Origin of the sequence: Mycobacterium sp. E3247 (assembly GCF_001667785.1) — a bacterium.
In the GTDB taxonomy this organism is placed as follows: Bacteria; Actinomycetota; Actinomycetes; order Mycobacteriales; family Mycobacteriaceae; genus Mycobacterium.
In genome coordinates this window covers 1-57671 of sequence record NZ_LZJG01000489.1, presented here as the reverse complement: position 1 = coordinate 57671, position 57671 = coordinate 1, and the positions used below count along the sequence as shown (strand labels likewise).

Below are 57671 nucleotides of genomic sequence, written 5' to 3'. Positions count from 1 at the left end.
GTGCTGCGTTTGTCCGGGCGACAACCGGGGCAGGGATGGCGGCGTACCAGCAACGGCGCCACAGACACATCGATGGGGCGCCGCCGCCGGCATACCTCTGTTGTGGTGCGCCTATTCAGCCGGCCCGCTGTACTTCTCGATCAGGGGCTGCTTGTAGAGCTTGCCCGCATCGCTGCGCGGCAGGCGGGTCTCGAAGCGGATCTGTCGCGGGCACTTGAAGTGCGCAAGCCGGCTTCGCAGCCATTCCAGCAACTCGTCGGCGAAGTCGTCGGTCGTGTGCAGGGGGTCTACTGTTTCGACCACGGCGGCGACCCGCTGGCCCATCTCGGGGTCGGGAATCCCGAAGACGGCGGCGTCCGCGACCCGCGGGTGGCTGACGAGCAGATTCTCGGCCTCCTGCGGGTAGATGTTGATGCCGCCGGAGATGATGGTGTGGTGGCGCCGATCACTGAGATAAAGGTAACCGTCCTCGTCGAGGTGTCCGACGTCGCCGACCGTCGCCCATCCGTTCGGATTGTGCGACGCGGCGGTTTTGACGGGATCATGCAGATAGTCGAACGCGAAACCGCCCTCGAAGTAGATGTCTCCGGTCTGGCCGGCGGCCAACTCGCTACCGTCCTCGCCGAGGATGTGAACCGTGCCCAGAAGCGAGCGGCCCACCGAGCCGGGATGCTGTAACCACTCATCGGCGGTGATGAAGGTAATTCCCGCGCCCTCCGAAGACGAGTAGAACTCGTCGATGATCGGACCCCACCACGCGATCATCTGCCGCTTGATCTCAGGCGGGCACGGCGCCGCGGCGTGCACAACGCGCTCAAGACTGGACAGGTCGTAGGCGTCGCGGACCTCGGCCGGCAGCTTCAACATCCGGACGAACATGGCGGGGACGAACTGCGCGTGAGTGATGCGGTAGCGCTCGATGCAGGCCAGCGCCTGCTCGGCGTCGAACCTCTCCAGCACCACCGTGGTCGCGCCGAGAGCCTGCACGCACATCGACCAGACCGACGGTGCGGTGTGGTACAGCGGGGCTGGGCTCAGGTAGACGGAATTGCCGGTGATGCCCAACGCGTTGAGCAGCGGTGTGAGTACGTTCGGTGCAACCGCGGGGGTCACATGTGGCAACTCCCGCCGAATACCTTTCGGCCGGCCGGTGGTCCCCGACGAGTACTGCAGGAGGTCACCTTCGGACTCGTCGGCAATAGGCGTGTCGGGTTCACCGGCAACGCATTCAGGATAGGAGACCCAATTGGGTGGCGTGGCCCCGGTCATCAGTCTGAGCGGGGCCGGAATGTCGGTCAGGTACTCCTCGAGCTGTTCGCACTGTGCGCTCATCGCGGCCGAGGCCACTATCGCCATGGCTTCGCTGTCGGTCAGGATGTAGCCCATTTCGGAGGGCGTCAGGTGTGTGTTCACCGGTACGTAGTAGAGGCCGGCGCGCCGGGCGGACCACATGACGACGTGCATGTGCTCGTTGTTCTCCATGACAAGCGCGACGGTGTCGCCCTCGCGCACTCCGTGCCGGCGCCAATGGTGCGCTAGCCGGTTCGCTCGCGCCTCGAGTTCTGCGAAGGTCAGCCGAAGCCCCGACGGGTCGAGCACGATCGCCGGTTTGGTCGACGACGTGTGCTCGCGAATCTGCATCGTGCTACCGATCCGCCGGGTCCTCGACGAGCGTCAGCAGCGCCGCACGTTCATCCTCGGTCCACGGACGAGATCCCCGTCGGTCCGAGTGGAGTACGACCTGGACTGTTCGGACCGTCGCGCATTTGCGTCCTTCGTGGGTCGCGATCACGTTGACCGTCGTCAACGAGGAGGTACCAATGGATTCGACTATCGAGGTCACGCACACGACATCGGAGATCTCGACTGGGCTGTGGTAGTCGATGCCGTTGTGCACGACAACGATCTGCCCCCACGCATCGGGTAGCGTGGCCATTAGATAGCGTGCCCGCGCCTCTTCGGCGTAGACCAGGAACACGTTGTTGTTGACATGTCCGACCGGGTCGAGGTCCGTCCAACGTGGCTCGATCCGCAACGGTGGCGGCAGGGCTGTCATAGCCAAATAATCTACCTGTATATGCTTGGGATATCGGCGGCGCCACCAATCCGGAACCGGGGTGGAGGCGACCACCATCACAATGATATAACTATATAGTGCATTGATGTGGCGCTCGCCCACTGGAAAGGGATCGCTCATGACTCAGGTGGCCGCGATCGGCACCTACCGGCCGCCATGGATAACTGGCGGTCGTCGGGTACGTGGTCCCGACGAGGACGCGGTCACCATGGCCGTGGCCGCCGGCCGGGCCGCTCTCGCAGGGACACCGGCCCGGCGAGTGGTGCTGGTCTCCCGGAACTTCCCCCTGATCGAAGGCGGTAACGGTGCGGTGCTGCTGGCCGGCCTGGGACTGCCCGCGGACACCTGCGCCGTCGAGGTCCTCGGCGGGGCACCGGCGGTGCTGGATCAAATCGTCGCGGCCACTCCGGGCACGCTGGTGATCGCCGCCGACGACGACGCTCGGTACGCCGGCGCGGCGGCGCTGTTGACCGGGAACGACGGTGCGACGCTCGATCCCGTCGGCCGAGTCACGCGAAGCCTGCCGATGATCGCCCGCGGCGACGACGGATCGCGGCACGACTACGCCGACCCGCGGTTGGAGCGTGAGTCGGGCGTGCGAGCGACCTTCGCCCGTCTCGGCATGGCACCGGGCGCCCGCGTCGCGGCCGTCGCGGGGGCGAAGCCCGCGGTGCTCGGTGCCGACCTCAACGCCGCGTCGGCGTCTGTCGACTCGACGGCGGCGGGTAGCGTGCTGATTGGATTGATTGCCGACGCGCTCGACGCCGGCACGACGGGTCTGGTGATCGCCGTGGAGCAGGCGACTATCAGCGTCGCCGAACTCGCGGGTGCCGGCGCCGTACGTGTCGCGCGTGACGAGATGGAGCCGCGGGAGCTGCCGCCGACGAAGACAGCCGACGGCGTAGGCATTCCGATATCGATGCCGGCTTATGCGCGAGCATTCGAGGCCAAGATCCGCTGGGAGGCAGCCGTGTTCGACGAACGCCCTGGCATCGACGGCAACCCCCAGTTTCCGCCGCGCCGCCGCGTGGATGAGTCGGGAACACTAGCCGCGCAGTACCGGCTGGAGCCGCTACCGCGCACCGGCGCCGTCTATACCCACACGACCGTACGGATTCCGGTGCCCGATCTGCCCGGTCCTTACTCGCTGGCGGTGGTGGCTCTGGATAACAGCCCGGTACGGGTCCTGTTGAAGGTCACCGGAAACCCGGCTGGCGAGGTGACGATCGGTCAGTCCGGATCAGTGGTGTTGCGCAGGATCGCGACCCGCGCGGGCGTGCCTGACTATGGATACATGTTCTGGCCGGGTCGCCCGGCCGAGGAGGTGTCGGCATGAGGAACGTGGCGATCGTCGGTGCCGGGATGACGCCGTTTGGCGAGCACTTCGACCTGGGTATCAAAGACCTGATTCCGATGGCTTATGCCGAAGCGGCGTGCAGGGTAGACAAGGGCATCAGTAAGCCGGAGATTGAGGCGGCGTGGTTCGGAGAACTGGCCACCACTGACGGGTTCCCGTCCGGGATCCTGGCCGACACGCTGGACCTCACTGGCATACCGGTCACTCGGGTCGAGAACGCCTGTGCTACAGGCAATGACGCGATCCGCAACGGTGTGATGGCCATCGCCGCGGGATGGTACGACGTGGTGCTGGTCGTCGGCGCCGACAAGGTCCGCGAGACGGCGTCGAACACGACGTTCTGGGACTGGGCGGCGATGACGCGCGACAACGCCTGGGACTACCCGTTGGGTCTCGTCGCGCCCGCCAACTTCGCCCTCCATGTGACTCGGTACCTGTACGAGTCTCCGGCCACCAGGGAGCACATGGCGATGGTGTCGGTGAAGAACCACTACCACGCGCTGACGAATCCGAAGGCTCAGTTGCGCTATGAGATCACCGTCGAGCAGGCGCTCACCGCACCGATCGTGGTGGAGCCATTCGGCCTGTACGACTGCACGCCGCAGAGCGATGGTGCCGCCGCGGTGATCCTCGCCGCCGAGGACGTCGCCGACAGATACACCGATCAGCCAGTGTGGGTGCGCGGGGTCGGACTGGGCATGGACAGGGTAATGCATCAGCACAAGCTCGACATGACCACGTTCCCGCCTACCGTGCGGGCCGCGAAGGCTGCCATGACGATGGCCGGCGTCACCCCGCGCGATATCGACGTTGCTGAAGTGCACGACTGTTTCAGCGGTGTCGAGTTGATCAGCTACGAGGATCTCGGCTTCGCGGAGAGGTTCGAGGCCTACAAGCTGATCGAGGGCAAAGACACCTATGTCGGCGGTCCGATCCCGGTCAATCCCAGTGGGGGACTGAAGGCCAAAGGGCATCCGCCGGGAGCCACCGGTGTCGCGCAGTGTTATGAATTGTTCAATCAGCTTCGCGGACAAGCCGAGAACCAAGTCGACGGCGCACGAATTGCACTGGCGCACAACATCGGCGGCCCGACCGCCGTATCGGCAGTGACTATCCTCTCCACTGACAAAAACTGACAGGAGCGCCATGACGACGACCGAAAGTGCCACGTTGACCGGGTACGAGGAGTTCGCTCCCGAGCTTCTTGTCGAGAAGATCGGCGCCGTACACGTCGTGCGGATCAATCGCCCCGAGGCGTTCAACGCCGTCGACGAAGCCGTACATCACGCGTTTGCGACAATCTGGCGCAAACTCGCCGCGGATGACGACGTGCGTGCCGTCGTCACCACCGGTGTGGGCAAGGCGTTCTCGGCCGGCGGCGACATGGTGATGTTCGGCCGTCTGATCGAGGACCCCGCCGCCCGGCAGTTTCAGATTCAGGAAGCGCGCACGGTGTTCCTCGAAGTGATCGGCTTCCCCAAGCCGTTGGTGTCGGCGGTGAACGGACCGGCCGTCGGCCTGGGGTGTTCGATCGCGCTCCTGAGCGACTTCTTGGTGATGGGGGACAGCAGCTACCTAGCCGACCCACACGTTGCGGTTGGCCTCGTCGCGGGGGACGGCGGCGCGGCGATGCTGCCATTGCTCATCGGACTGATGAAGGCCAAGGAGTATGTCCTTCTCGGGGACCGCATCACCGCAGCCGACGCAGACAAACTCAACCTGGTCACCAAGATTGCCGCCGACGACGCCGTGCTCGATGAGGCGCTCGCGCTCGGCGAGAAACTCGCTTCATTACCGCCGCAGGCGTTGCGCGCCACCAAGGTTGCGATGAATATGCATCTTTCCCGCGCCGCTTTAGGTGTGCTGGAGTACGCGTTGGCCGAGGAGTACACGTCGTTTTCCACCCCGGAGTTCCAGGAGCGGGTGGCTGCCTTCCGCAGCCGGTCGCAACGGAAGTAGCAGCGGGGCGGCCTATTCGAGAAGGTCGACGACGGTCGACAATTCCGCGCCGCTGAGGACAAACTCCTCGGTCTTGCGAAGGTGGCGCTGCCACAGCTCGCCGGCCTTGTCGGCCTGGCCCGCCTTGATGAGTTCCAATAGCATGCGATGCGTCTTAGCCGACCGGCGAACCGCCTGTTGCGCCCTGCTGTTGTCGGTCGGTTGAAGCGAGCGGTTCGCGGTCTCGACGATGTGGTGCAGCATGGAACTGACGATCTGTAACGTCTTGTTGCCCGACAACCTGGCGATGGCCGCGTGGAAGTCGGTCAGCGTATCGATCGCCGCCGTGCCTGGCGTCAGCGCGGCCTCTCGCTCAACGATCGCCTCCAGCTCGGCGATGACGTCGGACTTGCGGTCCTTGGCCAGCTGAACGACCATCGGCGCCTCGAGCTCGACGCGCGCGTCGTAGACGTCCTTGAGCGTGACCCCCTCGTACTCGAGGATGAGGCCGGCGTACCGCGCCAGCGTCTCCCGCCGCGGCCGAGTGACCCGAGCACCCCCGCGGACACCGCGCTGGATGGTGATCAACGACTCCGACTCGAGGACGCGGAATGCCTCCCGTAGCGTGGGTCGGGATACGCCGAAGCGCGCCATGAGCTCCGATTCGGGCGGCAGCATCGTGCCCTCGGCGAGTTCGCCTCGGATGAACATCTTGCGAAGGATGGCGGCGACCCGTTCGGCCATCTTCGGCTCGCGAAGATTGGTGACCTCCACGGCGCACCCCTTCGTTGTCGTAGCAGTCAGTAACCCATCGCCCGGCCGACCAGATCTTTCATGATCTCAGTCGTGCCTGCGTACAGCCGCTGGACGCGGGAATCCCGCCACAGCCGGGCGATCTCGTACTCGTTGATGTAGCCATAGCCGCCGTGCAATTGCAGGCAGCGGTCGATGATTTCCCACTGCACTTCCGAGGTCCACCACTTCAGGCCGGCGGCGTCCTCGTCACTGAGCGTGCCGTCGTTTACCGACAGCACGCACTGGTCCAGATAGCACTGCGCCGCATCCAATTTCGTCTGCATCTCGGCGAGGAAATGACGGTTCACCTGGAACGTGCCGATCGGTTGTCCGAACGCCGTGCGCTCCGACGCGTACGCCTTGGTCAGATCGAGCGCTCTGCGGGCCGCGGGCAACGCATAGCATGCGACGCCGACCCGCTCGCTGGGAAGGTTCGATACGAGGTGATAGAAGCCGCGGTTCAGCTCGCCCACCAGATTCTGCTTGGGCACGCGCACGTCCTCGAAGAACAGTTCCGCGGTGTCGGCGGAATACTGGCCGATCTTGTCGAGCTTGCGGCCCCGGGTGAAACCCTCCATCCCGTCCTCGATCATCAGCAGGCTGATGCCCTTATGCCGCGCGGACGGGTCCGTCTTGACGGCGGTCAAGACCAGCTTTGACTGCAGCCCGTTGCTGATGAAGGTCTTCTGCCCGTTGACGATCCAGTGGTCACCGTCGTCGCGCGCCGTCGTCTTGATGCCGGCCAGATCCGATCCGGCACCGGGCTCGGACATCGCGATCGAGCCGATGTACTCGCCTGCGATGAACTTCGGCAGCCAGCGTTCCTTCTGTTCCTCCGTGGTGAGTCGATCCAGATACGGCACCAGGATGTCGTTCTGCACCCCGAGACCGATACCGACCGAGCCGGTCATGAACATCTCCTCGGAGATGATCTGGTTGAAGCGGAAGTCTTTGACGCCCAGCCCGCCGTACTTCGGGTCGAACTCCCAACCGATCAGGCCGTGTTCGCCGGCAGCCAACCAGGCTTCGCGACTTACCTTGCCGTCGCGCTCCCAGTCGTCGACGTATGGCACGCACTCGCGTTCGAAGAACCGACGTGCGGTCGCCCGGAAATCGTCGTGAACTTCCTCGAAGATGTTGCGGCGCATCGACTTCCTTCGATCCAGGCTAGGTCCAGGAGATGAGGTTGGGCAGGGCCCGGTCGCCCGCGTCCACGTCGAACAGGTACCCGGCCAGCTCGGTTTCCAGCCGGTCGTGATCACCGCACAGGGCGTCGAGCTGGAATCCCCGCGATACGTAGCGGTGCAGCCGGTGCTCGGCCGTCAGGCCGATCGCACCGCAGACCTGTAGCGCAACGTCGACGACGGTGCGATGCGCCCGTCCGGCGGCCGTCTTGGCGGCGAGTGCGGACAGGCGCCCGCCGAAGCGCCACGACTGGTCGAGAAGGGCTCGAGCCCCGGCGATCTGTGCGGCAGCCTCAGCGAGCGCGTGCCGGGGAGACTGCAGCGATCCGATCGAGACACCGAATTGCCGACGGGCACCCACCTGCTCCGTCGCGATATCGAGTGCGCGCGTGGCAAGGGACAGCAGCTCGGTGCTGAGCGCTCTCTGGGCGGCTGCGACGGCACGGCGCCACTCGTCCGTCGCCTTGGTGAGGGTGATGTCCAGCGGACCCTCGACCCTGGTCCAGTGTACTGACGGGTCGAAGGTGTCGATGCGCTCTGCGTGCAGCAGGTCGGCATCGACCACGCCGATCGACACCGTGCCGAGTTCACCGGAGACGGGCACGATCAGCCGCCCGGCGGGCGGCCCGAGCACCATTCCGGTGATGCGGTTTCCGCCGGACGCCGGGGCGGACCCATTCGCCGGCTCGGGCAGCACCAGTCCGTCTACGGCGCCGTCGAAGAGCGCGGCGAGCTCGGCGATCATCACGCGGGTAAGGCAATTCGTCGTGGCCAGCGACCTGCCCTGCGCATCGAAGAGCAGGGCGGTTGCGGCGATCGGGTACTCGGCTTCGATCTCATCCCAGCCGAGTGGCTGCAACTCTGGCTCGATCGGGACATGAGCATGCCGCCCGGCGATGTCCTCGAAGAGTCGTGACACGGCTTCGGAGACCATGGTCCACGACTCGTCGAGCGCTTCGTCGTCCGCATGAATGGGGGCGGTCATCGCTTCTCCTTCGGCAGCCCGAGCAGATGATCGGCGATGATGCCCCGCTGAACCTCGGCGGCGCCGCCCATGATGGTGGCCGCGCGGGAGTACCACCACTCGGCCCGCGCGGTGTCGAGTTCATTCGACTTCGGTCCCGACGGCCCCGCTATCATCCAACTGCGTCGGACGTCGAGAATCAGGTCGTTGGCGGTTTTCTCCGCCTGTCCGAACAACAGCTTGTCCACGCTGCTGTCCGGCCCGATGAGCTCGCCCCGCGCGATCCGGCGCACGGTCGCGGCGGTGCGGGCTTGGGCGGCCGCCACATCGACATACACCCGCGCGAAGCGCTTGCGCATCTCGCCGGACGCTCCGTCGGCGACCATGTGGGTGCGCAGCCGGCCGAGCTCCGTCAGCACCTTGTTGAGCACCGCGTAGCCGTACATGCCGCGTTCAAATTGCATGAGGAACATCGTCAGCGCCCAACCGCTTCCGACGTCGCCGAGCAGGCGTTCCCGCGGGACGCGAACGTCATCGAAGAAAACCTCGGCGACCTCCCGTCGCCCGCTCGCGAGCGCGATGGGCCGCACCGTCACCCCCGGAGTGTCGGTGTCGACGAACAGCATCGTCAGGCCGCGGTGACGCGACTCCGGGTCGCCGGTGCGCACCAGCAGGAAAAGGCGTTTGGCCGTGCCTCCCTGACTGGTCCAGATCTTCTGGCCGTTGACGACGAATCCGCCGGTGCCGTCGTCGACCGCCCTGGTACGCAACGATGCCAGGTCGCTGCCCGACTCGGGTTCGGAGAAACCCTGTCCCCACCATTCGTTGCCGGCCAGGTAGTCGGGTAGATGGCGCTCCGCCAGTTGTGGGGCGTACTTGAGCAGGGCTGGCCCCATGACTTCGAGCGACCACTGCTGAGCCGGAATGGGAATCATCGCGAATCCCAGTTCCTCGTAGTACAAGGCGCGATGGATCGCGTCGCCGCCGAAGCCACCCATGGCCTGGGGCCAGCCCCAGCGGTTCCAGCCATCCTCGAAGAGTCGTGCCATTACCTCGCTGTCGTGCGCCATCTGGTCTTCGGCGTTGTCGAACACGGCCGTCCGCCAGAGGGCCGCCTCGGAGGACTCGCGCAGATAGTGCCGGAAGTCCAGCCGGAACCTGGCGACATCGGTCACGTAGCCGGTGGTAATGCCTCCCGGCACGGACTGCGTCGAATGTGACATCGAGATTCCTTACGCTCAAGACACTCGGCAGGATGATTAATCAGATAAAATAGTTATCTATTTCATCCGATCATTGAACCCTATTGCTACGCGGTCGGCAATGGGCCGGCGAGCCCCCTCGGTGCGACGCCGAAGAGCCACGACATCGCCTGTCCCAATTCGGCGAAGTCGAGCGAGGAGCCGTCCTTAGCGTGGTAGCGGCCGGGCGCCTCGGCGAAGCCGTCGATGCGGCTCAGTGCGTGCCCGTTGACCCGAAGAATCTGACCCGTCAGCCACGATGACTCGGCCGACTGCAGCCACGCGACCAACGCTGAACTCCGTGACGGATCGAGCGCCGGATCGTTGGCTCGATCTCCCGCGAAGAAGTCCGCACTGATTCTCGTCACCGCGAGTGGCGAGATGGCGTTGGCGGCAACGCCATAACGCCTCATCTCCATGGCGGTCACCACGGTGAGGTTGGCTATCGCGGCCTTGGCGGCACCGTAAGCGGCCTGCCCAACGTTACCCCACAACCCGGCGCCGGAGACGGTGTTGACCACATGCGCGTCTATCGGCTGACCGGACTTCGCCGCCGATCGCCAATAGGCACACGCGTGCCGGGTGACGGCGAAAGTTCCCTTCAGGTGCACCGAGACCACCGCGTCCCAATCCGCCTCGTCGGCTCCGAAGATCATGCCGTCGCGGACAATGCCGGCGTTGTTGACGATCCCGGTGAGCGTCCCAAAGGTGTCCACCGCGGTGCTGACCATGTCGGCGGCGTCCGCCCAGGACGTCACCGACCCGAGATGAGCCACAGCGCGGCCGCCGAGCTGGCAGATCTCCTCCGCCACCTCGTCCGCCGGCCGCTTGCCGCTACCGCTCGCCGTTCCGTCGCGATCGACGCCCGGGTCGTTCACCACGACGGCGGCGCCCCGTGCGGCGAGTTCGAGGCAGTGTGCCCGTCCGATGCCACGACCGCCGCCGGTGACGATGACGGCCCTGCCGTCGAGCTGGCCCATATCCGATGATCTCCTTACCGGTCGAAGAGCTTGCTGATGAGTGCTTCGCGCTGAGACCAACTCGCGCAACGTAAGTCGGCGCTGCCGTTTTCGGTCACAACGACATCGACGTCGTGGGCGGCGGTCGACGCCGGGCGGCTGAGCCGGTCGACGAGCGGCGAGCGTCCATTGACGGAGGTAGGTACCGCGATGATGGACAGGCCCCCCCGGTTGATGTGGCCTGCGAGGCAGTAGTCGGGGTGCCCGCCGATACCGCCTACCACCTTGTCGCCGCGACCTTCGGCATTCACTTGACCGAACCGGTCGATCTCGATCGCGGTGTTCACGGCGACGAAGGGCTCGCCGGTCGCCAGCCGGGTCAGGTCGTGTGTGACTTCGATCCCGTGCAGGACGTCGCGACCGTCGGCCCAGTTGTACAGCTCGTCGCCGCCGAGCAGGTAGGTGGCGGTGGGCTGTCCGATCAGCAGCCCACGTCGGTCGAGATCCACCACGCCGTCGGTGATCATGCCCGTGTCGACGCGAAGCGGCACAGTGGCGCGCTGCAGCAGGCTGATTCCGAGTTGTCCGGGGCCGTACTGCACCCGCGCGCCCGCCGGAATCCAGCGTAGGACCTCCTCGGCGAGTGCCAGATGTACGGCTTCGGGATCGTTGGCGGTCCGTCGAAACGGTTGGTCCCCGGCGTGGGCCACGACGAGCAGTGCCGCCGAATCGATTGGCTCGGCCGACGCGGCAGGCGCGGAGTCGTCGACGATCGCGAGCGTCGTCGTGCCGGCGTCCACGACAGCACGCTGCCAGGACACCTCGGTGGTGAAGTGCAGACAACCGTCGCGGCGGGCTAGTCGAGTGACGAGAAGGTCGGGGCGGAGCGGGCCGCCGAGCAGGGCGGCGATGCCGGTCAGCCTGGTCGGCACGAAGCGCGCGGTTGGTTGGTTGAGCAGCTCGCGCAGACCCCAGCCGGGCATCAGCGCCACTACCTCGTCGAAGGCGGTGGTGTCGACACCCCTGGGGACAACGGGTAGCCACCCCAGCACCAATCGGATGCCGCCGACCTCTCGCGCCGCGGCGCTGAGCGTTTCGCCCACGGCCGTGCCGTCGTCCAGCAGGGACAGGCTGCCGACTCCGTCGCCGAGGGCGATCGTCATTCCCGGCCGGAGGCGATGTCGAAGTGCCGTGGCGAGCGAACCCGTGATGGAACTCATTGCCACCGAGGTTCTTTCGGAAGCTTCAGCACCCGCTCGCCCAGGATGTTGCGCTGGATCTCACTGGTGCCGCCCAGGATCGTCTGCGCCCGCCCGACCAGCATCTGCTGCACCAACTCATCAGCGTCCGGCTCGACGCAGACGTCGGTCCCGAGCACCTCAGTAGCCAGGTCGCCGAGGTCGCGATCGGTCTCCGAGGTCATCAGCTTGAGCACCGAGAATGCCGCTGATGTGGTGTCGCCGCCGGCGACGGCGCGCTCCCAGGTGAAGCGCAGCAACCACATTCGAGACCACAGCCTGGTCAGGGAGCGCTCCAGCGTTGCATCCAACAAGCCACGGTGACGAGCCTCCTCGGTCATCCGGGCGTGACGCTGGAACATCCCCACCGCCTGCGACCCGAGGGTCAGTCGTTCGCGGCCGAGCGTGAGCATGGCGATCTTCCAGCCCTGACCGACCTCGCCGATGAGCGCGGATTCGGCAAGGTCGACGGCGTCGAGGAACACCTCGTTGAACTTGCTCTCGCCGTCGATCTGCTTCAGTGGGCGCACTCTCACACCATCGGCGTCCATCGGGACGATGAACATGCTGAGCCCGCCATGCGCGTCCGGCCCGGTGCGGGCGAGAAGGAGCCCGAAGACCGCCGAATTGGCCGCCGAACTCCACACTTTTTGCCCGTCGACACGCCAGCCCGATTCGGTGCGTTGCGCTTTCGTGCGGATTCCGGCCAGGTCTGAGCCGGCGCCGGGTTCGGAGAACAACTGCGTCCAGATGTCCTCGCCCCGCCGGATCGGCTCGAGGTGGCGCCGTTTCTGATCATCCGACCCAAAGGCGATCAGCACAGGTCCGACCAAATCGATCGCGGTGATGCCGAGTTGGCGTGGCACCCCGGCTCGGGCGCACTCCTCGGCGAATATCGCCTGGTGCGCCACGGACGCGTCGGCACCGCCGTACTCGGCGGGCCAGTGCAGGCACGCGTAGCCGTGGTCGGCGAGGTACCGATGCCAGATGCGACCCGGCTTGACGTCGTCGGGGGTGGGAGTCGGTCCGTAGTTGCGAAGGCCTGCGGGTTTCGGTGCCTCCGTGAGGAACTCGCGGATCCGCGACCGCAGTGCCTGCGTTGCGGCGGCAGCGCCGATGCCGCTCGTGGTATCGGGACCGCCGGCGTCCGGCCCGCCCTCCATCGCGCGGATGCAGGCGCCCAGAACATCCCAGTGCCGCCCGGGCAGACCGAAGAGCGCCTCGTCGGACCGCGCGCGACGCACGTACAGGTTCGCCGAGTTCTCCCAAGTGAAGCCGATTCCGCCGTGAACCTGAATGTTCGCGTGCGCGGTCTCGCGCAGTGCCTCGGAGCACACCGCTTTCGCCATGCTCGCCCGCCATTGCGTTTCCGCGTTCGTGGCGCCGTCATCCAAGGCCTGGAGTGCCGCCTGGGATGCCGACCGGGCCCATTCGAGGTTCACCAGCATGTCGGCGCACCGGTGTTTGACGGCTTGGAATGCGCCAATCGGCCTGCCGAACTGGATGCGGGTGCGCGCGTATTCCGTGGACAGCTCGAGGAGACGCTCACAAGCCCCGACTTGTTCGGCGGCCAGCACCGCGAGCAAGCGCGTCACGTTGCGCCCGATGATCTCCTCGACGCCGGCGGAGGCGATGCGTACGGCGGGTGCGTCTGTGCAGACGACGGTCGCCAACGGGCGGGTGCCATCCAGCGGCCGTTCAGCGGTGATCGCCGCGCCGGCCGGGTCGACCACGAACAGCGCCAGCCCATCAGCGGTGGTTGCCGCGATTACGAGGTCGTCGGCGCTCGCGCCGCCGAGGACGTGACGGGACGCTCCAATGATGCGCCAGTCCTCGCCGTCCCGGTGCGCGGTGAACGGAACGGCATCGGGCGACCATGGTCCGCCATCGGCGGTGACGATCGCCGCCGCCGTCCGCGTGCCGTCACCGAGATCGGATAACAGCTGCGCCGCATGCGAACTCATCTCGTGCACGTCGACAAGCAGTCCCGTGGCGAGAACAGCGGACGGTAGAAACGGAACGGGTGCCAGCGCCCGACCGAGTTCATGGGCGACGACCCCGAGGGCGGCGGTGCCGTATCCGGCGCCATCGAGATGCTCCGGCATCGCGATCGCGGCCACCCCGACCTGCCGGCACAACACCGACCATAACTCCTCGTCGTAGCCGTCCGCGTTTTCGTAGGCCGTGGCGAGCACCTGCTCCGGCTGTGCGTACTTGTTGCAGACTGCTCGAACGGCGCCGGCGAGCTCCGCTACCTCGACGGTCGACATGCTGGTCATCGGCTGGGATGGGTCCTTCCGGCGGATGAAAAGTTTAATCATATATCTCTTTACCCGATGGCTGTCAGCTCACTTCGATGACCATCGCCGCACCCATGCCGCCCCCGGCGCACATCGACAGCACGCCGATGCCGCCGCCGCGCCGCCGTAGCTCGTAGACCGCCGACGTGACCATCCGAGCGCCCGTGGCGGCGATGGGATGCCCCAGGCTGATCCCGGAGCCGTAGACGTTGACGATCTCCTCGTCGAGCCCCAGTTCCCTGGTGCAGGCGACGGCTTGAGCGGCGAATGCCTCGTTGATCTCGAAGAGCGCGACGTCGTCGATCGTCAACCCGGCGAGGTCCAATGCTCTCGGGATCGCGTAGATCGGGCCACTGCCGGTGCGGTTAGGCTCCACGCCGACGGCGCTCCAGGACAGCACGTACGCGAGCACGTCTGCTGTCGTGTCGGGCCGGGTCAGCGCCACCACGGCGGCGGCGTCGTTCAGGCCCGACGAGTTTCCCGCCGTCACTGAGAAGCCGTCGATCTCGGGATGCAGCACTTTCAGGCCGCTCAGGATCTCCATGCTGGACTCGCGACGAGGGTGCTCGTCGGTATCGAAAATGATGGCCGAACCGTCGGGTCGAGGGACGGTCACCGGGACGATCTCCTCGACGAAAGATCCGCCGTCGATAGCCTTGACGGCGCGTTGATGGCTACGCAGAGCCCATTCGTCCTGCGCGGTCCGCGGTACCCCGTATTGAACGGCGCAGTTGTGCGCGACGGTGATCGACATGTCGACAGCGGGCGCGTCGGGTGTCGGCGGATGCGACAACGACATCCACCGATCGTCGTAGTCGGCGGGCTCCTTGCCGGACGTGAAGGGCTTGCGCTTGCGGACCATCGGAGAGGTCGAGTGGGACTCGGTTCCCCCGGCAAGCACACTGGTGTTCATGCCCGCGGCGATCTGCCCGGCGGCCACCGCGATGGCGGTCAGGCTGGAGGCGCATTGCCGGTTGACGGCCATTCCGGCAACGTTTATGAGCCCCAGATCCACGGCCACGTAGCGCGCGATGTCGCCGCCACCCTGCAGCACCTCGGCGAGCACCAGGTCCTCGAAGTCGGAGGGCTCGAAACCGGACCGCTCGATCGCGGCGGAGACGACGGGCTTGGCGAGCTCGCGGGCGTCGACGTCGACGAGGGTGCCTCGACGGGCCGTTCCGATCGCCGTGCGCGCTGCGGCCACGATGGCGGCTTTGGGTGTTGTCGCTGTCATAGTCGTCCTTCACGGTGAAAGCGGGATTGGCCCCGGCGGTGACTTCGGCGAGCCTATACCGTTAAATAGATGACCGGATAGTGGGTTGGTGAAAGCGAGGTTGTCGTGAAGGTCATCACGTCCATCGACGAAGCGGTCGGATTGGTGGGGGCAGAGCTGGGGGTGAGCGACTGGCTGGTCGTCGACCAGGACCGGATCGATGACTTCGGAACGACGACACTCGACCGGCAATGGATACACGTCGACGTCGAAAAGGCCGAGAAGGAGAGCCCGTACGGCGCCACGATCGCCCACGGCTTCCTGACACTTTCGCTCATACCAGGCCTGAGCAAGGCGAACTACCGTGTGGAGAACGCCAAGATGGGCATCAATTACGGCTTGAACAAGGTGCGCTTTCTGGCTCCGGTCAGGGCGGGCAGCCGAATTCGGCTGCGCTCGGCGCTCGTCGACGCCACCAAGGTCGACGAGTCGACGGTCAACCTCACCGTGCGCCACACGATCGAGGTCGACGGTGTCGACAAGCCGGCGGCCGTCGCCGACCTCATTGCGCGGTACCTGTTCTAGGGAGATCCCGTGAGCATCTCGTTGCTGTTGGAGATGGCCCAGGCGGGTGGGCTGGCCGACCCCGATCGCACCGCGATCGTATCCGGTGACCTGCGACTCACCGTCTCCGAGCTCACCACGCTGGCCGACGGCGGTTCGGGTGTGATCGCGGCGTCGGGCGCGCAGCACGTCGCCTACGTCGGCACCGGTGGGGCAATGCTGCCGCTGCTGCTGTTCGCCTCTGCGCGCGCGGCGGTGCCGGTCACGCCCCTCAATTATCGCCTCTCGGCCGACGGCCTGCGCACGCTGATCGGCCGGCTGCCGGGCCCGTTGGTGATCGTCGAGGACGACTACCGGAACATGGTCGGCGCCACCGGCAGGCAGGTGATCTCGTCGGCCGACTTCCTGAGTGCCGCCCGCACTGCAGAAGCTGCGGCCGCAGTCGTCGACCCCGACGCTGTGGCGGTGGTGCTGTTCACCTCGGGAACTACATCGACGCCGAAAGCCGTTGAGCTGAGTCACATCAACCTCACCAGCTACATCACCGGGACCGTCGATTTCGACTCCGCACAGCCGGGCGACGCCGCGCTGATCTGCGTGCCTCCCTATCACATCGCCGGCGTGTCGGCGGCGCTGTCGAACCTGTACGCGGGCCGCAAGATGGTGTACCTGCCCACGTTTGATGCCGCCGAGTGGCTGCGCCTGATCGACGTCGAAGCCGTCACGTCGGCCACCGTCGTTCCGACGATGCTCGACCGCATCGTCACCGCGCTGGACGCCGCCGAGACGACACTGCCGACGCTTCGCACCCTGGCCTACGGCGGCTCGAAGGTCGCACTGCCGCTGGTGCGCAAGGCGCTGACGCTGCTGCCAGAGGTGGGTTTCGTCAACGCCTATGGGCTGACCGAGACCAGTTCGACCATCGCAGTGCTCACCCCGGACGACCACCGCGCCGCGCTGGCCTCAGACGATGCGAGCGTGAACCGCCGGCTCGGGTCGGTGGGCCGGCCAGTGCCGACGATCGAGGTACAGATCCGCGCCGAGGACGGGACCGTTCTCGGGCCGAACGAGCCCGGCGAGCTTTTTGTACGCGGCGAGCAGGTCTCGGGCCGCTACACCGGTATCGCTTCCGTGCTGGACGAGCAGGGTTGGTTCCCGACCAGGGACGTCGCCCAGCTCGACGCCGACGGGTACCTGTTCCTCGGCGGTCGCTCCGACGACACGATCATCCGCGGGGGCGAGAACATCGCCCCCGCCGAAATCGAGGACGTGCTCGTCGAGCATCCGCACGTGCACGACTGCGCGGTCGTCGGCGCCGAGGATCCCCAGTGGGGACAGATCATCGTCGCTGTCGTGGTCGCCGCACCCGGTGCTTCGCCGGACACGGAGGATTTGCGCGGATTTGTCCGCGCGCAACTGCGCGGATCACGCACGCCGGACCGTGTCGTCTTCCGCAACACGCTGCCCACGAACGCGACCGGCAAGGTGCTGCGCCGCGAACTCGTTCGCGAATTCAACGAAGCGACAAAGGAACCCGCATGATCAAGAACGGCACCCGCCTGCAGAGCCAGGTCTGCGACACCCAGCTCATCGTGGTGCGCAGCTCCGAGGCCCTCGATGACCTACGGATCGGCGGCGCACCCGCGGTCCCGATACCGCTCGGCACGCAGGATCCAAAGGTGGATTCCAAATACACCGTCGACGCGTTCGCCGGCGGTACCGTGATGGGCAAGCGTTACGTCGCCGCCGACGGTGCTGAAGTGCTGGTCACCAGAGCTGGCAAGGGATCGTTGTCCATCGGCACGACACCCATGGCGATCAAGGAAGTTAAGCCGCTTCCCGCCAGCGACTGACCCGGCTGTGGAGCAGAGCAGCAGGAACTCAGGTGAGTTGACGCTCGGCGACATCGTCGTCGACAACGCCCTGCGCCACCCCGATGTGGTGGCCTACGGGCACAAACAACGCGTGCTCACCCACCGCGAGCTCCGCGAACGGGCAGATCGCCTGGTGTCGGCGCTGACGGCTGCGGGGGTGGCCCGGCAGGATCGCATCGCCGTCTACAGCCGCAATTCAATCGAATTCGGGGAAATCACCGCCGCGACGCAGCTGAGCGGAATCATCCTCGCGGCGGTCAACTTTCGATCATCCCCGGTCGAGCTACAGGACGCCCTGGACCGCGTCCGGCCCGCGGTGATTTTCGTCGCGACCGAGTTCGCCGGCGTGCTCGACGAGTTATCCCCCCAGCTCACGTGGTCGCCGTTGATCGTGTGCATCGGTGATCGACGGTCCGGCCTCGTCGACTATGAGGACTTCATCGACTCAGCGCCCGCCCAGCAACCCCTGCACCGCGCCCGCGCGGACGACATCGCCTGTCTTCTATTCACCAGCGGTACCACTGGACCGTCGAAGTGCTGTGTGCTGGGCCAACGCGAGCTCCGTCGGGTCTTCTATGCGATGAACGCCGAGATGGCGACGGGCTCGCACGATCGTGGGCTGATCAACATGCCGATGTGCCATGTCGGTGCCCTCGGCATCATCGGTGGGCTGCACGCGCGGGGCGGAACGGTGGTGCTGCAAGACCAGTTCGACGTTGCCGACGCAGTTCAACTTGTTGCGGCCGAGCGGATCAGTGTGCTGCACCTGGCGCCCGTCATGCTGCAGGCACTGCTGGAAGCGCTTCCGGACGGCAGCCGGGCGCTGGAAACCGTTCGTACCGTGGTGTATTCGGCGGCGCCGATGAACGGCGCCACGTTGGCGCGGGCGATGGCGGTGATGCCCCAGGCGGGATTTCTGAACCTCTACGGTCAGACCGAGGCCATCGTCTCGGGGTTGCCGCGCGAGCTGCACGACCCGGAAGCGACCGACAATCGACTGCGCTCCGTCGGCTACCCGTTCCCGGGTGTGCGGGTACGAATCGTCGGAGACGACGGACAAGACGTGAATCCAGGCTCTCCCGGCGAGATCGTGGTCCAGTCCGACGCGTTGTTCCGCGGCTATTGGGACGACGCGGCCGCGACGCTCGCGACGCTACGGGACGGCTGGTGCCATACCGGGGACGTCGGCAGGTTCGATGAGCGCGGACTGCTTTATCTCGTCGACCGCAAGAAGGACGTGATCATCACCGGCGGTGAGAACGTGTACTCGCCTGAGGTCGAGAACGCGATCGGCGAGCTGCCCGAAGTCGCCGGTTGCGCCGTGGTGGGCGTACCGGATCCGCGGTGGGGCGAGGCGGTGTGCGCCGTTGTCGTGCCCAGGCCGGGGGCAACCGTGACGCTGGAACAGCTTCAGGCGGCGGTTCGGCTGAGCCTCGCCGGTTACAAGGTGCCGCGGCGTCTGGTTGTCGCAACCGAACTACCGGTGCTCGCGAGCGGAAAGTTCGACAAGAAGCGGTTGCGGACCGAGCTGGCAGCCTATGGGAATCAGTCAAGTTGATCCCGGGCGGCCACTACAGCTTTTTGGGCGGACCGTTCGGCACACGCCCGCGGCGGTGGTGTCGGTGTTCTCGTCGCGGCGTCGACGCGTTACGCTGGCGACTATTCAGCTCAACTAATTAGATGTATCGTCACCTTATTAAGTAGTCTCGATTCGGCGGCCAAGAGGGATCACGATCATGAAAGTTCGGCTCGAACAGGCGAAGTGCGTCGGGCACGCTCAGTGCTATGCGGTCGACCCCGACCTGTTTCCTATCGATGACTCCGGCTACTCGATCCTGAAGGACCACGTCGTCGACCCCGGTGATGAGGCTGTCGTCCGCAATGGCGCTGCCGCCTGCCCGGAGATGGCGATCATCATCGAAGAGGATTGATGAGCCGGATGACAATCGAGGACCGGCTGCGCCGGATCGAGGACACCCTGGAGATCCAGCAGTTGCCCATCCGCTACGCGATGGCCATCGATGATCGCGACGTCGATGCGTGGGTGGAACTGTTCGTTCCCGACGTGCGGGTAGGGCGCGATCGCTACGGTCGGGACGCGCTTCGCGATGCGCTGGTCTCGATGGTGAGCCAGTTCTATCGGTCGATGCACCAGATCGTCGGCCATCGCGTTGAACTCCTCGACGATACGCATGCAGTCGGCAACGTCTACTGCCGTGCCGAGCACGAGGTCGGAGCGCGGTGGATTGTCATGGCGATCCGGTACGACGACGAGTACCAGCGCGTCGACGGGCGGTGGTTGTTTACTCGCCGGCGCGAAAACCATTGGTACGCGGCGGACCACATCGAGCGACCGCAGGCGGTCGCCTTCGAGGGATGGTCGGTCGCAGGTGCGCCGAACCTGCCCCGCGCCACATCGTGGACGGACTTCTGGGCCGGTGTCGACACCAGTGAGCTGACCTCCCAGCCCGTCGCGCCCGGAGTGAAGGCGAAGTGACGAAGCTGTTGGATGGCAAGGTCGCCGTCGTCACAGGTGCCGCCTCGGGAATCGGACGCGTATGCGTGCGGGCTTTGGCACGTGCGGGAGCCGCAGTCGTGGTGGCGGATGTCAACTTTGGCGGCGCCGGGGCGGTCGCAAGCGAAATCATCGCGGAGGGCGGCCGAGCCGAACCGGTGGCTGTCGACCTCGGGGACGCCGGCCAGATTGCGGCGATGATCGAGCGAGCCGTTTCACTGTTCGGGCGCTTGGACATCCTGCACAACAACGCCGCCGCCACGCACCTGGCGAGCACCAGGGACCTCAATGTCGCCGACATGGACCCACAGGTGTGGGATCAAAGCCTGCGGATCAACCTGACGGGCACCATGCTGGCGACGAAACTCGCTCTGCCGTATCTCATCGCTGCGGGTGAGTCGAGCATCGTGAACACCTCCTCCGGGGCCGGCCTGGCGGGCGACGCCGGGCACACCGCGTATGGCGTTTCGAAGGCGGGCATCAACGCGCTAACGCTCTACACGGCTGCGCAATACGGCAATGCCGGGGTGCGGTGCAACGCAATCGCGCCCGGGTTGGTGGTCACGCCGGCAACGGAAGAGACCTATGCGGGCCCGATGAAGGAGTTCATGCTCCGCCATCACCTCACACCCCGACTCGGGCAGCCGGACGACATCGCGGCACTCGTCGTTTTCCTGTGCTCGGCACAAGCGGGGTTCATCACCGGACAGGTCATCAGCGTGGACGGTGGCTTGGGCTCCCATCAACCGTATTTGGCCGATGTAAAGGGTTCGGTGTAGCAGCCATGGGTTCACCTCAACGCTCGGCGATCGACGTAGGCGTGTACTTCGACCTGCGCAATCCGGCGCAGTGGGCGCAGGACCCGTCGAGGCTCTACGGTTTCACACTCGAGATGTGCGAAGAGGCCGAACGCCTGGGCGCCTCGTCGGCGTGGTTTTCCGAGCACCACCTGTTCGACGACGGCTATCTGACCAGCCCGCTGACGATGGCGGCGGCGGCCGCCGCACGCACTCGGCGCATCCGGTTGGGCACCGCGATCCTGATCGCCCCGTTGCACCACCCTGCCGAGATCGCCGAGCAGAGCGTCGTTGTCGACATCCTGTCCGGTGGGCGACTCGATCTCGGGGTGGGTACCGGTTACCGCGTTCCGGAGTTTGATCTCTTCGAGGCGTCAATGGTGGCGCGTTACAAGCAGACCGACGACGCGGTGCGGCGCCTACGTCAGCTATGGGGGCCGGGCGGGGTTCGCCCGTCGCCTGTGCAACAACCGGTGCCGGTCTGGATGGGCTACCAGGGGCCCAAAGGGGCGCGGCGAGCAGGCCTGCTGGGAGAGCGGCTGCTGTCGGCAAATGGCGCGCTGTGGAGACCGTACGCCGAGGGTCTCGCCGAGGGCGGTCACCCCGTCTCGTCGGGTGTGATGGCCGGCGGGATTCAGGGCTGCGTGACAGAGGATCCCGAACGTGACTGGCCGATGGTGTCCAAACACCTCGCCCACCAACTCGACTCGTATCGTAAACACATGGTGGAGGGAACCGGCGCCCCGACGCCCAGGCCGGTCGATGTCGAACGTTTGGTGCGGCAGGGCCGCGACGGCCCTCTCAACTCGTTCATGTACGGCACGCCCGAGACCGTGGCGGGCCAGATCCGGGAGTTGACCGCGGGCGCGCCGGTACAGACCGTGTTTCTGTGGGCGTCGATCGGTGGCATGGCGGAAGCCGATGTCGCGCGCAATGTCCAAACCATCTGCACGCGGTTGGCTCCGCTGCTGGCCGGCGCCGGGGCCGAAGGCGAATAACCGTGTGCGCCAGCGCCGGTATATAGTTAGTTCATTTAGGTCATTGTCGACCGTTGGGAGTGCATGTGAACACCCAGGCTTACGGGGTATGGGCGCAAGCTGTCGAGAATTTGATGAGCTATCGGTATCTCGGATGCCGGTCGGTGCTGGGTGAGGGCTACGACGCACTCGGTCGGATGCCGGTGCGCAGCGATCTTCGGCATGGCGAAGGCCTGCTGGCGGCACCGGTCGCGATTGCCATGCTCGACACGGCCGGTATTGCGGTGGATCGGCACTGGCAACTGGCACTCACACACATCGGGATCCAGTTGTGTGGACCGGTGGGCGAAGATGTGGACGCCGTGGCCGTGTGCGGGACGATGACACGGCGGGCGCGCAGCCAGATCTTCACCGAGGCGCGGATCACCGCGGAAGACGATCCGCACCGGCTCCTCGGCCTCGGGACCGCCGACTGGACGATGATCTCGCCTACCGGTACGGGTTTCGAGTACATCGACCCCGGCCCCGGGGTGCCCGACACCGGCGACCTCCCGCCGCTCGCCAGCGCCTACAGTGCCCGGCTAAAGGGCGATGGACGGTTTGTCATCGAGGAGCTCACGCCCGAACTCGGCGGCGTGCTGCTGCACCACGGTCCCATCATTGTCGCGCTCGAGGCCGCCGCGCTTCACGCGGCGGGGCGGGTTCGACGCGTGCAGAGCCTCGACGTGCGCATCGTGAAGGCGGGTCGGACCGGTCCGTTCGTGGCGAACGCGTCGGTCGAGTCCGACGTAGCGGGCTCCATTCTGGTCAGTGCCCGGCTGCACCAGGGCGACGACGAGGCCAATGTCGTCGCCACGGCACTCCTGCGGGTCGTCGCGTGATCATCGGCCAGCCCGACCCACAGCAGGTCGCCGACATCATCGCGATCAACCACCTCGCGGCCTCCTACTCGGAGGCGATGTGCCGCTTCGCCGTCGAAGAGGCCGTCGAAACCTATGCCGAAGACGGTGTTCTGTCGACACCCACCACCGAGGACGCGGTCGGTCGCACGGCCATCGCCGAAACGATCGGGCGCACCGTCTCGGGGTTGGACTTCGTGTTCCAGACTTTGCACCAGGGTCTCGTCGAGGTCCACGGCGACACCGCGATGACCTACTTCACCATCACGGAGTGGGCGCGACGCACAGCGGATGGCCGCGGCATCTTGTTTCTCGGCGTCTACCGCGACGACGTCATACGCACCGCTGCCGGCTGGCGATTCGCCCGGCGCCGGCTGCTACCCCGGATGGTGGGCCGCCCCGAATTCCTGACCGGTCGGCTACACGACATCGCTCTCTGACGAAAGGCACGCGACCACAATGGGATTACTCGACGGCAAGGTGGCCTTCATCACCGGCGCTGCGCGCGGGCAGGGACGCAGCCACGCTCAGCGACTCGCTCAGGAGGGTGCGGCGATCATCGCCGTCGACGTCGCCGACCGGGTGTCACAGCACGAGGGATATCCACCTGCAACGGCAGCGGATCTCAAGGAGACAATCAAGCTCGTCGAGAAGAACGGCGGGCGCATCGTCGCCGGGACCGCTGACGTCCGGGACTCGGAGGCGCTCGGGCAGGTGTTGGGGCAGGGCGTTGCGGAATTCGGTGGGCGGTTGGACGTGGTCGTGGCGAATGCGGGCGTCGTGAGTTGGGGCCGCTTCTGGGAGATGTCCGACGAGCAGTGGAAGTCCATGATCGACGTCAATCTCACCGGCGTCTGGCGCACCTTGAAGGCAGCGGTTCCGCATATGCTGGCCGCGGGCAACGGCGGGTCGATCATCACCATCAGCTCCGTGGCTGGGTTGAAATCCCTTCCTGGACAAGCTCACTACAGCGCAGCCAAACACGGAGTCGTGGGGTTGACGAAGTCGGCCGCAATTGAGTTGGGCGAGTACGGAATCCGGGTCAATTCCATCCATCCCTGGGGAGTTTCCACAGTGATGGCGACCGAGGACACTCACATGGGTGAACTGTTGTCCGCGCACCCCAACTACGGGATGTCCTACGCCAGTGCGCTGCCCGGCCTTCTCTTGGCCGAACCGGACGACATCTCCGACGCGGTCGTCTATCTGGCGTCCGAGCTCTCACGCGCGGTCACCGGAACTCAGCTCACCGTCGACATGGGCGCGACCAAGGTGTGACCCGAGTCCGACCGAACGTGTGACTGCAAAGTCGGTAGTAGCCGCCGGAGCGCCGTCAGGCGATGTCGCCGGCCAGATCCAGCACAACAGCGGAGAGATTCTTGCCCCAACGGTTCAAGGCGTACCCCGACGCGGGATACCCGTTGGTCAGAAAGGCGAAGCTGAGGCCGGTGGTGGGATCGCAGAAGGATTGCTGCAAGGGCGCACCGCCGTGTCCGAACGTCGCCGGTGAGCCCGTGGCGGGCATCCACCCGTTCTGCCATGACTCACCGCGGACCGTGACGAACAGCCCGATCGACACCGGATAGTCGGTCCCTCCGTGCTCGATTGGACCGTGCACCGGTTCGGTGACGTGTGCGCGGCAACCCTCGGCGACGGCCGCTCGCGTCCACACGTCGGAGTGCAGCATGCCTTGGTAGTGCATGGCGACGTCGGCTGCGGTGGCGACCACGCTGTGCGATGGCTCGCCCCTGGCCAGCACTTCGGCGGGGTCGAGGTACCACGGACCCCACGGGTCCAGTTCTTCGGACGGATCATCGAGCAGAACCATGGGCGCCACGTCGCCCTGCTCTTCGATCGGCACCGCGAGCTGGGCTGTCAGTCCGAGCGGTCCCACAATGTGCTTGTCCAGATACTCCGGCAGTGGCAGCCCAGTAAGCGACTCGATGACCTCCCAGATCACCCAACCCGACGACGTCAGCGCGAACTGCAGGTGTCCGCGGGTTTCGGGATCGGGCTGCCACCGTGCCATGGCCTCGAGGCGCGATGCCCGCGTCGCCATCCGCTTGGCGCCCAACGGTGCATAGGCGAGACCTGCCCGGTGAGTTGCGATGTCTCGCAGCGTTATTTCGTCGCAGAAGCCTGGTATCCATGTCGACACCGGTGTGCCGATGTCGACGCCATATTCGTCGATGACCTTCCAGAGCGCGCCGGCCACGAATGGTCGGCTCGCCGACTGCAGCCGGTAGCGAGTGGTCGGTTCGGCGTCGCCGAACGTCTCGAACGCGACGAGTTCGCCATTATGTCCGACCGCCACTTGTGCGCTGGGAAGTCGTCCGTCCGTCACCTCGAGCGCCACCCGCTCGAGCAGCAGCGACACCTTAGCGGCAGAGGGCACCTGCGCAATTGCTTCCATTAAAATAATATAACCATATGCGGCGGGTGCGCGGGGCGATGCATCACGCCGGATTGCTTGGGTCGCCCTCCCTTTACATGTATAGTTGGAAGCCGTGGCTGTGAATACCAGCGAGATCGCCGTTCCCGCGGCGGGACCCGATTCCGAGCGCATTCTCGACGAATTCGACGGCGCTTTGCTCGCGGCCGCCGACGAGTTGGCTCCGCTACGGGAGCCCGCAGCCGGTATGGCCCAAGCGCTCGAGCAGTCGCGGCGCATGATGAAGTGGCTCTACGACGGGGGCTGGAGTCGATGGGGCTGGCCCGAAGCGGTTGGCGGCATTGGCGGTTCGCCGCTGGTCCGGTGCCAGGTTCTGGAACGACTGGCTCTGGCTGGTTACCCGATTCCGGAACACCTGCTCGTGTTGGAAGTGGTCGGGCCGGCGGTCGTGAACCACGCGCCGCGGTTAGCAGCGGCGCGACTTCCCGCAGCGCTACGCGGTGACGAGCTGTGGTCCCAGGGCTTTTCCGAGCCCGAGGCGGGCAGCGACCTCGCGGCCCTGCGCACCAAAGCCGTCGCCAGGGACGACGGCTGCTACGTCGTCAACGGACAGAAGATCTGGACGTCATATGGTGCTTTTGCTGATCGCATCGTCCTGCTGGCGCGCAGCGGCGCGGTGACCGATCGCCACCGCGGCCTGGTGATGCTGCTGGTCGATCTCGACTCACCCGGTGTCGACCGCCGACCCATCGCGCTGGCCAGCGGCCGGGAAGAGCTTGCCGAAATCTTCTTCACCGACGTCCTCGTCGAGCCGGACCGGGTGATCGGCGTTGACGGCGCCGGGTGGGCGGTCGCCATGGATCTGCTGCAGTACGAGCGCGGAACATACGCGTGGATGCGGATGGCGATCGCGACCTCCTATCTTCAACAGCTCGTGCACTCCCTCGGCCACGAAGAAGGCGCGCCGGACTCGCGTCGCGCCGCGGTCATCGGCCGGGCGTACTTGAACCTCGCGGTGTTGCGTGCCCGCACGGCAAGCACATTGGGCCGACTCGCGGCAGGCGAGACGGTGGGCCCCGAGACCAGCCTCGACAAGCTGCTCCTGTCGACAGCCGAGCAAGATGTGCTCGACGCCGCGATGTCACTGCTGGGGGCGGACGTCCTGATCGGTGACGACGGCGCGTCGGCGGCGTGGCGGGACCGCTGGTGGTACTCGCGGGCCGCCTCGATCTACGGCGGCGCCCGCGAGGTGCAGTACGGCATCATCGCCGATCGGATCCTCAAGCTGCCGAAGGAAAACGAACGTGGACGCTGAGACGGCGGAGCTCCTCAGGGGCTCCATCCGAGTCCTCTTCGATTCCGGTGACGGCGACATCGTCACGGGACTCGAAGAGCTGGGCTGGGGCGACGTCGTCGCCGACGACCCGGCCGCGGCACTCGACCTGCTGTTCACGGAGCAGGGCATGGTGGGGCGGGCATCGGCGATCCTGAACACGGTCGCGTTCGCAGAGCACAACGGAACGAGAATCCCTGTTCTGCACCCGTTTAACTCCCGCACCTCGGCTTGCCTCATCGACGAGGGGATCGAGATCGACGGAGTGCTCCTCGCCGACGTCTCCGGACCGACCGTCGTGGCGACGCACGATACCGCCTTCGTCGTCGACCTCTCCGTACACGAGTCCGCCGTTACGCCGGTGGCGGGGTTCGATCCCGACGCGAATCTCCAGCGAGTCCGGCTGCGCGTCCGGCGCGACGCGGCACCCACGGTGGACGTCGATTATGTGTCGATCGCCGCGGCGGCGGAGCGCGCGCTGTCGTCGGAACTTGTCGGCAACGGCTCGGCGATGTTGCGCCTCGCGGCCGATCAAATCACTACGCGGGTGCAGTTCGGACGCCCTATCGGCGCGAACCAGAGCCCGCGACATCGGTTGGCCGAGAGCTACGCACTGGTGCGGGGCGCCGCCGAGTTGAGTGCGCTGGCGTGGCGTACCGGCAGCAGTCTGGATGCGCGCACCGCCAAGGCCTACGCCGGCTATGCGGTCGACACCGCGAGCCGCGCATGTCTTCAGGTCTGCGGTGCCATCGGTCTGACCACGGAGCACGCGCTGTCCGGCTATGTCAAACGAAGTCGCATCCTCGACGCCATGTACGGCGGCTGGGCCGACTCGATGAAGGACATCGGGCGACAGCTGCTCGTATCAAGGTCCCTGCCACCGGCGGCGCGCCTATGAGTACCTCCGTGCGGCACACCGAGTTCTCGACACCCGAAAACGGCATCGCCGTCGTGACGATCGATCGCCCTGACCGGCTCGGCGCGTACACGCCGCAGATGTGCGCCGAACTCCTGGAAGCCATTCGGCGTGTTCGGCTCGACGACGACATCCGCGTCCTGGTGTTGACAGGTAAGGGCCGAGGCTTCTGCACGGGCGGCGACGTATCTCCCGATGCCGGCTTCGCCGACGTGCTCGCGCACCAGATCGGGCGGGCACGTGAGCTGCGCGAGGACGCTCACGCGGTCATCACCGCGCTGAACCACCTCGACAAGCCGGTGATCTGCGCGGTGAACGGCGTCGCGGTCAACGGCGGGCTCGCCTTTGCCCTCGCGTGCGACCTCAGGATCGTCGCCGCCAGCGCGCGGATGGGCGACACCAGCGCGCGCGCCGGGTTGCTTCCGGACGAGGGCGGGGCGTGGCTCTTCCCGCGGGCAATGGGATACGACAACGCATTTCGCATGGTCGCGCTCTCGGAGATCTATGACGCCGGTGAGGCACAGCGGCTCGGGTTGGCGACGGAAGTCGTCGACGACGAGCGGCTATGGCCGAGGACGATGGAACTCGCCCGCCAATTCGCCTCCGCGGCGCCGCTGGCCGTGCGGGCGGTCAAGTTCATGATGCGGCGGGCACTGGAGAACACACTGCAGACCTCGCTTGGTGACGCTCAGCAGGCCGTCTTGTGGGTCGGGCCCAGTGCCGACGCGCAAGAGGGCAAGGCGGCGTTCCTGGAGCGCCGTCCCCCGTGGTTTACCGGACACTGACGAACAGAGATGAGGGCAGGTCGACTTTACGCCGTCAGGTATACATGTATAGTAGATAGCGTTCAAACGCATCGCGCGATGAAAGGACGTCCGCCATGGCACTCATCGAGAACACGGTCGGCGAACTGCCTTACCAACTGACCGACTTCGATCAGCACTCCTACGAAGCGGAGGACTGCTTCACCCGCTTCATGCCGAAGGACAAGTTGGACACCGCTGTTCGGCCGATCATCGCGCCGTCGGGACGCAAAGTGCTGCTGGCCAACGATCAGATCGTCACCGCGCTCGAGAACGATCTGGACGAGGCTTATGTGCCGGGGTCGCTCGTCGAGATGCTCAAGCAGCGCGCCGCCGGCAACGCGGCCGAGGCCGACCGCTTCTACGAGCCCATGCAGCCGGAGTACCTGGATCGGGAGGCGCGGCTGGCGCAACTCAACGAACAGCAAATCGAACGGGCGATCATGTACCCCGGCGGTTGGGCGCTGATGGCCGAGCAGTACCTGCGCGGCGTCGATCCGCTCTATGACAACATCGAATCCTTCAACAAGTGGATCAACGAGGACTGGGGCTTCAACTTCAAGAATCGGATCTATGCCCCCGCTCTCATGTCGATGCGCAATCTGGACCGCGCGTGCGAGGAACTCGACCGAGTTCTTGACGCGGGTGCACGCTTCGTGGTGCTGCCAGCCGGGCCGGCATACGGACGCTCACCGGGTGATCCGTACTTCGACCCGTTCTGGGCGCGAATCAACGAGGCCAAAGCGGTGGTGTGCTACCACATCGCCGAGTTCTACTACCAGGACAACATCGCCTCCGACTGGGGTTGGGGCCTGGTTCCCCCGTTCCAGTTCTCGGCGTGGCAATGGCAGAACACCTACGGGGAGCGGCCGATCACCGACACGATCTCCGCGCTCATCTTCGACAACATCTTCGGTCGCTACCCCAACATCAAGGTGCTCGTCAGCGAGTTTGGCGCCGAGTGGGTTCCGCACTTCATCCGCCACATGGACAAGAGTCGTGGAATGGCGCGCAACGGCCGGTGGCTCGGCGGTCAGCTCAAGGAGCGGCCCAGCGCGATCTTCAAGAAGCATGTTCGGGTGGTGCCCTACCCCGAGGACGACACCGTGGCGATGATTGAAAAGCTCGGGACTGACGAGACCCTGCTGATGGGGTCGGACTGGCCGCACGCAGAAGGACTGCGCGAGCCAGCCGACTTCTACAACAAGGTCGACGGCCTTGATGACACGAAGAAGCGTAATTTCCTGCGCGAGAACGGTATCAAGCTGACCGAGGGCACCAACTAGGCATCGAGGGTGTACAACGAACCCACGCTGCTCGACACCTTCCGGCGCTGGGCCGCCGATGCGCCGCACCGCCCTGCACTGGCGCATTTCGACACGGTGCTCACCTACGGCGAAGTCGACAGCGCCAGTGACGGTCTGGCCGTCGCGCTTGCCGCCGGCGGTTTCGGTTCCGGCGACCGCGCGGCGCTGTACCTGCAGAACGTGCCTCAGTACGTCATTGCGCTGCTGGCCATCTGGAAACTCGGCGGCTCGGCGGTGCCGATCAACCCGATGCTCACACCAGGCGAGGTCGTGAAGCTCGCCGACGATGCCACGCCCCGGGTGCTGATCGCGCTCGACGAGTTGTACACACGAGAGCTTGCGGATGCCCTCGGCGGAGGGCCGGTCGAGCGAGTGATCACCACGAACGCGCTCGACTGGCAGAACCCAAGCGACGGCTTGCACGCGCTCATCGCCGAGCACTGGGGTCGACGTCCCGACAAACGGGCCCCGGTGAGCGGTGACGTCGCCGTCATCACGTACACCTCCGGTACGACGGGAAAGCCCAAGGGTGCTACGAACACGCACGGCAACATCGTCACGGGTGGCCGGAGTTACCGGGAATGGTTTGCGCTCGCCGACGGCGACACCGTACTCGGAATCGCCCCGTTGTTCCACGTGACGGGGCTGACCGGACACATCGCGACCGCGATCGCCGCGGGCGGTGTGCTGGTGTTGTGCAACCGATTTCGCCCCGACGTCGTGCTGGACGCGGTGCGCCGTCACCGGCCTACCTTCACGGTTGGCGCGCTCACGGCATTCATCGCCCTCGCGGAGTCCGACGCTACACGGCCGGATCTGGCTAGCCTGACCACAATCGCCTCCGGCGGGGCGCCCGTGGCTGTCGGTGTACTGGAGCGCTTCCAGGACCGATTCGGCACCTACATCCACAACGTCTACGGGATGACGGAGACGACCTGCCCGGTGCTCGCTGTGCCCATGGGCGACGATGCACCGGTCGATCCTCAGACAGGGGCACTATCGGTCGGCAAGCCGCTGCCGGGTGTCGACGTCGCCGTGCTCGATGACGAAGGTCAGCAGCTGCCGCCCGGGCAGATCGGCGAACTTGCTGTCTCGGGACCGCAGGTCGTGCCGGGTTACTGGAACCAGCCGGACCAGACCGCAGCGGCCTTCCATAACGGGCGACTGTTGACGGGCGACGTCGGCTACGTCGACGACGCGGGCTGGTTCTATTTGGTGGACCGCAAGAAGGACATGATCGTGGCCAGCGGATACAAGGTCTGGCCGCGAGAGGTCGAGGACGTGTTGTACACGCACGAGGCGGTACGGGAAGCCGCTGTCGTCGGTCACCCCGATCCCTATCGAGGCGAGACGGTCAAGGCATTCGTTTCCTTGCGCGAGGGCCACATCGTAGACGCCGACGCATTGATCGAGTTCTGCCGACAGCGCATGGCCGCCTACAAGTACCCACGCAGCGTTGCGATCCTCGACGAGATACCGAAAACGGCGACCGGCAAGATCATGCGGCGCGTCCTGCGCTCCGAGCGGGCCTGAGCTGCCGGCCGCGGTCTCAGCGGCTCCGGCCAGCGGCCTTGTTTCGGGCGCGCACAACCGCATCCCGGTGTTCGTCGGAGCCCATGCTCACCAGTTCGCCGTCCAGCCCGCGCGCGAACGCGTGCTCGAGCTGGACCTCCAGATAGGAGTTCAGCGCCCGTTTCGTCTGCCTGAGCGCGGCCGGCGGCATGCTCGCCAGTTTCGTTGCGAGAGTGAGCGCTTCGTCCAGCAGGGACTGCGCCGCTACCGTGCGGCTCGCCAAGCCGAGCCGGACTGCCTCGTCCGCGGGGATACGGCCCCCGAGAAACAGGTACTCTTTCGCCCGCGACAAGCCGATGAGAGTCGGCCACGACATGCCCCCGTCCCCGGGGACGAGGCCCATACGCAGATGCGGATCGGCGAGGAAGGCGCCCTCGGCGATGAGCACGATGTCCGAGAGGACGGCGAGGCTGCACCCGAGGCCTACCGCGGGCCCGTTCACGGCCGCCACCACCGGCAGGCGGCAGCGCACCATGCCCTCGATGATGGCCCTGCCCTCGGCCATGGTCTGCGCGCGCATCGCCTCGTCGGCGATGTTTTCCTGCATGTAGCCGAAGTCGCCTCCCGCACTGAACGCCTGCCCGGCACCCGTGAGAACGACCGCGCGCACACCGGCATCCCGATCGAGACGACCCCACACCTTCGCGAGCGCCTGATGCATGGGACGGTTGGCGCCGTTGAGGTCGTCAGGACGGTTGAGGGTCACCAGCCGGATCGGGCCGTCGGCCTGCACGAGGATTCCCTCGGGCAGTCCGTAGTCCACTTCATCGAAGGCGGGCATCGGTCTCCTCGTCGATGATGGGCTCTTACGCCGTATAGTTTACGTGTATATCATGACCGCCGTTTGTGGTCATAGTGGTCGAGCAGTGCCGACACCGCCTGCTCGAACGACGATCGGTCGTGTAGCGCTTTCATGTAGGCGGCGAGTTCCGTATCGTCGGCCAGCGCCGAGTGCACCTCGAAGTTCGGACTCGTCTCGATCAGGAGCCGGCCCACGCTGAGCTGATGCAATCCGGCATAGGCGACATTCGCTTCCGCCCTACTCAGGCCGGCACGTTCGAACTGCCTCAGGCAGAACGACACGATTCGCCGCGCGTTGGGAAGCATCTTGCGCGTCAGCAGAACTGTTGTCATGCCTGGCACGCTGCGCAGCGCCTCGTGAGTGTCGATGGTCGTGTCCACGAGCAGCCGACGCCAGTCGCCGGTGTCCGGGTCCGGGAGTTTGATCTTGGCGAGGATCTGATCGCCGACCAGCCGCACGATTTCGTCCTTGTCATCCACGTGGTGGTAGAGGGCCATTGCCGACACGCCGAGCTTCGCGGCGACCGTGCGCATCGTGAGCGCGTCGATCCCCTCGGTTCGGATGAGGTCCGCCGCGACGGAGGCGATCAGCTCCCGCGTGAGCGGTGCGCGCTCGACGGCGTTCAGTCGCTTGGCCACGCACTGACCATACGCGTATAGGAGGCATGTCGGTGGATTATGCCGGGGGGCGGCAATCGGGTTGTCCCCAGGTGCATTGCCACGAGGCCGCCGCCTGTCACAATCAGTGATACTATTATGCTGTTAGCCGTGACTTCAGACGCCAACAACCCAGTCCTCGTCGAGCAACGCCACCGCATCCTCATTATCACGATCAATCGGCCGCAGGCGAAGAACGCGATAGACGCCGCGGTGAGCCAGGGCCTCGCCGCGGCTACCGACCGGCTGGACGACGATCCGGCATTGTCGGTTGGCATCGTCACGGGAGCTGGCGGATCGTTCTGTGCGGGAATGGATCTCAAGGCATTCGCGCGGGGAGAAAATGTCGCGGTAGAAGGCCGGGGTCTCGGCTTCACGGAACGGCCTCCGGTGAAGCCGCTGATCGCCGCGGTCGAAGGTTACGCCCTCGCCGGTGGCACCGAAGTGGCATTGGCCACCGATCTGATCGTCGCGGCCGATGACGCCACCTTCGGCATTCCCGAGGTGAAGCGCGGCCTGGTGGCGGGCGGCGGGGGATTGATCCGGTTGCCGCAGCGGATACCGGCGGCGATCGCCATGCAACTGGCGCTGACCGGCGCTAACCTCCCGGCGCGCCGCGCGCACGAGTTGGGGATGGTCAACGTGCTGACCGGACCGGGTGGCGCCCTGGGCGGAGCGATCGCGCTGGCCGAGGAGATCACCGCCAACGGGCCGCTCGCCGTCGCGGCGACCAAGCGGGTGATGATCGAGTCGCGCGAATGGCCGGCCGATGAGGTATGGCGCCGCCAATTCGAAATCATTGGACCTGTTTTCGCGTCAAACGACGCCAAAGAGGGCGCGGTAGCCTTCGCCGAGAAGCGGCCACCCAAATGGACGAACAGCTGACCGGTCCACTTCGTGATCTGTGCGTCGTCGAGCTAGCTTGTCCACCGCCCGGGAGTCCAGACTCGTTACCGCCGGGCCTCTTTCGGCAAGCCGAGTACGCGCTCGGCAAGGATGTTGCGTTGCACCTCGGATGTCCCGCCGCCGATCCGCAATCCGAACGATTCGAAATACTGCTCGACCTCGTCGAGATTCGCCAGCACACCGAATTTGCGGATCCTGTGGTTCAGCTCGGTGGCGACCAACTTCAGCGCGCTGCTGGCAGGGCCGGGCTCGCCGCCCTGTTGTTGCTCGGAGACGGTCTTGTACAGCAGCGCCCGCACGGCGAACACGTCGTCGGCGAGCTCCTGTAGGCGATCCATCAGGGCAGGATTGTCCGCATGGGTTTCGGCCAGCTGCGCCACGATCCGCTGCAATCCGATGACGGTGGCCGCGAATGCCGTGCTGCGCTCGAACAGCAGCGTGGTGGTCGCCACCTTCCATCCCGCGCCGATTTTTCCGAGGACGTTCTCCAGCGGGATGCGCGCGCCGTCGAAGAACACCGCGCAGAATTCGGGTCTGCCGGTGATCGCTGTGATCGGACGCACGGTGATTCCCGGTGTGCGCATGTCGGCGATGAGATACGTCAGCCCGCCGTACCGATTCGAGGCATCAGTACGCACCAGCAGTTCACACATATCGGCATTGTGGGCGCGGGAGTTCCAGATCTTCTGTCCGGTTACTACCACATGGTCGTCGTCGACGACACCCCTGGTCGTGATGGCCGCGAGGTCAGACCCGGCGCCGGGTTCGGAGAAGCATTGAGCGAAAATCAGATCGCCCGTGAGGATGCCGGGCAGCCAGCGGCGGCGTTGCTCCTCAGTGCCTTCGGAGATGATCGTGGGGCCGGCGTGGCCGATCCCGACGAAGAACGGTTCGCCGCCACGCCCGCCCGCGCGTTGGTGTTCCTCGTGAAAAATCAACTGCTGCATCGGGGTCGCGTCCTGGCCGCCATATGCGGTCGGCCATGCGATACAAGCCAGGCCGGCTCCCGCAAGCCGCTTTTGCCAGAGCCGCTGGGCCGCTAGATAGTCCGCGTCGCGGTCGTCGCCGACCGACGCGCAGGCAGCGAGCTCAGGAGCCGGGTTCGCCATGAACCATCGCCGTAAGCGATCGCGAAATTCGTTGTCGTCCAGATCGGTCAGAGCTACCGTGTCAGATACCGTCATTGCCGCCGGCTTTCCACGAGTCGTGCGACCTCTTCGCGGTTGACCTTGCCCGAATCAAGGCGCGGGATCGCGTCGACGAATGCGATGCGACGGGGCAACTCATATGCGGCAAGCACGGCGCGCAGCGCCCGCCGGATCGTCTCAGCGTCAGCGGTTGCGCCGGGCTGCAGCACGACAGCTGCGACCGGAACCTCGCCCAGCCTCTCGTCGGGAACACCGGCAACCGCGGAATCTGCGATCTGGGCCAGATCGTTGAGCGCCGCCTCCACCTGGGCGGGATAAACGTTGAAGCCTCCGCACACCACCATGTCGCGTACCCGACCGACGACGAACAGGAATCCATCGTCATCGATGGTTCCGAGATCGCCGGTGCGCAACCAGTTTCCGGGATCAGCGGGTTGACCGTCGGCACTCAGATAACCCGACATGGCCGATGCGGCGCGCGCCGATATCTCGCCGACCTCACCGACCGGCACCGGTGCGCCGTCGGGGCCGAGGATCGCGACCTCTACTCCGGGTGCGACCCGGCCTACGGTGCCGTCGGGGCGCTTACCCGCGGCGACGTCGGCGGGCCGCTCGAAGGCAATCGCCCCGGCGAACTCGGTCTGCCCGTAATTACGCAGCACGGGTACGCCGTATTTCTGTTCGAATGCACGACGCGTCGCTTCGGGAATCGCTGCGGTACCGACGATCACGTAGTCCACTCCAGGCAGCCCGCTCGCACCGTCGGACGCAGCCAGCTCCCACACCATCGCTGGCGTCAGGCCCAGCACACCGAGGCGATACCGCTCGACCAGGTCGAATACCCGCTCGGGCGAAAACTTTTCGACGAGCAGCGCCGGTTTACCAAGCCACCATGCGGTGAGCATGCCAAGGAAGCCGCCCATGTGAGCGATTGGTACCAGTACGATGCGCGGTCCACGTGCAGGCTGTCGCGGGGGGCGGCCGTCACCGTCGAGCCCATTGCCCGTAGCGATCCCCGCCACCGATCCGCGCAAGGCGGAGAACGTCAACGACGCGCCCTTCGGCGTGCCGGTGGTGCCCGACGTGAACATGACCACCGCCTCGCCGACCGGTGCGCCGTCACGAACCTCGGTGTCGGCGAAGTCGACATCCAGACCACCGCAGGTGGCCGGCGTCACCAGTGCGGCCGCCGACGTCTCGGCCAGCCGCCGCCGCACTTCGGACTCCGGCACCATCGTGCTTGCGGCGACGACAGAACACCCCGCGCGCCACGCCGCGTGGATCGCGACGACCGAGGCCGCGTTGTTGCCCAACCGCACCAGCACCCTGGTGCCCGGGGTCAGCTGCTTGGAGACCCGCTCGGACGCCTCGGCGAGCTGCCCGAACGGGTACTCCAACCCGTCGACGATCAGGGCCGTGCTCGCCGGTGCCAGTCTCGCCAGCCGGCCAAGGATGTCCTCCACGCCCGTCTGGCCTGATACCGGCGCCGCGCTCATGCTTGCCCTTCCTCGCAACGTTGTCGCTATGACGACCGTACGAGCTCCGGACCCGTTTGCGCCGGTCCAGAACTGAGAACGGCATTTGCCCGCCAAAACGCCCGTAGATATTGCGCTCACGGTTACCGGCCTAGTTCCCTGGAATGCGTGAATTTCGAAATGGATGGCGACGTCCTGGCGCTCGCCGACGCCATTGCGGAGTTCTTCGCGCGGCGGAGCGATGCCGAGGCGATCACCGCAGCGTCGATGACGTCTCGAACCGCCGATCGTCAGCGGTGGGCGGCCCTGTGTGAGATGGGCCTGCCGGCCTTGCGGGTACCCGAACCCGCCGGAATCGGCGCGCGCCTGTTAGAAGCCACTGTCGTCGCCGAGAAGGTGGGCGCGGTCCTGGTACCCGAGCCTGCCGCGGCGACGATCGTCCTTGCCTCGGCGTGGAGTGCTCATGAGCAATCCACGGGCTTTCTCGATGCGCTGTGCGGTGGCTCGAGGATCACCGCACTGTGCGGTTTCGACACGGTCGAACTATCCGAAACGGGGGTCGTGAGCGGACGAGCCTGTGTTCCTGACGACGACGAGACCGACGCGGTCGCGCTGCCGGCGCGGGACTGTGGCGCAGGCGAGTCGGCGATCGTCGTGCTGGACACGGCGGCGCTGCCGCCGCCGGTCCGCCGGTCGGCTGCGGACCCGACGAGACCCACCGCAACGGTCGATCTGGAAGGCGCGCGCCCGGTCGACATCCTGCGGATCGGCGACTGGACCGCACACCGGCGTGAACTGGCGTTGCTCACCGCGGCCGAACTCGTGGGCGGCATGCAGGCCCTCCTGACCAAGACGATCGATCACGCCAAGGGCCGTCAGCAGTTTGGCCGTCCGATCGGCAGTTTTCAGACCATCAAGCACCGGCTCGCCGACATGTACATCGCGACCGAACAGGCGCGTGCGGCCGTGCAGTTGGCGGCGGTCGCCTGTGAAGACGGTGCCGACACCGCCTCGGCCACCGTGGCGTCGGCCGCGCGCTGGGTGCCGCGTGCCGCGATCGAGGTCGCTGAGACCGCAATTCACCTTCACGGGGCGATGGGGTATTCCTGGGAGACCGGCGTGCACCTGCATTTGCGACGTGCACTGACCACCCGACATGACTTCGATAGATCGAAACTGCTTGCAATAGGAGCTCTTTCACCACTCGTGGAGGCGGTGTGATGTCAGGGTTCAGGGAAGAGCTGCGCGCTTTTCTTCGGGCGAACGACCCTGGGCGCGCACCGAAGGATCCCGCAGAGCGGCTGGCCTGGCAGCGTCGGTGGTCGGCATTGCTGGTCGACGAGGGTATCGCTGCGCCGTCGTGGCCAAAGCGCTGGGGCGGCATGGAACTGTCGCTGACCGGGCAGGTGATCTATCACGAGGAATTCGCCAAGGTGCGACGGCCCGCGCACCCGGGGGCAGGAATCTTCGTGGTGGGCCCGACGATCATCCAGCACGGCACCGACGAGCAACGCGAACGATTCCTGCGCGCTGGTCTACGCGGCGATAGCATCTGGGTGCAAGGCTTTTCCGAACCAGAGGCGGGTTCGGACCTGCCCAGTCTGCGCACTCGTGCCGATCGCGACGGCGACGCGTACGTCGTCTCCGGGCAGAAGATCTGGATCACCAATGCGCGCAACGCCGATTGGTTGTTCGCCTTGGTGCGCACCGGGTCGCGCGAATCGCGCCAAGACGGGATAAGTTACCTGCTGATCGACATGGCATCACCGGGTGTCACGGTGCGCCCCCTTCGTGACATGACTGGCGGCTCGTCGTTCTGCGAGATATTCCTCGACCAAGTCCGTGTTCCCGTCGCGAATCGAGTCGGGCAGGAAAACGAGGGCTGGAAGATCGCCCGCACGAGTTTGGGCCACGAGCGATCGACGGCAGGTGTCGCGCAAGGCATGCGATATCGCCGGATCGTCGACGAAATACACGCTCTGGCAGCGGAACTGGGCCGCACAGGCGACCCACGGGTCCGCCAACTGTTGGCCGGCATCGAGATAGACGTGCGGCTGGTCGTCCTTAACAACACCCGGACGCTGAGCACGGTACTCGCCGGGTCCGACCCAGGGCCAGTGTCCTCGATCGGCCGGTTGATGTTCACCGAGTTCGAAAAACGGCTGCACGAACTGGCCGTCGACCTGATCGGTGCACCCGCGATGCTGTCGCCGGATGACAAGCACTCGGTGCAGCGTGGCCGCTGGGTAACCGGTTTCCTCGCCACCAGAGCCTCCACGATCGGTGCGGGTACCGCAGAGATCCAGCGCAACACCATCGCCGAGCAAGTACTGGGGCTGCCGCGCGACGACATCGTCGGTGCGAACGCCTGACACGAGCCACATCCTTCACCCGCCAACCAGGAGCCCTCCATGATCCAAGCCACGAACACGGACACCACGTCGGAAAAGTTCAAGGAAGCGACGTCGGCCGAGATCGACGACGCCGATATCGCCAAAGACCGTGCGGCGCTACGGGTGTGGGCTGCCGCGCGCAGTCAGGAGCTCATCGCTACCGCTACCCCCGAGGCGATCCGCAACTTCGCGCACGGCTACGGCGACGACAATCCGCTCTACACCGACCCGGACTACGGCCGGGCGACGCGATGGGGCGGCCAGATCGCGCCGCAAATCATGGCCGCTGTCCTCAACGCGCCGCTACGCGGCGACAAGCTGCCGAAAGAACTGCGTGGCGGCAGCTATCGCGGGATACACGCCTTCGTGTCCGGCGGGACATGGGAGTGGTATCGCCCCGTCTATCCCGGTGACACCCTGTACAGCTTCTCAGGGCTGGAGTCCGTCGAGGAGAAAACGTCGGACTTCGCCGGGCGATCGGTGATACGTGTGCTGCGAGACGTGAAGATGAACCAGCACGCCGAGGTCGTGGGCGTCTACCGAACCTTGGTGATCTACACCGAACGCAAGAAAGCCCGCGAGAAGGGCAAGTACAGCGCGATCGAAGATCCGTCCTACACCAAAGAGGACATCGCCGCGCTGGACGAGATCTACGCTGCCGAAAAGGTGCGTGGCGCCGAACCGCGGTACTGGGAGGACGTCGTCGTCGGCGAGGAGATGGGGACGATGGCCAAAGGACCACTCACTACCACCGACATGGTGGTATTCCATGCCGGCGGTTACGGTTTTGTGCCCTATGGGCTGAAGACGGGTAGGTTGGCGTACCAGAACCGCCGCCGAATCCCGGCGTTTTACATCGACAACGAGTACGGCGTGCCCGACGTCGCACAGCGCGTGCACTGGGATTCCGAATGGGCCAAGGCCATCGGCAACCCAAGGGCCTACGACTACGGCGTGTTGCGTGAATGCTGGATTCACCACTTCCTCACCGACTGGATGGGCGATGGCGGCTTCGTGGTCCGTCAGCACGACGAGATCCGGAAGTTCAACTACCAGGGCGACATTCAGTACCTCACCGGTAAGGTCGACGGCAAGCGGCAAGAGGATGGCCTGATGCTGATCGACGTCGCCGTCGAGGTGCAGAACCAGCGCGGTGACACCACGGCGCAAGCCGATGCGACCATCAGCCTCCCCAGCCGAGAACTCGGCGCCGCCATGCTGCCGGATGCGCCGAAGGATCTGCAGCGGGACGCCGTGCGCATTTTCGAGCGCCACGGCGAACTACTGAAGTCCAACAATGCGTGACGCTTCCGCGGGGATCACGGCGGCGGTGGTCGGTTCCGCGTTGATCCTGACGTTGAACCGGCCAGACAAGGGAAATGCGTTGCGGCAACAGGAATGCGCGGCGTTGCTCGGCGAGATCCGGGCGGTCGATGGTGGTGGCGACGTGCGCGCGATTCTGATTCGCGCGGAAGGTCGCAACTTCTGCGCAGGCGCGGATCTGGTCTCTGCGAACGCCGATCAGGGCAAACCCCGCACCGGCCACTTGACCCGCTCGTTGGAGGCCGGTGCCCACGGACTCATCTCTGCGGTGTGGAACTGCCCCGTGCCGACCATCAGCGCCGTGCAGGGCAAGGCGATCGGACTGGGTCTGCATCTGGCCGTGGTGTGCGATTTCGTCGTCGCGGCCACCGATGCCGCGTTCGTCGAACCGTTCTGCAAACGTGGCTTTTCGGTGGACAGCGGCGGGTCGTTCCTGCTGCCCCGGTTGGTGGGTTTGCGCAGGGCCCGCCAGATGCTCTTCCGGGGCACCGCAATCGATGCGGCGACGGCCGTGGAATGGGGTTTGATCGATGCCGCCGTCGCGCCGGATGCCCTTGAGCAGGTGGCCGAAGAGTTGGCGACGGAACTGGCCTCGGGGCCGACGTATTCGCTCGGTCACACCAAAAAGCTGCTCAACAACCCCGCGTTAGACGGGCTGGACGCGGCGCTGTCGCAGGAGACCAAATCTGTCGAAGCCACCGTGCGGAGTGCCGATTTCAAAGAAGGCCTCCGTGCGTTCGTCGAACGACGCGAGCCGGATTTCACCGGCAACTGAGCGCGGAGGGATGATGAGTTTCACGCTTACCGAGGAACAACACGAGTTGACCGGCGCCGCCGCGGCGTTCTTCGACAAGCGCTCGCCAGAAACCGAGGTGCGGCGCCTGATGGCCGAAGGCGGCGCAGCGGATCCGGCGGTGTGGTCACAGATGGCCGGGCAACTGGGCCTCCCGGGTCTGATCGTGCCGGAGGCATACGGTGGCGGTGGTTTCCGATTCCTCGATTTCGCGCTGGTCGCAGAGCGCGCCGGCGCGGCGCTGCTGGTCGCGCCGTTGGTGTCGACTGTGGCGGCGGCAGGCGCGGTCATGCTTTCCGAGGACGACGAACTCAAGACCCAGTACCTTCCGGGGTTGGCGTCGGGCGATTGCATCGGGACATTGGCCATCGCCGAGCAGTCCGGAAGCTGGGGTGCATCCGCGGCGGAGGTGACTGCGGAGGCAGGCGTTGGCGGCGGGGTCCGATTGACAGGCGTAAAGATGTACGTCGTCGACGGACAGCACGCCGATATATTGATCACCTCGGCGCGGTCGCCGCTCGGCACTGTCAATCTCTACGTAGTGGAGGCAAACTCACCGGAGGTGACTGTCACGGCGCTGAGCACGCTGGACATGACGCGGCCCCAGGCACGCGTCGAGCTCGCCTCCGCTCCGGCTCGCCCGTTGGCCGGCGACGCCGACGGTGAGGCCGTGTTCGAGCGGGCCATGGCGATCGCGGCGATCTTAGTGGCCGCCGAACAGGTTGGCGGAGCCCAGCGCTGCCTGGACATGGCGGTTGAGTATGCGAAGGTCCGCATCCAGTTCGGCAGGCCGATAGGAAGTTTCCAGGCCATCAAGCACAAGTGCGCCGACATGCTCGTGGACGTGGAATCGGCCCGATCGGCGGCCTACTACGCGGCCGGTGTTCTCGATGACGGCAACGACGAGGCGTTAGTAGCCGCGGCGCTGGCCAAGGCACACTGCTCGGCGGCCTATACCCGTGTCGCGGGGGAGAACATCCAAATCCACGGTGGGATCGGCTTCACCTGGGAACATCCCGCCCACCTGTACTTCAAGCGTGCCAAGACGTCGGAGATCCTCTTCGGCGACCCGGCATGGCAACGCGAACGGCTGGCGGCGCTGGTCGGAATCTAATGCATGCCGAGGGCGCGGCTGATGAACGGCATCACGATATGCTCCAACTCTTCGCGGGGAATGGGGCCGCCCGCGGCAGCCTGGTCGGCGGTCATGCCTGCGACCAAAAAATAGATCGCCTTCGCATCGGCGATGGGGTCGTCTGAGTGAAAGTCGCCGCCGTCCTTGCCTGCCCGAATGGCCTCGGCCAGCGGTGCGATCAGGCGCTCGGTGACGCGCTCGAGTTCGTCGGGATACTCGGGCAGCAGCTCCCGCCAATGCGACGCGAACAGCGACGACGGCTTCGCTAGGTCTTCCAGGTACGCCATGTCGATGGTCGCGGCCAACCATGCGCGGACCTTCTCCGGCGGGGTACTCGCTGCGTCGGCAACTCGGCGCAGGTGAATGGCCGCCCCACCGACTTCGTATTCGAGCAGCGCGAGCAACAGGTCGCTCTTCTTGTCGAAATACCGGTAGAAGCTTCGCGTCGAGAGCTTCGCCTGCCGAAGCACGCTTTCGACTTTGAACCCCCACCAGCCGCTGCGCTGGAGCACCTCCATCGCCGCCGTCAGCAGTCTGCTGCGTTCGTCCTGAGCCTTCTGTGTGGTCACGGTGGCCGACGCCATCGTCATTCTCCGATCGCCATTCTTGGCTACAGGGTAGCCACCCGAAGTCCCGTTTTCAGCTACGGCACTGGCTGAGGGGCTTTTTCCGGCGATAACGTGACGTCATGGCCCTCGACCACCGGTTACGGCAGAATCTGACGCTGCCCGCGATCTGCGCACCCATGTTTCTGGTATCGGGCCCGCAGTTGGTCACCGAAGCGTGCAAGGCGGGCATCGTCGGCGCGCTGCCGAGGCAGAATGCACGCGGGATCGAGGTTTTCGACGCCTGGTTGCGCGCCATCCGCGAGGAACTCGACGTTTATTCGGAAACGAATCCGACAGCGCGGGTCGGGCCGCTGGCGGTCAACCTCGCGACGTTCCTCGATGAGGACGAGCTGGCCGAGAATCTGGGCGTGTGCGAGCGCTACGGCGTCGAGATCATCATCTCGGCGACCGGCAATCCCGCGACGCTCGCGCGACGGGTGCATGACATGGGCCGAGTGATCTTCCACGACGTGACGACGATTCGATTCGCGGAGAAGGCGATCGCGGGTGGCGTCGACGGACTGACCTGCATCGGCGCCGGCGGAGGCGGGCATTCCGGGACGATCAGCCACCTCGTGCTGATTCCCAAGATAAGAAGCATGTTCGACGGCGTCATCGTGATGGCTGGCGCGGTCTCCAATGGCGCGGTGATTCGCGCCGCAGAGATCCTCGGTGCTGACTTGTCGTATCTCGGTACGCGTTTCATCGCCACCAGGGAGTCGATGGCCGCGGACGAGTACAAGGCCATGATCTTGCGCGCCTCGTCCACGGACCTGCTGTACACCCCAGACATCGCCGGAGTGGGGGCCAACTGGATGACGGAATCGATGACCACGGTGGGGCTCGACCCGTCCGCTCTTCCCAAGCCTGCCGTAGCGGGCAAGATCAATCACACACACCTACCCGACGGTGTGAAGCCCTGGAAGAACCTTTGGTCGGCGGGGCAGGGTATCGACCTCATCGACGACATCCCTACGGTCGCAGAGCTTGTCGCCCGGCTACGGCGTGAGTACGTCGCGGCATGCAGAACCCCCGATATGGCTGACGTCGCGCGACTGGTCGACGAAGCGCTGGCCTGAGAGGAGCACGATGGATGCGCCACCCGAAGGTGAGGTCTTGTTCCACGTTGCGGACCACATCGCCCACATCACACTGAATCGGCCCGACCATGGCAACGCCCTAACACCGGCAATCCTGAAGTGGTTCCAGCAGGCGTGGCGGCATATCGCAGAGGATCCCGCCATCCGTTGCGTGCTGATCACCGGGGCCGGTGAACGACACTTCTGCACCGGTGCCGATCTGAACGGCGTCAACCAGCGCGGCGGTGTCGGCGTGGGACTCGGACGAATGAGCGAAGACGTCGGACTGACATCGCGCCACAACAACGTCTGGAAGCCCACGGTGTGCGCGGTGAACGGCATGGCGGTGGGCGCCGGACTGCATTTTGTCGTCGACGCGGACATCATCGTCGCCTCCACGAACGCGGTCTTTCTGGACAGCCACGTCAATGTCGGGATGGTCGGTGGTCCTGAAAACGTGGGGTTGGCTAAACGGTTGCCACTGGGCACCGCGTTGCGAATGACCCTGCAGGGCAGAGCCTTCCGGCTCTCTGCCCAACGCGCATACGATCTCGGGCTGGTAGATGAGCTGACCGAGCCGGGGGAACTGCTTGCGACCGCGCGGCAGATCGCCCACGACATCACCCTCAACTCGCCGCACGCAGTGTCACTGTCGCAGCAGGCGGTCTGGGCTTCGCTCGAGATGCCCTACTCGCAGGCCGTCGAGTATGGCTTCGGTTTGGTCAAAACCCAATGGCACCACCCGGATTTCACCGAAGGGTTCCGTGCGTTCGCCGAGAAAAGAGCGCCGAACTGGAAGACCGATTAGCCAACGATGACGGCGCCCGACTTCCTTGCGCTCCTGGACCGGCCCGACCCACGCGGCGTTGCGCTGGAGGACTCTCGGCGATCGATGAGTTACCAAGAGCTCGCAACCTCGGTCCAACAGATGGCGGCCGGTCTGGCTCGGCTCGGGGTGGACCTGGGAGATCGTGTCGCGGTGATGCTGCCGAATTCGGTTGCTTCGGTGGAGGTTTACCTCGCGTGCGCGATGACGGGCGCGATCTGGGTAGGTGTCAACCCCGCCGCTCCTGAGGCCGAACGTCAACGGCAGCGCGCGCTCGTCACGCCCACGCTGACGATCACCGAGCAGGACCTGCCGTCGCTGGCGGCCGACGACACGTTCGACGCCCCACCTCCCGATCCCTCGGTGCCGTGCGCGATTGGCTTCACCAGCGGAACCACCGGCACACCAAAGGCGTTCGTGCACAGCCGGTCAGCAGTGTCCCTCCTCGCCGCGGTGCTGGCTGAAGCCCAGTTGCGTGCGGACGACAGGATCGGCGTCGTCCTTCCGATGAGCATCCACAATCTGATCGCCGTTGGCGCGCTGCCCGCGCTGTTCGCCCAAGCCACCTGCGTGGCGGTCGAGCGAATGAACGCGCGTGGCGTCGCCTACGCGTGCCGCGACCGTAAGCTGACCATGGTGAACGCGCTCGTTCCGGCAACTATTTACGACCTGGTCCACGACGACGAGATCACCGCGGACATGCTGGCCTCACTGCGGGTGGCAGGGACGGGGGCCGCGGGACTCTCGGAACCGCTGCGCAGTGCTTTCGAATCGAAGTTCGGTCGTCGGCTCATCGGCTCCTACGGCATGACCGAAGCGCCGGGAGTCGTATGCATCGAGGACCCCGAGGTACCGCATGCCGCGGGCTCAGCCGGCAAGCCACTGCCACACCTCGCGGTCCACGCGTGCGACGAGCATGGCCGCCGGTTGGTCGTTGGTCAGCAGGGCGCACTGACGGTGTCCGCCGCCGTAAGTGGAGCCTGGGCCAACATGTACCTGCCGGCCGCGGGCACGTGGACGCCGGACGGGTTCGCACCCCGGCCGGGCGCTGAAAGGTGTCTCCGTACAGGGGATTACGGCTGGGTAGATGCCGATGGGGCGGTGCACGTGAACGGACGCACCGCCGATGTGATCGTCCGCGGCGGGGTGAACGTCAACGCGGCCGAGCTCGAGAGCGTGCTCGGCCAGCTGCCTGGAGTGCGCGACGTTGCCGTGGTCGGGGAGGACGACGAGAGGCTGGGCCAACGCATCGTCGCATACGTCGAGACGGCGCCAGGGGGCACCGTGGACATCGCCCAGGTGCGTCTGCAAGCCCGTGAGGTGCTGTCTCACAGCAAGGTTCCGGACGAGTTCGTCATCACCCGGCTGCCACGCAACCCGATGGGAAAGGTCGTCCGAGGTCAGTTGAAAGGTGGCAGCTGAACGTGGGACAGCTTGACGGCAAGGTGGCCGTGATCACCGGTGCAGGAACAGGACTCGGGGCGGCGACCGCGACGCTGTTCGCGCGGGAAGGCGCTGCGGTCACACTGGTCGGCAGACGTGCGGAGAAGCTCGAGGAGGTCGCCGGTGTCATCGAAGTGAACGGTGGGCGCGTGCTGGTCGTGGCCGGTGACGTGGCCAAGCCCGACACCGCGAACCGCGCTGCCGCGCAATCGATCCAAGCGTTCGGCGGCGTCGACATTTTGATCAACAACGCCGGACTGCACGCGGCGCCCCATCCGCTGCACGAGACGCCGCTCGACGAGTGGGACAGCTTCCTGGCCGTCGATCTCACTGGCCCCTTTCTATTCACCCGGGCGGTGCTGCCGTCGATGATGCAACGCCGCGACGGTGCCGTCGTCAATGTCGGTTCCATGGTGGCGTTGGTGGGCTTCAAGGGCAGTGCCGCCTACGCAGCCGCCAAGGGCGGCCTGGTCTCGATGACGAGGACCACTGCGGTCGACTACGCGGCGTACGGTATTCGCGCGAACTGTGTGTGCCCCGGTGGAATGGAGCCGGTCGAGTACGGCAACCTCACCGACGAGCAGCTCGCGCAACTACGCGACGCCGTAAGCCTCTCCGGCGGACCGCTGTTGGACCGTCTTGCCAATGTTGGTGAAGTCGCGCAATTCCTGCTGGTGCTCGTCGGGCCCAACGGTAGAGCGCTGACCGGCGCCGTGATTCCGTTCGACGGCGGATTCACCGCGAAGTAGTGCTCAGGCGCCGGGCAGACGCTCGTTGCTCAGCCGTTCGCCCGGCGTGAAGGTCGCGGGCACGTTGATCCACCCGTTGATCACGCCGATGCTCGGATAGCGACGGGCACCATCATGGTTCACCTTGTAGTCGGGCATGCGCGCCAGCACCCTGCGCACCATGGTGGCCAACTCGATGCGTGCGATATGTGAACCCAGGCAGCGATGGATTCCGATGCCAAATGTGGTGTGCCGGTTGGGAAATCGATCCAGAACTACCTCGTCTGGATTGTCGAAGGCCGATTCGTCCTGGTTTGCCGATGCCCAACTCAGCAGGACCCTGTCGTTGGGCTTGAGCTCCACGTCACCGACGGTCACCGGCTTCGTGACGGTGCGCGCCAGGCCCTGCTGCGGTGTGAAATACCGGAGGAATTCCTCGCATGCCTGCGGGATCATGTCGGGGTTGTCGATCAGCTGCTGACGTGCTTGGGGATTATCCGCCAGGTAGATGAGCGCATTGGCGGTGACCGCGGTGGTGGTGTCGAACCCGCCGGCCATCACAAGGTTGACCATCGACAGCACCATCTCGTCGGGAACTGGCTCACCGTCGATCTCGGTGGTGACCAGTGTGCTGATGAGGCCGTCCTTCTCGGGCTTGGCTCGACGCTCGGTGATCATGCCGAACACTCGACCGATCACTTCCAGGTACCGAACGAGCACCTGTTCCTGCTCCTCGGGCGGCGTGTAGATGATCTCGTGCTGCACTTCGGCGTAGTCGCGCCAATGTTCAACGGGCAGGCCGAGGAACTCGCAGGTGAATAGCGATGGAACCGGGTTCGCGAGGTCGTCGACGATGTCGAAGGAGCCCGTTTCGATGACTTGGTCCAGGCAGATGTCGATCCACTTCTCAACGCGCGGTTCCCAAGCCTTGCTGGCGGCGGGCGAGAAGAGCGGGTTGAGGAGCCTGCGATAGGGCAGGTAGTCCGGCGCGTCCATCTCGATCGGGAACATCGGGACCGGTGACGGAGGGATGGTGACGCCGAGCGGGCCGATCCCGTTCACCTCATGGCCCGACGCGAAGGTTTCGTCGTCCTTCGCCGCGGCGACGACATCCTCGTACCGGCTGATGACGTAGAAGCCGCCGTGGGCATCGGTATGCGCGACGGGGCACTGCGCGCGCAGACTCGCGTTGATCGACCGCGAGTTCTCCGCATACTCCGGGGAGTGGTGGTCGAAGTCCGTGATCGTGCGGTCATCGAACATCGTCATCTGTTACCTCTTTGCGGTCTAGGGCTTGTTGACGTTTCCCGCGTCGACGGGCAGCTGGACACCTGTGATGTAACGCGCATCATCGGATAACAGGAACAGCACCGTCTTGGAGATCTCTTCCGCGGCAAGAACAGGAATGGGCGAATAAGGGTGACCGGCAGGCGCATCGAGATCCGGCAGGACGTTCGCGGCACCCTGAATGAACAGCGGCTGCGGTTCGGCGCATTCGAATGCGCTGGGGTCTCCGCCCATGGCGGTGAGCACGCCGGTTGGGTGGATCGTGTTGACTCTGATGCGATGAGGCGCAAGCTCATTGGCGAACGCTTTCATCAGCCCGACCACTCCATGCTTGGCGGCCACATAGTGCGCGTAGGGCACCTGTCCGCGGATTCCGGCTGCGGAACTGGTGATGACGATCGATCCGCCACCCGCCTCGATCAGGCGAGGTGCGGTCGCCTGGATTGTGTTCCACACACCTTTCAGATTGGTGTCGACGATGAGGTCGTATACGTCCTCGGTGATGCTCAGGGAACCTTCCTTGTGGAACGTGCAGACGCCGGCATTTGCGCAGACGGCGTCGATGTGGTCGAACTCGCGGACCGCCCGCGCAGCAGCATCTTTCATCGCCGTGCTGTCCCGCACGTCGGCGACGACTGTCAGGCAGCGACGTCCGGTGTTCTCGACCAGCTTTCGCGTCTCGTCGAGATCGGCTTCCGTCGCGTAGGAGTATTGCACCCTGTCGCTGACCTGATGGCAGACATCCACCGCGACGATGTCGGCGCCTTCTTTCGCCAACGCGACAGCGTGCGAGCGTCCCTGCCCGACGCCTGCGCCGGTGATGAAGACGACTTTGTCCTGAACCCTGCCCATCGCGGCGTTCACCCCTTCTGTAAGTTCTTACTGCAGACCGATATAGACGTTCTTGGTGCGTTGAAACTCGCGCAGACCCCAGATCCCGCCTTCGCGGCCGAACCCGCTCTGCTTGACGCCGCCGAACGGGGCGCTGCTCGGCACGATCGGAAAGCCGTTGACCGCAACGCCACCCGCATCGAGTGCGCCGGCGATGACATGGGCGCGCCGCAGGTCGCGCGTGTGTACGTACGCCGCCAAGCCGTACGGGGTGTTGTTGGCCAGTTCGATGGCCTCATCGTCGGTGTCGAACCGCAGGACGCTCAGCACCGGGCCAAAGATTTCCTTTTGGGCCAAGTCGCTCGAGGGATCGACGTCGCCGAACACGGTCGGCCGGTAGAAGTATCCCTTATCCAGGGCCGCCGGCCGTGCGCCACCTCCGAGCAGCTTGCCGGCCTTGCCGGCGATCGCGGAATCGACTGCCGCAGTAACTCGTTCGAGTTGAGCTGCGGTGGCCAATGGTCCCATCAGGGTGGTCGGATCCCACGGATCGCCGACGCTGAGCGTCTCCGCGCCCGCGACGACTCGGGCAACCATGTCGTCGTACACGTCGCCGTGCACCAGCAATCGGGTGGGCAGCATGCAGCCCTGACCCGACAACGTCATCAGCCCGGCCCCGACCGCCATCTGCGCTGCCGCGTCCAGATCCGCGTCGGGAAAGACGATGTTGGCCGACTTCCCGCCCAGTTCCAGAACGACCGGAGTGAGCGCCTGGGCCGCGGCGGTCAACACCTTCCGGGCGGTTTCACCGCCGCCGGTAAAGGTGATCTTGTCGACGCCTGGGTGCGCGCATAGCGCGGCACCCGCAGTGCCGTCACCGGGGATCACGTTGAGAACACCCGCCGGCAGCCCCGCCGACGCGGCGATCTCGGCGAAGCGCAGCGCACTGAAGGGAGCGTTCTCGGGCGGCTTGAGCACCACGCAGTTGCCCGCTGCCAACGCGGGGGCGACCTTCATCCCCATCGCCACAAGTGGGCCGTTCCACGGGATGATGGCGCCGATCACGCCGATCGGTTCGTCAAGGACGTAGTCGAAGGCCCCGCCCGCAGGTACGGCCACGACCTCACCGCCGGATTTACCGATCCAGCCCGCGTAGTAGTCGAACCAGTCCGCCGCCATCTGCGCGGCGATCCCGGCCAACATGTTCGGTGTGCCAATCTCGAGGGTCGCGATGGCCGCGAAACGCTCACTGTCAGCGACCAACCGCCGCGCGATCTCCTGCAGAATGTCGCGACGGCCATTGAGATCCAGACCGCGCCAACCGGGGAATGCTGCGCGGGCGGCCGCGACGGCCGCGTCGACGTCGTCCGTACCCGCCAGCGGAACGACGGCCTGAACCTCGCCGGTCCCCGGGTAATGGTGCTCGTAGCTGCCGCCGCCGCTTGTCGTCAGTTCGTCAGAACCGACGATGAGTCGGGGCTGCGGAAGGCTGTCTGGCAATGTCCGCTGCACGCTGGTCATTTTTCGTGGGCCAGGACCGCGGGGCAATGGATCGAGTGAAAGCGGCGTTTGCGTGTCCGAACGGTTCGCAAGCGCCCGGCCGCTTCCTACATTGGCAGTCAAGAACTTGCCGTTGATGGAGGTATGCACGTGGGCGGGCCGCTCGAAGGGTTCAGGGTCATCGACTGCTCACGGGGGCTTGCGGGACCCCGCGCTACCGGCCTGCTCGCCGACTACGGCGCCGAGGTTTGGTGGGTCGAGCCGCCGGGCGGCGATCCGTTCCGACGCGCACTTGCGACGGAGTACGCCGTCTTCAACCGAGGTAAGCGCAGCGTTCAGCTGGACCTGAAAACGGTCGAGGGCCGCGAGGGGTTGTCCCGGCTGCTGACATCCGCCGACATCTTCCTCACCAGCTGGCGCCCCGGGGTCGCCGAACGGCTCGGGGTCGACTGGGCCACGCTGCACGAGGGGCATCCGCGGCTGGTCTACGCATCGATATCGGGCTTCGGCGAGGACGGCACGCTCGCCGAGGTGCCCGGCCACGAAGCCGTCGTCCAGTCGTATGTCGGGGTCACCGCCGAGCAGGTCGGCGCGCGACCCGCACCGATTTATGAAGGCCTGCCGTTTGCGAGTATCGGCGCCGCATATCTCGCCGTCATCGGTTCGCTCGCGGCGCTCTACCGCCGCGCCGAGGACAATCGCGGCAGGCTGGTGCAGACGTCGCTCGTCGACGGCGCTCTGAGCTATCTGGGCATGATGTGGGGTGACGCCGACGACGCCAACGCCGCGCCGCCGGTCATGCCGGGCAGTATCCGGTTGATTTCCCGGTCGTTTCGGTGCGCCGATGATGAGTACATCGGCATCCACACCGGCGCCGTCGGTGCTTTCGGCCGCTTGATCCGGGAACTGGGACTCGACGACCGGATTCCGGTTGCCGAGGACGGCTCGGATATGCGCTTCCCGCTCAACGAAGACGAACGCGACATCGTTGCGGTGGAAATTCCGGCACTATTCGAATCCCAGCCGAGGGACGTCTGGCTCAAGCGGCTGCTCGACGCCGACGTAGCCGCCATTCCGGAACTGCATCCGGGGCAGATCTTCGATGAGCCTCAGGTGCGCCACAACGACATGGTCAGCCGCATCGAAGACCCGGTGTTGGGACCGCTCGAACAGGTGGCGCCCGCGATCAGGTTCAGCGGACTTGAGTACCGCCCGACCTTCGGGGCCCCGACGGTCGGGCAGCACGACGACCATTGGCCGGCAGTGCTTTCGAACCACGAAGACACGTCTGGGGAAGAAGGCGACGGTGGCGAGGCGTGCCTGCTGCAAGGTCTGCGCATCCTGGACGCGGGCGCTTACTACGCGGGCCCCTTCAGCTCCCGGCTACTGGCCGACCTCGGCGCGGACGTGATCAAGCTCGAGACCACGCTGGGTGACCAGCTACGCGGAATCCAACGCCCGTTCAGATCCGCTTCAGCGGGTAAGCGCGCGATCTCACTGAACCTCAAGGACCCGGATCTGCAATCTGCGAGGGAAAGCCTGATCAGGTGGGCAGATGTCGTTATGCACAACATGCGTCCCGGTGCCGCGGATCGCGTCGGCCTGGGTTACGGCGATGTGCGGCAACTCAATTCGGACGCGATTTATCTGTACGCGCCTGGATGGGGGAGCACGGGCCCCGACTCGATGCGGCAGTCCTTCGCGCCGCTGATGTCCGGATATGTGGGCATCGGGTACGAGGTGGGCGGTCAATTCAATCCGCCGATGTGGCCCATCGGTAATGAAGATCCCGGCAACGGCCTCACCGGCGCAGTGGGGATCCTCATGGCGCTGCTGCATCAAACCCGTGGTGGGGGCGGCTGTTACGTCGAGAACCCGCAATTGAACGCCACCATGACGCACGCAGCACACATTGTCCGGCGGGCCGACGGAACCGTCCTCGGGGCTGAGCGTCTCGATCCCTTACAGACCGGAATAGGTCCCCTCGACAAGCTTTACGAGACCCGCGGCGGCTGGCTGTGCGTCGTGGCGATCAGCGACGCCGAGATCCGCCTGTTCGAATCGGCTTTGGCGGTCACCATTCTCGACGATCCGCGCTTTGCGACGCCCGAGCTTCGTTCGGAGAACAGCTACGATCTGTCGGACATGCTGTCCGACGTGTTCCTGACGCGCGATAGCGAGGAGTGGCTGCGACTGCTTCGGTCAGCGGGCGTGGCGGCGATGATCCCCAGGGCTGCTACGAATAACGAGGCGTTCCACCGTGATCCGGTCAACCAGGCGATCGGCCGGATTGCGCAGGTGCAGGACCGTAGTGGGCGATTCGTGCGGGAGGCGGCGGTCATGGTGCGGGTGACCGGCGCGATGACGCCACCGCACCGCCTTGCCCCCGAGCTCGGCGCGGACACCGAAGCGGTGCTCCTCGAGCATGGCTACAGCGCGGAGAAGATCGCCGAACTGCGGGGGCGCGGTTCGATCAGGTAGTGCCAATGACCCCGGCGTCGCGCAAGACGCCGATCTCGTTGTCGGTCAACCCGATCTCACCGAGAATCTCTGCGGTCTGCTCACCGAGCGCGGGTGCGTGGTGGCGGATCTCCGTCGAGCGCTTTCCGTTGACCAGCGCGGGCAGTGTGACGTGTGTGAAGGGCCCTGCGACCGGATGTACCGCATCGGTGAATGCTCCTCGGGCGCTCAGTTGCGCATCGCTGCGGAGTTCGTCCTCTTGTAGGGCGGGGCCGATCGCCAGGTCGTGTTCGGCGGCCAGCCGGGTCCACTCGGCCTGGGTACGGCTTTCGATGATCTTTTGAATCTCGCGGCGCAGCGTCTGACTGGGATCGCCGGAGACCGCGAAATCGACGGGACCGCTGTCGGATTCGCTGATGAGGTCGGGGCGTTCGGCGAGCTTGCAGAAGTTCTCCCAGAATTTCGGCTCGATGCAGCAGAACAGGACGTAGCGGTCATCCGAGGTGCGGTAGAACTGATACTTAGCAGAGGACGTACCCGCGGGATCCTGTGGGGCGGGCAGCGAGCGTCGGTCGGCAATCCGTTCGTCGTTGAGGATATATGTCGCGGCGATCCATGCCGAGGAAATGACGGCCTCGGATCCCGAAACGTCGATGTAGCAGCCCTCGCCGCTGCGCTCACGTTGGAACAGCGCCGCGGCGACGTGATAGGCGGCGAACGTAGCACCGGCCGCCGTCCCCTCCCCGCCGGAGGCGATTCCGTTGAAGGACTGCGGGCCTCGGTAGGGATGCACCAGGCCGTCGTCGCCCATCTCCATCGGCGTCCCGCCCGCCGCCGCGTTCATCATCTGGCCGTGGGTGGGAATCGTGGCGTACGGTCCGGTCGCGCCGTATCCGCTGTATTGGCAGTAGACGATCGCGGGGCGGCGGGCCCGTTGCGCCTCGTATCCGACGCCGAGCTTGGTCATGGCATCGGCGGCGTTGCCGTCGACGAAGACGTCGGCGGTCGCCAACAACTTCCAGAACACCTCGCGGCCCGCATCTTTGCGCAGATCGAGCGCCACGCTGCGCTTGTTCTTGTTGATCTGCATGTGGGCGGGGCTGTTGTGCGGTGCGATCTGACCGAGCATGTCGCGCAGATAGTCACCGCGGAAGGGACTTTCGATCTTGATGACGTCGGCGCCGCGGTCGCCGAGGAGGGCGCCGAGCGTGTCGCCATTGAACAGCTGGGCGGATTCGAGCACCCTGACACCGCTGAGCAATCCCATGTCGTGACCCTTCCTGGTCGGTTACAGCACAAACTCGCGGTCGCGCATGTGCTCGGGGATTCGCGGGTCGCGTTCGCGAATTTCGTTCACGGGCAGTCCCACCTCGGATATCACCGACAGGTAGGTGTTCGGCTCGACCCCCCAATTCCACCGGCCAATTTCATCCGCGGACCGGCGACCGGACATCGCCCGCACGAACTCGAAGCGGTCGGCGACCACACACGCGATCGCCCGGCCGTCGCCTGCGATCGTTCCCCATTGTTCGACTGTCACTCGCAGCGGCGGCAGCCCAGCCGCGGCGACCCGGTCCGAGAAGCGGCCCGACAGTTCGTCGAGCGCGACTTTGACGGCAATGTCGTCGCGCGCACCGGGCGCCCCGAGGGCACTGCGCAAGTCGTGCTCGCTCATCACCGCGATGGTGATCAACAACGACGCGAGGCCCGCATCGGTGGCGACAGACGCGTCGAGCGGGGCGGCGGCCTTTTCCCACCCGGCCACGAGTTCGGCGAGCGTCGCGCCGCCGGCGGCACCGGGTGCCGGCAAGGCAACACTTTCCCGTGCGACCCCTGCGGGGTCGTCCCCGGCGAGGCGCGCGGTGTCGATCAAGTGCGCGATGACGTCGCGGACCGCGATTCCGGGCACCGTTGGCACCGGCGTGGACGCCGCAGTATCCGGCAGTGTCCGGACGATTTCGGTGATGCGGTCGCTGGTCGCGCGCCAGATCGCGGAGAGATCCCTCGCACCCGCGGGTGAGGTGTCGGAGCGCATGATCTCGCAGCGTATTGGAGTCGACCGCGGCGTCGGAAGGGCGAGGCAACCGGTTCAAGCGCAAACGGCGTTCCGGGTCAGCGCCCCCCAAATCACCGCGGCGCAGTGCCATCATGTCCGAAGGATGCCGTGGCGTTTTCCGGGACAGAAGAGGTGAGGCCCTGTGTTCACATTGTTCAGCGTCGACGACCACATCGTCGAACCGGCGCACGTGTGGTCCGACCGGGTGCCGTCGAAGTTCAAGGATCGCGCGCCCCACGTCGTCGAGGTCGATGGCCGCCAGATGTGGCAGTGGGAGGGCGGCATGGAAATCACGATGGGGCTCAACGCCGTCGCGGGCAAGCCGCGCGAGGAGTGGGGCATGGAGCCCGCCCGGTTCGAGGACATGATCCCCGGGTGCTACAACCCCGAAGAACGGCGCAAGGATCTGTTATCAAATGGCATCTTCGCGTCGGTCTCGTTCCCGACGCTGCCGGGGTTCGGCGGCCGTAAGTTCGCCACCTTCGAGGACAAGGAACTCGCGCTCGTCTGCGTCCAGGCGTGGAACGACTTCATGCTCGAGGAGTGGTGCGGCGCCGCCCCCGATGTCTTCGTGCCGATGCACATCCTGCCGGTGTGGGACGTCGACCTCGCGGTCAAGGAGCATGAGCGCTGCGTTGGGCTCGGCAGCAAGGCCATCTGCTTCATCGAAGACCCCCAGGTCGTCGGATTGCCCAACTTCCACGCCGGCTACTGGGAGCCTCTGTTCGCCGCCGCGCAGGCCGACGAGACTCCGATCTGTATGCACATCGGGTCGGGCGGTGCTCAGGTGACGTTGGAAGGACTCAACCCGATGACCGAGATCGCCGCGGCCTTCGCCAACGCCGCCCGTTCATCGGTCAACCTGATGGTCAGTCCGTTGCTGCGCAAGTACCCCGACGCCAAAGTTGTTTGGTCCGAAGGGGGTATCGGCTGGATTCCGGCGGCGATCGAGCGTGCGGACCGGCAGTGGGAGCGCCACCAGTACTGGAGCCACCTCCCCGATGCTCACATCAAGCCCTCCGAGGTCGCGGGGCGCAGTATGTACTTCTGCATGATCGAGGAGCCCGTCGGCATCAAATACCGGCACGACTTCCGCGTCGATCGGATCCTGTGGGAGTCGGACTATCCGCACGCCGACACGCCGTTCCCGAAGACCCAGCTATCGGCGAAGCAAGTGTTCGACGGCATCCCCCAGGACGAAATCGACCTGATGACGCACAAGAACGCCGAAAAGCTATTCCGCTTCCCGATCTCGCAGGAATTGGCCGACGCATACGCCGGATCACCCGTCTGACAGATGACCGCCGCCCGGCTCGTCTTAGTTCACGGCGGCGCACATACCGGCCGCTGCTGGCGCGACACCCTGATCGCGATTGCGGCTCTTCGGCCGAACATCGAGAGCGTGGTCGTTGATCTTCCCGGAAGACGGCATGTCCCAGGGGATCTGACTACTCTGACGATCGAGGACTGTGTCAGCTCGGTGGCAGAGCAGATCAGCTCGCGCTGCGACGGAACGGTGGTGCTCGTGGGGCACTCACTGGCCGGTGTAGTCCTGGCCGGTGTGGTGGACCGCCTGGGCGGGGGCCGGGTGCGGCACGTGATCTTCGTAGCGTGCTGTGTGCCGCGCAACGGCGAATGTGTCATTGACTCACTGGCGTTCGGATTCCGGCAGGTCGTGCGGCGGATAGTGAACCGGTCACCGGTGATCCGGTCTCCGCCTTGGCTGGTGCGCCACGTCTTCGCCAATGCGGCCACGCGGGAACAACGCGCGGCGGTCATGGTGAACATCGTGCCGGAAAGCGCGGCACTTGTGACTCAGCCGTCGGTGGTGGCGCTGCCCGAATCGGTGCGCAGGAGCTGGGTACTGACCCGCCGCGACCGCGCGTTGCCGCCAGCCAAGCAACGGAGCTTCATCGGCAACCTCGGCGGTGTCGACGAGGTGGTCGAGGTCGATGCCGGACACGAAGCGATGATCACGCATCCAGCGGAGCTGGCGCATGCCCTTGTGCAACTGGCGTTTTCATCTGCATCAACGGCTACCGAGCATCTACCGGCGGATGGGGAATCGGCGACGTGACAGCCCGTCGATGTCGGCGCTGCGCTACCGACTGCGTTCGTGCACGGCGATGCCCACCTGGGCAACACGTCCCGGGACACCGAAGGCCGCCTCGGCTTCTGTGATATTCAGGCGATGGGCCGAGGGTAATACATCTGGGATGTCACTTACTTCATGACCGGTGCGATGGACCCGGCGGATCGCCTCGCGTCCGAGCGAGATCTGCTGTCGCTGTACCTCGACGAACTACAAAAAAACGGTGCCGACGAGCTTCCCCACCTCGAGGACGCGTTCCTGGCTCATCGGCGCCACCCGTTTCGCCATCGCGATGGAAGAGCTCGACACACTGGAGAGCTCGCCCTAAATCAGATAAATAATTGAGTCAGCTATGGCGTTGCGGTATACGTCACGTTACAGGGTAAGGTTCATATGTGGACGGTGAGAAATGATGACCCAAGCCGCGCGGTATGACCCGCGCGTTTCAGGCCTCTCGCAGGTCGTGAAGAGTTTGGCGGAGCCGCAGAGGGTGTATCACGACAAGGCCGGAAACGTCCGCGCCGAACACATCGACGGGGCGCTGCACCTGTACCGCCACCAGGACATCCTGCGTATCAACCGCCATCCAGCCGTGCTCGGCAACGGCGGCAAGGGCGGCAGCTTCGGGCACGATGCGCGGCTGATCCCGTTGGAGATCGACGGCGAGGACCACAAGAAGTGGCGGCGCCTGCTCGACCCGATGTTCGCGCCGAAGCAAGTTGCGCGCCTGGAGGCGCAGGTGCGCGACCTGGCACGGGAACTCATCGACGGCTTCGCGCCCACTGGCAAGGCGGAACTGTACGAGGATTTCTGCACACCACTGCCGTGCCTGATCTTTCTGCGCCTCCAGGCGCGCAACTTGCTTCGGCGCGAACATCGGGTCGAGCAGGCGCCGCCACTTCTTGTGGTCCTCGC

General features: G+C 65.6%; 53 protein-coding genes and 1 pseudogene. 33 read left to right on the top strand and 21 right to left on the bottom strand.

The window, feature by feature from the left end:
* Positions 1-111 precede the first annotated feature (111 nt).
* Positions 112-1641 (bottom strand): fatty-acid--CoA ligase FadD4, encoded by a 1530-nt coding sequence (gene fadD4, locus A9X04_RS24060; RefSeq protein WP_067926014.1) that lies wholly within the window; start codon positions 1639-1641, stop codon positions 112-114.
* Positions 1642-1645: 4 nt separating this feature from the next.
* Positions 1646-2056, bottom strand: coding sequence for a thioesterase family protein (locus tag A9X04_RS24055; protein ID WP_067926013.1), 411 nt, complete (start codon positions 2054-2056; stop codon positions 1646-1648).
* 139 nt (positions 2057-2195) lie between these two features.
* On the opposite strand from A9X04_RS24055, the gene A9X04_RS24050 reads away from it, so the two are divergent.
* Genes A9X04_RS24050 through A9X04_RS24040 form a run of 3 tightly spaced genes read left to right on the top strand, consistent with a single transcriptional unit; the run spans position 2196 to position 5393 of the window.
* The gene (locus A9X04_RS24050; protein ID WP_067926010.1) at positions 2196-3413 is read left to right on the top strand and encodes a Zn-ribbon domain-containing OB-fold protein; all 1218 of its coding nucleotides are present in this window, start codon (positions 2196-2198) and stop codon (positions 3411-3413) included.
* On the top strand, positions 3410-4570 hold the full coding sequence (locus A9X04_RS24045) for a beta-ketoacyl synthase N-terminal-like domain-containing protein (protein ID WP_067926008.1): 1161 nt from the start codon (positions 3410-3412) through the stop codon (positions 4568-4570). Before A9X04_RS24050 ends, A9X04_RS24045 begins: the two co-directional genes overlap by 4 nt.
* Before the next feature lie 10 nt (positions 4571-4580).
* Entirely contained in the window at positions 4581-5393 is an 813-nt protein-coding gene (locus A9X04_RS24040) for an enoyl-CoA hydratase/isomerase family protein (RefSeq protein WP_067926006.1), read from the top strand.
* 12 nt (positions 5394-5405) lie between these two features.
* Here the strand turns inward: A9X04_RS24040 and A9X04_RS24035 are convergent, their stop codons facing one another.
* The 8 genes from A9X04_RS24035 to A9X04_RS24000 form a co-directional block, all read right to left on the bottom strand.
* A complete protein-coding gene (locus A9X04_RS24035; RefSeq protein ID WP_067926004.1) occupies positions 5406-6146 on the bottom strand; it encodes a FadR/GntR family transcriptional regulator in 741 nt (246 codons plus the stop codon).
* Positions 6147-6172: 26 nt separating this feature from the next.
* On the bottom strand, positions 6173-7315 hold the full coding sequence (locus A9X04_RS24030; protein WP_067926002.1) for an acyl-CoA dehydrogenase family protein: 1143 nt from the start codon (positions 7313-7315) through the stop codon (positions 6173-6175).
* 19 nt (positions 7316-7334) lie between these two features.
* Positions 7335-8336: an acyl-CoA dehydrogenase family protein gene (locus A9X04_RS24025; protein WP_067926000.1), complete on the bottom strand. Its 1002-nt coding sequence runs from the start codon at positions 8334-8336 to the stop codon at positions 7335-7337.
* On the bottom strand, positions 8333-9538 hold the full coding sequence (locus A9X04_RS24020; protein WP_067925998.1) for an acyl-CoA dehydrogenase family protein: 1206 nt from the start codon (positions 9536-9538) through the stop codon (positions 8333-8335). Before A9X04_RS24020 ends, A9X04_RS24025 begins: the two co-directional genes overlap by 4 nt.
* A gap of 86 nt (positions 9539-9624) precedes the next feature.
* Positions 9625-10536 (bottom strand): SDR family NAD(P)-dependent oxidoreductase, encoded by a 912-nt coding sequence (locus A9X04_RS24015; RefSeq protein WP_067925994.1) that lies wholly within the window; start codon positions 10534-10536, stop codon positions 9625-9627.
* A gap of 14 nt (positions 10537-10550) precedes the next feature.
* Positions 10551-11735, bottom strand: coding sequence for an acetyl-CoA hydrolase/transferase C-terminal domain-containing protein (locus A9X04_RS24010; RefSeq protein ID WP_067925991.1), 1185 nt, complete (start codon positions 11733-11735; stop codon positions 10551-10553).
* The gene (locus A9X04_RS30010) at positions 11732-14032 is read right to left on the bottom strand and encodes an acyl-CoA dehydrogenase (RefSeq protein ID WP_082962532.1); all 2301 of its coding nucleotides are present in this window, start codon (positions 14030-14032) and stop codon (positions 11732-11734) included. Before A9X04_RS30010 ends, A9X04_RS24010 begins: the two co-directional genes overlap by 4 nt.
* 64 nt (positions 14033-14096) lie before the next feature.
* On the bottom strand, positions 14097-15287 hold the full coding sequence (locus tag A9X04_RS24000) for a thiolase family protein (RefSeq protein WP_067925988.1): 1191 nt from the start codon (positions 15285-15287) through the stop codon (positions 14097-14099).
* Between the two features lie 105 nt (positions 15288-15392).
* On the opposite strand from A9X04_RS24000, the gene A9X04_RS23995 reads away from it, so the two are divergent.
* The 11 genes from A9X04_RS23995 (at position 15393) to A9X04_RS23945 (ending at position 24170) form a co-directional block, all read left to right on the top strand.
* On the top strand, positions 15393-15851 hold the full coding sequence (locus A9X04_RS23995) for a MaoC family dehydratase (protein ID WP_067925986.1): 459 nt from the start codon (positions 15393-15395) through the stop codon (positions 15849-15851).
* A gap of 9 nt (positions 15852-15860) precedes the next feature.
* A complete protein-coding gene (locus A9X04_RS23990; RefSeq protein WP_067925978.1) occupies positions 15861-17372 on the top strand; it encodes a class I adenylate-forming enzyme family protein in 1512 nt (503 codons plus the stop codon).
* A complete protein-coding gene (locus A9X04_RS23985; protein WP_067925975.1) occupies positions 17369-17683 on the top strand; it encodes a hypothetical protein in 315 nt (104 codons plus the stop codon). Before A9X04_RS23990 ends, A9X04_RS23985 begins: the two co-directional genes overlap by 4 nt.
* A gap of 37 nt (positions 17684-17720) precedes the next feature.
* Positions 17721-19262, top strand: a complete 1542-nt coding sequence (locus A9X04_RS23980; RefSeq protein WP_231984262.1) for a class I adenylate-forming enzyme family protein — start codon at positions 17721-17723, stop codon at positions 19260-19262.
* Between the two features lie 178 nt (positions 19263-19440).
* Positions 19441-19635 carry a ferredoxin gene (locus tag A9X04_RS23975; protein ID WP_067925972.1) on the top strand — a complete coding sequence of 65 codons (195 nt, stop codon included), beginning with the start codon at positions 19441-19443 and terminating at the stop codon, positions 19633-19635.
* The gene (locus A9X04_RS23970) at positions 19635-20201 is read left to right on the top strand and encodes a nuclear transport factor 2 family protein (protein WP_067925969.1); all 567 of its coding nucleotides are present in this window, start codon (positions 19635-19637) and stop codon (positions 20199-20201) included. The genes A9X04_RS23975 and A9X04_RS23970 overlap by 1 nt, the downstream gene beginning before the upstream one ends.
* A complete protein-coding gene (locus tag A9X04_RS23965; protein ID WP_067925967.1) occupies positions 20198-20998 on the top strand; it encodes an SDR family NAD(P)-dependent oxidoreductase in 801 nt (266 codons plus the stop codon). The genes A9X04_RS23970 and A9X04_RS23965 overlap by 4 nt, the downstream gene beginning before the upstream one ends.
* 5 nt (positions 20999-21003) lie before the next feature.
* Complete coding sequence (locus A9X04_RS23960) at positions 21004-22014, top strand: LLM class flavin-dependent oxidoreductase (protein ID WP_231984263.1); 1011 nt, start codon at positions 21004-21006, stop codon at positions 22012-22014.
* 65 nt (positions 22015-22079) lie between these two features.
* Positions 22080-22874, top strand: a complete 795-nt coding sequence (locus tag A9X04_RS23955) for a hypothetical protein (RefSeq protein ID WP_231984264.1) — start codon at positions 22080-22082, stop codon at positions 22872-22874.
* Complete coding sequence (locus A9X04_RS23950; protein WP_067925963.1) at positions 22871-23332, top strand: nuclear transport factor 2 family protein; 462 nt, start codon at positions 22871-22873, stop codon at positions 23330-23332. The genes A9X04_RS23955 and A9X04_RS23950 overlap by 4 nt, the downstream gene beginning before the upstream one ends.
* Positions 23333-23351: 19 nt before the next feature.
* Positions 23352-24170: a mycofactocin-coupled SDR family oxidoreductase gene (locus A9X04_RS23945; RefSeq protein WP_067925960.1), complete on the top strand. Its 819-nt coding sequence runs from the start codon at positions 23352-23354 to the stop codon at positions 24168-24170.
* 55 nt (positions 24171-24225) lie between these two features.
* On the opposite strand, the gene A9X04_RS23940 is transcribed toward A9X04_RS23945, so the two are convergent.
* On the bottom strand, positions 24226-25305 hold the full coding sequence (locus tag A9X04_RS23940) for a serine hydrolase (protein WP_067925954.1): 1080 nt from the start codon (positions 25303-25305) through the stop codon (positions 24226-24228).
* 94 nt (positions 25306-25399) lie between these two features.
* On the opposite strand from A9X04_RS23940, the gene A9X04_RS23935 reads away from it, so the two are divergent.
* The 5 genes from A9X04_RS23935 to A9X04_RS23915 all read left to right on the top strand — a co-directional run bounded on the left by A9X04_RS23935 (position 25400) and on the right by A9X04_RS23915 (position 31176).
* Complete coding sequence (locus A9X04_RS23935; RefSeq protein ID WP_231984266.1) at positions 25400-26599, top strand: acyl-CoA dehydrogenase family protein; 1200 nt, start codon at positions 25400-25402, stop codon at positions 26597-26599.
* Complete coding sequence (locus tag A9X04_RS23930) at positions 26589-27515, top strand: acyl-CoA dehydrogenase family protein (protein ID WP_067925951.1); 927 nt, start codon at positions 26589-26591, stop codon at positions 27513-27515. The genes A9X04_RS23935 and A9X04_RS23930 overlap by 11 nt, the downstream gene beginning before the upstream one ends.
* Entirely contained in the window at positions 27512-28318 is an 807-nt protein-coding gene (locus tag A9X04_RS23925; RefSeq protein WP_067925948.1) for an enoyl-CoA hydratase/isomerase family protein, read from the top strand. The genes A9X04_RS23930 and A9X04_RS23925 overlap by 4 nt, the downstream gene beginning before the upstream one ends.
* A 95-nt stretch (positions 28319-28413) precedes the next feature.
* Positions 28414-29622 (top strand): amidohydrolase family protein, encoded by a 1209-nt coding sequence (locus tag A9X04_RS23920; RefSeq protein WP_067925945.1) that lies wholly within the window; start codon positions 28414-28416, stop codon positions 29620-29622.
* A gap of 9 nt (positions 29623-29631) precedes the next feature.
* A complete protein-coding gene (locus tag A9X04_RS23915; RefSeq protein ID WP_067925942.1) occupies positions 29632-31176 on the top strand; it encodes a class I adenylate-forming enzyme family protein in 1545 nt (514 codons plus the stop codon).
* 16 nt (positions 31177-31192) lie between these two features.
* On the opposite strand, the gene A9X04_RS23910 is transcribed toward A9X04_RS23915, so the two are convergent.
* Complete coding sequence (locus A9X04_RS23910; protein ID WP_067925939.1) at positions 31193-31996, bottom strand: enoyl-CoA hydratase/isomerase family protein; 804 nt, start codon at positions 31994-31996, stop codon at positions 31193-31195.
* 50 nt (positions 31997-32046) lie between these two features.
* Complete coding sequence (locus A9X04_RS23905; protein ID WP_067925933.1) at positions 32047-32655, bottom strand: TetR/AcrR family transcriptional regulator; 609 nt, start codon at positions 32653-32655, stop codon at positions 32047-32049.
* Between the two features lie 117 nt (positions 32656-32772).
* Between A9X04_RS23905 and A9X04_RS23900 the strand changes: the two genes are divergently transcribed.
* Positions 32773-33558: a crotonase/enoyl-CoA hydratase family protein gene (locus tag A9X04_RS23900; RefSeq protein WP_067925930.1), complete on the top strand. Its 786-nt coding sequence runs from the start codon at positions 32773-32775 to the stop codon at positions 33556-33558.
* A 65-nt stretch (positions 33559-33623) separates the two neighbouring features.
* Here the strand turns inward: A9X04_RS23900 and A9X04_RS23895 are convergent, their stop codons facing one another.
* Both A9X04_RS23895 and A9X04_RS23890 read right to left on the bottom strand, forming a co-directional pair.
* On the bottom strand, positions 33624-34763 hold the full coding sequence (locus A9X04_RS23895; protein WP_067925927.1) for an acyl-CoA dehydrogenase family protein: 1140 nt from the start codon (positions 34761-34763) through the stop codon (positions 33624-33626).
* Complete coding sequence (locus A9X04_RS23890; protein ID WP_067925925.1) at positions 34760-36223, bottom strand: class I adenylate-forming enzyme family protein; 1464 nt, start codon at positions 36221-36223, stop codon at positions 34760-34762. The genes A9X04_RS23895 and A9X04_RS23890 overlap by 4 nt, the downstream gene beginning before the upstream one ends.
* A gap of 147 nt (positions 36224-36370) precedes the next feature.
* On the opposite strand from A9X04_RS23890, the gene A9X04_RS23885 reads away from it, so the two are divergent.
* The 5 genes from A9X04_RS23885 to A9X04_RS23865 are packed head-to-tail and all read left to right on the top strand — an operon-like array spanning position 36371 to position 41825.
* Positions 36371-37423, top strand: coding sequence for an acyl-CoA dehydrogenase family protein (locus tag A9X04_RS23885; RefSeq protein WP_067925923.1), 1053 nt, complete (start codon positions 36371-36373; stop codon positions 37421-37423).
* Positions 37423-38574 (top strand): acyl-CoA dehydrogenase family protein, encoded by a 1152-nt coding sequence (locus tag A9X04_RS23880; protein ID WP_067925921.1) that lies wholly within the window; start codon positions 37423-37425, stop codon positions 38572-38574. The genes A9X04_RS23885 and A9X04_RS23880 overlap by 1 nt, the downstream gene beginning before the upstream one ends.
* Before the next feature lie 39 nt (positions 38575-38613).
* The gene (locus tag A9X04_RS23875) at positions 38614-39900 is read left to right on the top strand and encodes a MaoC family dehydratase N-terminal domain-containing protein (protein WP_067925919.1); all 1287 of its coding nucleotides are present in this window, start codon (positions 38614-38616) and stop codon (positions 39898-39900) included.
* Entirely contained in the window at positions 39893-40693 is an 801-nt protein-coding gene (locus A9X04_RS23870; RefSeq protein WP_067925917.1) for an enoyl-CoA hydratase/isomerase family protein, read from the top strand. The genes A9X04_RS23875 and A9X04_RS23870 overlap by 8 nt, the downstream gene beginning before the upstream one ends.
* A gap of 13 nt (positions 40694-40706) precedes the next feature.
* Entirely contained in the window at positions 40707-41825 is a 1119-nt protein-coding gene (locus tag A9X04_RS23865; protein WP_067926130.1) for an acyl-CoA dehydrogenase family protein, read from the top strand.
* On the opposite strand, the gene A9X04_RS23860 is transcribed toward A9X04_RS23865, so the two are convergent.
* Entirely contained in the window at positions 41822-42430 is a 609-nt protein-coding gene (locus A9X04_RS23860) for a TetR/AcrR family transcriptional regulator (protein ID WP_067926127.1), read from the bottom strand. The two genes, A9X04_RS23865 and A9X04_RS23860, sit on opposite strands and share 4 nt — an antisense overlap.
* A 104-nt stretch (positions 42431-42534) precedes the next feature.
* On the opposite strand from A9X04_RS23860, the gene A9X04_RS23855 reads away from it, so the two are divergent.
* The 4 genes from A9X04_RS23855 to A9X04_RS23840 are packed head-to-tail and all read left to right on the top strand — an operon-like array spanning position 42535 to position 46551.
* A complete protein-coding gene (locus A9X04_RS23855) occupies positions 42535-43533 on the top strand; it encodes a nitronate monooxygenase family protein (RefSeq protein ID WP_067925916.1) in 999 nt (332 codons plus the stop codon).
* A 10-nt stretch (positions 43534-43543) separates the two neighbouring features.
* A complete protein-coding gene (locus A9X04_RS23850) occupies positions 43544-44341 on the top strand; it encodes an enoyl-CoA hydratase/isomerase family protein (RefSeq protein ID WP_067925914.1) in 798 nt (265 codons plus the stop codon).
* A gap of 6 nt (positions 44342-44347) precedes the next feature.
* A complete protein-coding gene (locus A9X04_RS23845; protein WP_067925911.1) occupies positions 44348-45781 on the top strand; it encodes a class I adenylate-forming enzyme family protein in 1434 nt (477 codons plus the stop codon).
* Between the two features lie 2 nt (positions 45782-45783).
* Complete coding sequence (locus A9X04_RS23840) at positions 45784-46551, top strand: SDR family NAD(P)-dependent oxidoreductase (RefSeq protein ID WP_067925908.1); 768 nt, start codon at positions 45784-45786, stop codon at positions 46549-46551.
* 3 nt (positions 46552-46554) lie between these two features.
* Here A9X04_RS23840 and A9X04_RS23835 read toward each other — a convergent pair whose 3' ends face one another.
* The 3 genes from A9X04_RS23835 to A9X04_RS23825 are packed head-to-tail and all read right to left on the bottom strand — an operon-like array spanning position 46555 to position 50160.
* Positions 46555-47799, bottom strand: coding sequence for a cytochrome P450 (locus tag A9X04_RS23835; protein WP_067925904.1), 1245 nt, complete (start codon positions 47797-47799; stop codon positions 46555-46557).
* A gap of 18 nt (positions 47800-47817) precedes the next feature.
* Positions 47818-48669 (bottom strand): mycofactocin-coupled SDR family oxidoreductase, encoded by an 852-nt coding sequence (locus tag A9X04_RS23830; RefSeq protein ID WP_067926124.1) that lies wholly within the window; start codon positions 48667-48669, stop codon positions 47818-47820.
* A 27-nt stretch (positions 48670-48696) separates the two neighbouring features.
* On the bottom strand, positions 48697-50160 hold the full coding sequence (locus A9X04_RS23825; RefSeq protein WP_067926122.1) for an aldehyde dehydrogenase: 1464 nt from the start codon (positions 50158-50160) through the stop codon (positions 48697-48699).
* A gap of 138 nt (positions 50161-50298) precedes the next feature.
* Here A9X04_RS23825 and A9X04_RS23820 point away from each other — a divergent pair, with 138 nt between their 5' ends.
* Entirely contained in the window at positions 50299-52629 is a 2331-nt protein-coding gene (locus A9X04_RS23820) for a CaiB/BaiF CoA transferase family protein (protein WP_369829008.1), read from the top strand.
* Here the strand turns inward: A9X04_RS23820 and A9X04_RS23815 are convergent.
* Positions 52622-53875, bottom strand: coding sequence for a CaiB/BaiF CoA-transferase family protein (locus A9X04_RS23815; RefSeq protein ID WP_067925897.1), 1254 nt, complete (start codon positions 53873-53875; stop codon positions 52622-52624). The genes A9X04_RS23820 and A9X04_RS23815 overlap by 8 nt on opposite strands.
* A gap of 21 nt (positions 53876-53896) precedes the next feature.
* Entirely contained in the window at positions 53897-54643 is a 747-nt protein-coding gene (locus A9X04_RS23810; RefSeq protein WP_067925894.1) for a maleylpyruvate isomerase N-terminal domain-containing protein, read from the bottom strand.
* A 163-nt stretch (positions 54644-54806) separates the two neighbouring features.
* Between A9X04_RS23810 and A9X04_RS23805 the strand changes: the two genes are divergently transcribed.
* The 3 genes and pseudogenes from A9X04_RS23805 to A9X04_RS23795 all read left to right on the top strand — a co-directional run.
* On the top strand, positions 54807-55958 hold the full coding sequence (locus A9X04_RS23805; protein WP_067925892.1) for an amidohydrolase family protein: 1152 nt from the start codon (positions 54807-54809) through the stop codon (positions 55956-55958).
* Between the two features lie 3 nt (positions 55959-55961).
* On the top strand, positions 55962-56741 hold the full coding sequence (locus tag A9X04_RS23800; protein WP_067925889.1) for an alpha/beta hydrolase: 780 nt from the start codon (positions 55962-55964) through the stop codon (positions 56739-56741).
* Positions 56742-57168: 427 nt separating this feature from the next.
* Positions 57169-57671: pseudogene (locus A9X04_RS23795) on the top strand (cytochrome P450); the annotation flags it as partial.

Excerpts from the sequence above, each read along its gene's own strand:
- fadD4 (WP_067926014.1), bottom strand. The coding sequence starts at position 1,641 with ATGCAGATTCGCGAGCACACGTCGTCGACCAAACCGGCGATCGTGCTC.
- A9X04_RS24055 (WP_067926013.1), bottom strand. The coding sequence starts at position 2,056 with ATGACAGCCCTGCCGCCACCGTTGCGGATCGAGCCACGTTGGACGGAC.
- A9X04_RS24050 (WP_067926010.1), top strand. The coding sequence starts at position 2,196 with ATGACTCAGGTGGCCGCGATCGGCACCTACCGGCCGCCATGGATAACT.
- A9X04_RS24045 (WP_067926008.1), top strand. The coding sequence starts at position 3,410 with ATGAGGAACGTGGCGATCGTCGGTGCCGGGATGACGCCGTTTGGCGAG.
- A9X04_RS24040 (WP_067926006.1), top strand. The coding sequence starts at position 4,581 with ATGACGACGACCGAAAGTGCCACGTTGACCGGGTACGAGGAGTTCGCT.
- A9X04_RS24030 (WP_067926002.1), bottom strand. The coding sequence starts at position 7,315 with ATGCGCCGCAACATCTTCGAGGAAGTTCACGACGATTTCCGGGCGACC.
- A9X04_RS24025 (WP_067926000.1), bottom strand. The coding sequence starts at position 8,336 with ATGACCGCCCCCATTCATGCGGACGACGAAGCGCTCGACGAGTCGTGG.
- A9X04_RS24020 (WP_067925998.1), bottom strand. The coding sequence starts at position 9,538 with ATGTCACATTCGACGCAGTCCGTGCCGGGAGGCATTACCACCGGCTAC.
- A9X04_RS24015 (WP_067925994.1), bottom strand. The coding sequence starts at position 10,536 with ATGGGCCAGCTCGACGGCAGGGCCGTCATCGTCACCGGCGGCGGTCGT.
- A9X04_RS24010 (WP_067925991.1), bottom strand. The coding sequence starts at position 11,735 with ATGAGTTCCATCACGGGTTCGCTCGCCACGGCACTTCGACATCGCCTC.
- A9X04_RS30010 (WP_082962532.1), bottom strand. The coding sequence starts at position 14,032 with ATGACCAGCATGTCGACCGTCGAGGTAGCGGAGCTCGCCGGCGCCGTT.
- A9X04_RS24000 (WP_067925988.1), bottom strand. The coding sequence starts at position 15,287 with ATGACAGCGACAACACCCAAAGCCGCCATCGTGGCCGCAGCGCGCACG.
- A9X04_RS23985 (WP_067925975.1), top strand. The coding sequence starts at position 17,369 with ATGATCAAGAACGGCACCCGCCTGCAGAGCCAGGTCTGCGACACCCAG.
- A9X04_RS23975 (WP_067925972.1), top strand. The coding sequence starts at position 19,441 with ATGAAAGTTCGGCTCGAACAGGCGAAGTGCGTCGGGCACGCTCAGTGC.
- A9X04_RS23970 (WP_067925969.1), top strand. The coding sequence starts at position 19,635 with ATGAGCCGGATGACAATCGAGGACCGGCTGCGCCGGATCGAGGACACC.
- A9X04_RS23960 (WP_231984263.1), top strand. The coding sequence starts at position 21,004 with ATGGGTTCACCTCAACGCTCGGCGATCGACGTAGGCGTGTACTTCGAC.
- A9X04_RS23945 (WP_067925960.1), top strand. The coding sequence starts at position 23,352 with ATGGGATTACTCGACGGCAAGGTGGCCTTCATCACCGGCGCTGCGCGC.
- A9X04_RS23940 (WP_067925954.1), bottom strand. The coding sequence starts at position 25,305 with ATGGAAGCAATTGCGCAGGTGCCCTCTGCCGCTAAGGTGTCGCTGCTG.
- A9X04_RS23925 (WP_067925948.1), top strand. The coding sequence starts at position 27,512 with ATGAGTACCTCCGTGCGGCACACCGAGTTCTCGACACCCGAAAACGGC.
- A9X04_RS23920 (WP_067925945.1), top strand. The coding sequence starts at position 28,414 with ATGGCACTCATCGAGAACACGGTCGGCGAACTGCCTTACCAACTGACC.
- A9X04_RS23910 (WP_067925939.1), bottom strand. The coding sequence starts at position 31,996 with ATGCCCGCCTTCGATGAAGTGGACTACGGACTGCCCGAGGGAATCCTC.
- A9X04_RS23900 (WP_067925930.1), top strand. The coding sequence starts at position 32,773 with ATGCTGTTAGCCGTGACTTCAGACGCCAACAACCCAGTCCTCGTCGAG.
- A9X04_RS23895 (WP_067925927.1), bottom strand. The coding sequence starts at position 34,763 with ATGACGGTATCTGACACGGTAGCTCTGACCGATCTGGACGACAACGAA.
- A9X04_RS23890 (WP_067925925.1), bottom strand. The coding sequence starts at position 36,223 with ATGAGCGCGGCGCCGGTATCAGGCCAGACGGGCGTGGAGGACATCCTT.
- A9X04_RS23880 (WP_067925921.1), top strand. The coding sequence starts at position 37,423 with ATGTCAGGGTTCAGGGAAGAGCTGCGCGCTTTTCTTCGGGCGAACGAC.
- A9X04_RS23875 (WP_067925919.1), top strand. The coding sequence starts at position 38,614 with ATGATCCAAGCCACGAACACGGACACCACGTCGGAAAAGTTCAAGGAA.
- A9X04_RS23870 (WP_067925917.1), top strand. The coding sequence starts at position 39,893 with ATGCGTGACGCTTCCGCGGGGATCACGGCGGCGGTGGTCGGTTCCGCG.
- A9X04_RS23865 (WP_067926130.1), top strand. The coding sequence starts at position 40,707 with ATGAGTTTCACGCTTACCGAGGAACAACACGAGTTGACCGGCGCCGCC.
- A9X04_RS23860 (WP_067926127.1), bottom strand. The coding sequence starts at position 42,430 with ATGGCGTCGGCCACCGTGACCACACAGAAGGCTCAGGACGAACGCAGC.
- A9X04_RS23855 (WP_067925916.1), top strand. The coding sequence starts at position 42,535 with ATGGCCCTCGACCACCGGTTACGGCAGAATCTGACGCTGCCCGCGATC.
- A9X04_RS23850 (WP_067925914.1), top strand. The coding sequence starts at position 43,544 with ATGGATGCGCCACCCGAAGGTGAGGTCTTGTTCCACGTTGCGGACCAC.
- A9X04_RS23845 (WP_067925911.1), top strand. The coding sequence starts at position 44,348 with ATGACGGCGCCCGACTTCCTTGCGCTCCTGGACCGGCCCGACCCACGC.
- A9X04_RS23835 (WP_067925904.1), bottom strand. The coding sequence starts at position 47,799 with ATGACGATGTTCGATGACCGCACGATCACGGACTTCGACCACCACTCC.
- A9X04_RS23830 (WP_067926124.1), bottom strand. The coding sequence starts at position 48,669 with ATGGGCAGGGTTCAGGACAAAGTCGTCTTCATCACCGGCGCAGGCGTC.
- A9X04_RS23815 (WP_067925897.1), bottom strand. The coding sequence starts at position 53,875 with ATGGGATTGCTCAGCGGTGTCAGGGTGCTCGAATCCGCCCAGCTGTTC.
- A9X04_RS23810 (WP_067925894.1), bottom strand. The coding sequence starts at position 54,643 with ATGCGCTCCGACACCTCACCCGCGGGTGCGAGGGATCTCTCCGCGATC.
- A9X04_RS23800 (WP_067925889.1), top strand. The coding sequence starts at position 55,962 with ATGACCGCCGCCCGGCTCGTCTTAGTTCACGGCGGCGCACATACCGGC.